This window comes from Hydrotalea sandarakina (assembly GCF_003254115.1).
Lineage (GTDB): Bacteria > Bacteroidota > Bacteroidia > Chitinophagales > Chitinophagaceae > Hydrotalea > Hydrotalea sandarakina.
Genome location: NZ_QKZV01000005.1, coordinates 239,688 through 297,358 on the forward strand (window position 1 = coordinate 239,688; position 57,671 = coordinate 297,358).

Below are 57,671 nucleotides of genomic sequence, written 5' to 3' on the forward strand. Positions count from 1 at the left end.
TTTACCCATACCGTTACCGGTACAGCAGGTATTGTTATTATTATTATTGCAGCAGTATTTTTAGCTACCTCATTTGTGGGCTTTTGTCCTTTGTACACCATTTTTGGTATTAAAACCTGTAAGGTTCATCCTTCTGAACACAAGCAGGCATCCTAAAGTTTTAAAGTAAATAGCATAGCGTTTAAAAAAACCCGGTTTTGAAAATTCAACCGGGTTTTTATTTAAACAGAAGGTGTTAGTAGTGCTGTAGCTGCCGCATCGGCAAACCAATGCAAGCTACCCTTAGGCTGAATAATTTGCGAAGGATATTGATCTACATTGCTTGGCCCTTCCAATACTGCTTTTAATGCATGGGCTTTATTGCTACCGGTAGTTATAAATGCCACATGTGCCGATTGGTTTACGATGGGTGCCGTTAATGTAACCCTATACATATCTTGAGCAGCCAACCATAATGATGTAACCCATTTTTGGGTTTCATGAATAACATTTGTTCCGGGAAATAACGACAAGGTATGTCCGTCATCGCCCATGCCCAATAAAACCAAATCGAAACTAAAGGGTTGGTTATTGAAGTATTTATGCAAAATGGCTTCATAGGCTTCAGCTGAAGCTTCCGGCGTAATGTTTTCCGTTTGCATAATATGTATTTGTTCCTTTTTAACAGGAACACTATTCAACAAAGTATCAAAAGCCATTTTAGCATTGTTGCGCTCATCATTAAAGGGAACAAAGCGTTCATCGCCCCAAAAAAAATGCAGCTTATCCCATTCAATTTTATTGCGGTAAGTTGGTGAGGCTAATAACAGATGTAAACTTTTAGGCGTATTACCACCTGACAATGCTATGGTAAATCTGCTCTGTTTTTTCAGCGTATCGGCAATCAACTCTACCATCCAATTGGCAACAGTATGCATTAGTGCATCTACTGAGGGTTCAACATGAAGCGGCATGGTGCGTTTATTTTTAATTCAAAAATTTATTTTACAACAAGGCCATTCCGTTAGTATTACTTTAAACACCTATAATGGCTGCCTGCCAATCATCAACCTTATTAGTTGGGCAGTTATTCCTTATGCACAACAGGTAAAGTAATCCAGTTATGACCGTCACGGGCAATTAATGCTTCTGCATCTTCGGGCCCCCAGCTATCAGGACTATAATTAGGGAAGTTGGCCGGTGGTCGCATTTGCCAGGTTTCTAAAATGGGCATAATAATTTTCCAGGCAGCTTCTACCTGATCATCACGCATAAACAAAGTAGCATCGCCTTGCATTACATCCAACAGCAAAGTTTCATAAGCTTCAGGCTCGTGTCCGTCGTAGGCATCTGCATAGCTGAAAATCATGTCCACGGGGTTCAGTGTAAAATCCTGCCCGGGCTTTTTAGCCTGAAAACGCAAGCGAATATCCATATTGGGTTGAATGCTCAGGGTAAGGCGGTTAGGACGCCAGGTATCGGCCGATTCGGGTGGAAAAGCAAACTTTGGTGCTTGCTTAAACTGAATGGTAATGGTAGTTGTTTTTTCATGTAAATATTTGCCGGTGCGCACATAAAAAGGCACATCTTGCCAGCGCCAGTTATCAATAAAAAACTTAACAGCGGCAAAGGTTTCCACATTTGAGTTGGGATTTACATTGTCTTCTTCTCTATAGCCTTTCACTTCCTTGCCCTTCATCCAACCGGAACTGTACTGTCCTCTTACTGCATGCTCATGCACCTGATCGCGGGTTATTTTTCTAATAGCATTTAATACATCAACTTTTTTGTTACGAATTTCATTGGCATCAAAGCTTACCGGTGCTTCCATGGCAATCATACAAATTAGTTGAAGTATGTGGTTTTGCACCATATCGCGCAAGGCACCACTGTTTTCGTAATACCCTCCTCTTTCTTCAACACCCACAGTTTCTGCATTGGTAATTTGCACATGGTCAATATACCTTCTGTTCCAAATAGGTTCAAATAAAGCATTGGCAAAGCGAAAAACCAGAATGTTTTGCACTGTTTCTTTTCCTAAATAATGGTCTATACGGTAAATCTGTTCTTCTTTAAACATGCTTTTTAATAAAGCATTCAATTCATGTGCACTTTGCAAATCGTGCCCAAAGGGTTTTTCAATTACTATGCGAACGCATTCAGCAATATCATCTAAATTGAGTTTGCCTAAACTGGTTGCAATGTCGGGAACCAATTGAGGGGCTACTGCCAAATAGAATATAACTTGTGGTTTAATAGACCATTCAGATTGTTTAGCTGCTGCAAATTCTTTTAATTTATTGTAAGCAGTTGTGTCTTCACCATCCATTGAAATATAATGAATATTCTGACTGTATTTATCCCAGTGTTGTTGTGATTTAGGATCGCTTTTACTGCGGCTGTATAAGTCAATACCCTTCCATAATCTTTCTCTAAAATTTTCATCACTGTATTGGCTTCTACCCAATCCTACAACAGCAAATTTCTCGGGCATATATCCGTCTAAAAACAAATTATATAAGGCGGGTGATAATTTCCGTTGATTTAAATCACCGCTACCTCCAAATATAAAAATGATGGTAGGCGGTGGAAGCAAATTTTCATTTGACATAACCTAAAAATTAAACTTTGAAAAAATAATGTATCTGTTAATAACTAATCCCATTGTGTGTGAAAGATGCCGGGTTTATCAATGCGTTGATAAGTGTGCGCCCCAAAATAATCGCGTTGTGCCTGTATTAAATTCACCGGCATTTGGGCATTGGTATAGGCATCTAAATATCCTAATGCACTCATTAATCCGGCTACGGCAATTTTATGTTGCACAGCTTGTACAATTACTTGGCGCAAGGCATTTTCTTTTGTTTGTAATAATTGAGCCAACTGTGTATTTAATAAAATGTTGGACAAATCGGGATTGCTTTGGTAAGCCGTATAAAAATCTTCTAATAAAACAGAACGAATAATACAGCCGCCGCGCCAAATTTTTACCACATCTTTTAGCGGAATTTCCATGTTATACACAGAAGAGGCTTTGTGTAACATAGCTAAGCCCTGCGCATAACAAATAATAATTGCGGCTTGCAATGCGTTTTCGAGCTGCCCAATAAATTCAGTTTTATTAACAGCAATGGGGGTACGTTGTGGTTTAAAAATATTGGCAGCAGCAACGCGTTCATCTTTATACACCGAAATATCGCGAAAAGCAACTGCAATATCAATAGTTGGAATGCTGATAGGAAGGTTCATGGCTTCCTGACTGGTCCATTTACCGGTACCTTTTGAGCCGGCTTTATCTAAAATTACATCTACCAAATCTTTACCGGTATCGGGGTCTTTTTGCAAAAAAATCTGCGCAGTAATTTCAATTAAAAAGCTTTTTAATTGTCCTTCATTCCATTGTTTGAATACTTGGTGTAACTCACTATTGGTTAAGCCTAATCCTGTTTTCAACACATCATAAACCTCGCTTATTAATTGCATAATGGCATATTCAATACCATTGTGTACCATTTTTACATAATGGCCTGCGGCATCTTTTCCCATGTAAGCCACACAAGGTTCACCATTTACTTTGGCAGATACTGCTTCTAATAAAGGTTGCAAATTTTTCCAGGCAGCAACATCGCCACCGGGCATTATACTGGGACCAAAACGCGCCCCTTTTTCGCCACCTGAAACTCCCATTCCTACAAAGTGTAATTGTTTGCTTTGTAAATAGGTTGTTCGGCGTAATGTATCTTCAAAAAACGAATTACCACCATCAATAATAATATCGCCGGGTTGCAATAAGGGTAATAGACTTTCAATTACATCATCAACCGGTTTACCGGCAGGTACCAACATCATTATTTTACGAGGCTGCTCTAATTGTTGCACCATTGCCTCTAAACTACTCACCGCTTTAACCGAATGCTGTGGCGTTGATTCGTTCAACAAGGCAGCACCTTTCTGTTCATCTTTATCGAACCCTATTACCGAAAATCCATGGTCGGCAAGGTTTAATAACAAATTCCTACCCATTGTACCTAAGCCAATCATGCCAAAGTGAAATAAATTGTTGCTCATAACCTATCGTATTAATGCTGCAAATTAAACAATAAAGCCCTAAAAATGCTTTTTGGCACATTACATTTAACTTAATTCGTAACACGCAATCGATTGCTTACAATATTTTTACAAAAAATTTGAATTATGAGCCATATAGTTAATGAGTTTAATGCGTACCGTGAAAAGATGAATGAGGTTATTTTAAGTAAAAACAACCTGGTATTAAAACGTTTATGGAATTTAGATACCAACACGTATGAACCGGGTGTATTAGATGCTGCCACAAAAGAAATGTTGGGCTTGGTAGCCAGCATGGTATTGCGTTGCGATGATTGTATTAAATACCATTTGGGTAAATGTAAAGAATTGGGCATAAGCACCGAAGCTATTTATGAAGTTTTTGCAGTGGCGAATATAGTGGGCGGAACTATTGTAATACCTCATACCCGCCGTGGAGCTGAATATTGGGAAGAATTGCAAAAAATTTAATGAACAGCCATAGGAATTACGTAAATTCGTTAATCTTTATTTTCAATTAAATCTTTATCCATGAGTGCAACTGCAGCTCCGGTTAATTTAACCGCCAAAGATTTTGCCACCGATCAGGAAGTGCGCTGGTGTCCGGGATGTGGCGATTATTCTATTTTAGCACAAGTACAAAAAGTAATGCCAACTTTAGGTATTCCTAAAGAAAATTTTGCCATTATTTCCGGAATTGGTTGTAGCAGCCGTTTCCCCTACTATATGAATACGTTTGGCATGCACTCCATTCATGGACGTGCTACTGCCATTGCCAGTGGTTTGAAAGCTGCACGTCCCGACTTAAGTGTTTGGATTGTAAGCGGCGATGGCGACAGTATGAGTATTGGTGGCAACCATACCATTCATTTACTGCGCAGAAATTTTGATGTAAACTTTTTGGTATTCAATAACCAAATTTATGGGTTAACCAAAGGGCAATATTCACCTACTTCGGAAGAACATAAAATAACTAAATCAACCCCTTACGGTAGTATTGACCATCCGTTTAATCCACTGGCTTTAGCAATGGGTGCAGATGGTACTTTTATTGCCCGCAGTATGGACCGCGACCCCAAGCACTTGCAGGAAACCCTTACCCGTGCTGCTAAACACAAAGGAACATCGTTTGTAGAAATATACCAGAACTGTAATATTTTTAACGATGGCACTTTTGAAATTTTTACTGAAAAAGCAACCAAATTAGACGAAGGGCTTTATTTAGAGCAGGATAAACCCTTAATTTTCGGTGCTAATAAAAATAAAGGCATTCGCCTAAATGGCTTGCAGCCGGAAGTTGTTGAATTAGGCAATGATTTTTCTGCCGATGATTTGTGGATACATGATGAACATGATTTTTACAAAGCGCAAATTTTAGTACGCATGTTTGATGACCCACACAAAACCGGTACGCATTTTCCACGTCCGTTTGGTGTTTTTTATGAAACATCAAGGCCTTGTTATGAAGATGAAATGGCATTACAAATTGAAGAGGTAATTACTTCAAAAGGCAAAGGCGATTTAGATAAATTGCTTCGCGGCCGAGAAGTATGGGAAATTGCATAATCTTGCATTTTTATATATAACGAAAAGCCATTACCGTTGTGTAATGGCTTTTATTTTGAATATTATGTTGCTTACTGAATAATCCACCTAAAATTAAGGGTTATAGCATTTAAAATATTGCTGGCCGTTACAGTACTGTTGAAGGCAAATGAATTGCCAATATTGGGTGCTGTTTGATAGTTGTTTCCAATAATATTGGCTCCATCATTTTTTTGATGCGAAAATGTTGCCGTTAAAAAATTAGTCAATGAAATATCTACCAAAAAATTCTTTTTTATAAAGTACGCAATGCCGGGATAAGCAAATGCACTAATGTTATAGACATTTGATTTAGTATACATATATGTTGTTGCATAGCTACCCGATTGGTCGTACTTGGTATTATTATACCCACCGGCAATGCCTGCGTCATAAAACAAACTCCATTGCTCATGTATGGGAAAATATTTTCTTCTAAAAAAAGATAAGGAAACATTATTGTAATGATACCGTGCGTAATCGGCCGGTGTTAAACCTGTAGTATTACTTTTTGCAAAAGTATAATTCAAGCCAACTCCATAGCCAACCGTGTTTGTTTTCATCTTTATCCAATCAACACCTAACCCTACACCAAAGGTTTTCCCATTACCATAAGCATTATAAGTATTGTTACTAGAATTAATACTTAATGAAGGTCCTAATAACTGATTACCCGCCACTAATTGAGACCAACTTGTAAATGCAATAACTACACCAATAAATAAAAGGAGTAATTTTTGTTTCATTGAATAAGGTTTTGTTTAGATATAAAAATGATGCATTAACATATAAAAATATATTAATGCATTAAGTAATTAGTTAAATTTTTGTTGATATGAAATTATCAGTGTTGCATAGATTATGAATTACTAAAAACCGGTTGTTGTTGAACATAGGGAGCAGCATGGCGGTAAATGCGTTCTATTTTCCAGTTGTACCAAGACTTTGGAGCAGTTTTTTTCATGAAAGTATCAATGGTACGCATGCCAAATAAATTCCATACACCTTTGGCTTTACCGGCTAAAGAAGATTGCAAGGCACGCAAACTCATGGCAAAGCCACTATCTAAATATTCCATATGGTGCCAATAGCCTGCAGGCATAAACAGGGTATCGCCATGTTCTAAAATTACTTCATAGCCCTTAGCCTGTTTTAAAGCCGGGAAAGCTTCATAGTTTGGCAATCCATTGTCCTTGTAATAGTTACTGAAGTCAGCTAAACTCAATACTTCAAAAGGTTTTCTATACAGTTTATATTGTTCTTCATAAGGAAACAACAACACCCTTTTACGCCCCATGAATTGGGTATGTAAAATGTGGCTTAAATCAATATCAAAATGCATGTGGGTAATGGAGCCTTCACCACCGGTAAATAACATGGGATATTTTTTTACAAAGCCTTTCATTAATTCATCGGGCCAAGTAAAATCATTAATTAATTGTGGTGCGTGTTCAAAAATATTAAATAAGAAGATGCGCCATCCGGCAGGCCCTTTGCGAATCATATCAATATATTCTCCAAAGGTTTTATAGTCGTCGGCTTTATTAACGGGTGTATAAGCATCACTTTTTACGTTATTGTACAATGCCACTTTATGGTGACCTAATAACGCATTAAAATAATCCCAATTCCATTTTTCATATGCCGGCCACTGATGGCTCAAATTTTTAATAACCAAAGGTTTTAAAGGCGCATAATATTGTTGTTGAAAATCAACACCCGAAATTTCATTAACTACATCAACCGGTTGTAACTGCATACGCAAGATTTATCTGCAAAAATAAATACAAAAATATAATTTCATTATTGATAGAATTGATGATTGATTGAGGTGTATTATATGTATGCCCGCCAAAATGAAGTAAGCAAGCTTTTTAAATCCATAAACGTCTTATTTAAACATGATAAACCATATCAGCATTTGCATTTTACGTATTAACTTTAACTATGCTTTTAAAATTACATCCACAAAATCCTGAGCCCAGGTATTTGAATATTATTAAAGAATGTTTGTTAGATGGTGGCGTAATTATTTACCCTACTGATACAATATATGGGTTAGGTTGCGATATTTTTCAACACAAAGCCATTGAACGTATTGCCCGTTTAAAACATATTGATACACAGAAAGCACAACTTAGTTTTGTTTGTTACGACCTAAGTGATTTAAGCAAATACACAAAAAGTATTGATACGCCTTTGTATAGAATTTTAAAAAAATATTTGCCGGGGCCTTATACTTTTATTTTACCTGCCAGCAAACAGGTACCTAAAATTTTGCAAAGTAAAAAAAATACCATTGGGTTAAGAATTCCCAATAATACTATTGCTTTATCTATTGTGCAACAATTGGGCCATCCTTTATTAAGCGCTTCATTACCCGGCGAAAAAGTAGAAGAATATACGGACCCCGAAATTATTTATGCCAATTTTGAGAAATTGGTAGATATAGTAATTGATGGTGGTATAGGCGGCATAACTCCATCAACTATTATTGATTGTACACATGATGGTTATGAAGTAGTTCGTATGGGTGCAGGGGAATGGGAAGAATAACCCGAGTTTATATATCAAAACTTTTTCGGTGGTACTTACACAAGCCAAACTGAATAATGGCTTTACGATGTTCAGCCGTACCGTAGCCCTTGTTTTTTTGCCAATTATAGTAAGGAAACTGTTGGTGTAATTGCAGCATAAATGCATCGCGGTGGGTTTTGGCCAAAATGCTGGCCGCGGCAATGGCAGCATATTTTCCATCACCTTTTACAATGCAATGATGGGCAATGCCTAAATAGGGCTTAAATCGGTTGCCATCAATTAATAACAATTCTGGTTTTACAGATAAGCCGTCAATGGCCAAATGCATGGCCTTGTAAGTAGCTTGTAAAATATTAATATTATCAATTTCGTCATTATCAACCATTGCTACCGACCAGGCTATGGCTTGTTGTTCAATTACAGTTCGTAAAATTTCGCGATTGTTTTCTGTTACTTGCTTACTATCGTTTAACAAAGGATGATAAAAATGAGCAGGCAAAATAACGGCCGCTGCAAACACAGGACCTGCATAGCATCCCCTACCGGCTTCATCGCAGCCTGCTTCATAAATATTACTATTGCTAAATGTACTTGCCAACATATTGTACACCTGTTTCCCTGCAAAAATGCATTTCTTTTCATCAAAAAATAAAAAATGCTGCCGGCATAATACCTTTGCGGCAACGCAATTAAAAAGTTAAAAGCATGATGCAACAGGAAGAAAAATCGCGAATATGGGTATCAAACTGGTTATTTGTGGGCGTAGCAATGCTGGTAGTTCAGGTAATTTTAGGCGGAATTACACGCTTAACCGGTTCAGGTCTTTCAATTACGGAATGGGACCCAATTATGGGTGCTATTCCTCCCACCAGTGAAAGTCAATGGCAGCATGCTTTTCAGCAATACCAACAAATTGCTCAGTTCAAATACATGAACTATAACTTTACACTAAGCGATTTTAAACACATTTTCTTTTGGGAATGGTTTCACCGCCTTTGGGCTAGAAGTATTGGAATTGTATTTATTATTCCCTTTGTTTACTTTATTATTAAAAAGCACATTAAATCGTGGATGATTCAACCATTAATAGGCCTGTTTATTTTGGGTGGCTTTCAAGGATTAATTGGTTGGATTATGGTTAAGAGTGGATTGAATGATGAAAACTTATATGTAAGCCATATAAAACTGGCCATTCATTTCATTGCAGCCATGGTATTAATTGTTTATACTTTGTTGTTTGCATTAATGATTCGTGTGCCACAGCGCGAAAAAGTAGTTAATCCTTCATTAAAAAAATTCACCATCGTTATTATAATTATTCTTTTTATACAATTATTATATGGAGCATTCATGGCAGGTTTAAAAGCCGCCAGTGCTGCCCCAACCTGGCCTACCATTAATGGCATGTGGATACCCGATGCTTTTGGAAACAGTCCTTTACAACAAAGTTTATTTTTCAATAAAATCACCATTCATTTCATCCATCGCACCTTGGCATACATTTTACTGATATTAATTATATTTTGGTATGCCAAAACAACGAATATTAAACAATCGCAATGGTTTAGTTTCACAAAACAATTGGCAATAATTTTAGTTTGTACCCAAGTTGTATTGGGTGTTGCAGCCGTATTAAGCAGTACAGGTATTGTATTAGGGAAATTTGGATTATTTGAGTGGTTGGCTGAACTACATCAAACCATTGGCATGTTGTTATTACTCACCATGATTGCCAATAGTTACTTATTATTGTTTAGACCCGCTCAATCTTAAATCACTTGTACCAACAATTGGTTATTTTATGGTTTGCCATTAACTTTATAAGTAATACACAATGATAAATTGAAGGACAATGCATGCACGTTGGTGTATAACCTCCTTAATTTATCATGGCTTTACTTATAAAAATACCCATGAAAAAATACATTATAGGTTTTTGGTATTCGCTGCCGGTACAGCTTTTTATTCTTCATTTCAGAAAATATCAGATTTTATTATTGTTCTGGTACATTTTATTTGCTACGGTGGCCGGATATTTTATGGATAGTTTTGGGGCTTATTCACTTTTTCTGGCACCTGAATATTTTGATAAAGTGAGTCCTTTTAGTGCTGCCATTGTGGGTTTTGCCATTGGTATTTTTATAATGAGTTGGAATATTACCACCTTTATTTTAAATGCACGATACATTAAATTCTTAGCAACAACCGCTGCACCTTTTTTAAAATATTGCATTAACAATGCCATTTTACCGCTTATTTTTTTAGTTTTTTATTTTATAAGAGGCCTTCAATTTTCGCAACAACAACAATTACAAAGTTTAGGTGAATCATTATTAACGGCATTAGGATTTACCGGTGGTTTATTTCTATCAATTTTACTGGCCTTTGTGTATTTTTTTAGTGCAGACAAAACAATTTATTATACCATAAAGCAAGGCATTGCCGAAGCAAACAAACGATATAATGCTATTATTAATAAAGATGCATTGCCATTAACCAAACTAGAAATGCGTGTTGACTGGTTTTTAAGTGCCAGTTTTAAATTGCGGCGGCCCAGAGATATTAGGCATTATAACGAATCATTTTTAGATGATGTTTTTTCTAAACACCATATTTCCGCTGTTATTGCCATATTAATTGCCTTCATTTTTTTAATTGTTTTGGGCTTTAGTGCCGACAGCAGATTGTTTCAAATACCTGCAGCAGCCAGTATTTCCATTTTATTTGCTATTTTAATTGCAGTATCGGGTGCTGTTTCTTTATTCTTTAAAAGCTGGAGCATTCCGCTAATCATTGTTATTTATTTAATACTGAATTATTTGTATCAAATTGGAGTAATTGACCCTCGCAATAAAGCCTATGGTTTAAATTATGATAATAAGGCACAACGTCCATTATATGATGCTTCAAGTATTCGTCAACTATGCAGCGACAGTGCAATGGAAGCAGATAAAGCCTACTACTTAAACATTTTAAACAAATGGAAGGCAAAGCAAAAAGAAGAAAAACCTATTATGTACATTATTAATACCAGTGGCGGAGGCTTACGAAGTGCTGTGTTTACCATGAATACCTTGCAAAAAATAGACAGTGCCTTACATGGCCAACTTATGCAGCATACCTTATTCATTAATGGGGCTTCGGGTGGTTTACTGGGTGCTGCCTATTTTAGAGAGTTGTATTACCAAACGCGTTTAGGCAACAAAAACATCAACTTATACAACCCTGCCTATGTTGATGATATTGCCAAAGATTTATTGAACCCTTTATTTTCATCGTTTGTAACACGAGATATCATTGGCCCGGTGCAAAAATTTAATTATGAAGGGTTTGAATACATTAAAGATCGCGGTTATGCCTTTGAAGAGAAATTAAATGAAAATACCCACGGCTATTTAAATAAAAACATTTATGCTTATGCTAAGCCCGAAGCCAATGCAACTATACCAATTATGTTTTTTAATGCTACCATTAGTCGCGATGCCAGAAGTATGATTATGGCAACACATCCGGCGCGTTTTTTAATGCGCCCATTGTCCGACTCAGCTCATTTAACCAGCTATGATGCCGATGGCATTGATTTTAACAGCTATTTTAAACGGCAAAATAGTGATAGCTTAAGGGTATTATCTGCACTTAGAATGAATGCCACATTCCCAATAGTATTACCTAATGTATGGCTGCCTTCAAAACCTATTATTGATGTAATGGATGCCGGTTTACGTGATAACTTTGGTCAAGAACTCACCCTACGTTTTTTAAACGTATTTAAAGATTGGCTTCAAGAAAATACACAAAAAGTAATTGTTATTGAACTTCGTGATCGTAGTATTGATGACTGGGAAAATCCTTATGACAATACCAGTTTATTAAGTTTATTAACCAAACCCTTGCTCATACTGCAATATAATTGGTACCGTTTTCAAGATTATTATCAACACAATTCATTAGACTATTTTGCAGAAAGTTATGGGCCGCATTTTTATAGTTTATCGTTCCAGTATTTGGCCTCTAAAACTGATGCTGCCGCAACTTTAAATTTCCATTTAACCGCAGCCGAAAAGAAAAGTGTAATGAATGCCTTTTACAACAAGGCCAATTTAAATGCTTTACAGGTTTTATTAAAGCAATCTAACTTGCGGTAAAATGCTAATTTTTTTCAGTTGCCGCATACATTAGCCAATCTTTTAAACCGGCAACAATTTGTCGAGCTACTGCCACTCGAAATGCAGGATTTTTAATTTTGGTTTCATCGGCTTTATTGCTTAAAAAAGCAATTTCAACCAAACAGTTCACAAAATCTGTAGGGGCATTCAAAGCAAAGTTGAAACTTCCTACATTGCCAAATTCATTTAAATGAATGGCCAACATGCTTTTTAAAATAAATGTACTAAGCGGCCTAAAGCCAATGTGTTTATAATAAGTGCTTACCCCATTTACACTTGCATCATCGGCTGAGTTGAAATGCAAGCTAATTAATGCATCAGGATTTTTTTGTTGTAAAAACAATATTCGGTCCTTGTTATCAAACGTTGTATCGCTTGTTCTGGTCATAATTACTTTCGCATGTGCCAATTTTAATTGCCTTTCCAGCTCTTTGGCAAATAATAATGTATAATTTTTTTCAACTAATCCATATACAGTTCCGGAAGCACCTGAATTTGTGCCACCATGTCCGGCATCTATGGCAATTGTTAAATGAGATAAGGTAACAATAGGGGGTTGACGTTTAACTTTTATCAGCAACTTATGGCCTTCATAACCCATGCTATAACCCCAATGTTGGGCATGTTTTAATTGAATGGTTACTTCCAATACATCATTTTCGGTTTGACGATAGTACAGATTTTTGATTTCTTTCAACGATTGTAATTGGGTAATCCAATTGGTATTACTCTGCACCCCATACAGTTGAATTTTAATAGCGGATGGATTTAACTCCATGTGCGATGTATAAGGAACTTTTTGAGGAAGATAAATAGACACAATATCATAACAACTATCGGTACCCCAGGCTTTCCATGAACCACTTAATACGGTAGGTTTGTATTGAATAGTTGTATCGGCTAAAATCATTGCTGTATCAATTAAAGCAGTGTGGTATTGCGATAATTGTACTTGAAAAAATTTTTGTGTTTTGCCAATTACTTTGCAAATAACACCTGTATCAATATAGCCCATTGTAGCACCACCTAATCTGTCGGTACCGTCACCATACAAAAAGGCAGGAAGTTTGCCGGTTGTTTTCCCATACCAAACCGTATCAATGGGTAGTGAATGATTGTTTGGTTTTTCATTTGTATCGGCCGAATGACTGCAGGCTATGAAGAAAAATGAAAATAAAACGGATAAAGAAATGTACTTCATGGTAAAATTTTAAGCACCCTTACATTGCTAACCATGAAAATACTATTATTTCAACAAAGAAAATAAAGTAAAAGATTGGAATTAGTCATATCTTCTAAAATGACGGGGCAACCAAAATTCACGAAATCCTAAAATAAAGGTTACCTGCAAATAATCTTCTTGCACTAAACCATTGATGGTTGTACCACGAACACCCCCCTCTAAACTTACTTGACCTGTTAATGAACTTCGAAGCGCATTAAAGCCAATGCCTACGGTTCCACCAATATTATCAATTTGCTGACCGGATACATTTACGTATGATTTGCCGGCAAAAAATCCTGCCTGATAAAATGTTTTTTCTGCTTTTAAATCACGATAAGTATTTTTCTTACTATACTCAAAACCCAGATTTAACCTGCTACTGTTTACCAAATTATAAGAAAGTCCTCTGTAATTCAGGCTTTGCCAATTTTGAAAAGTATAATCTGCAGCAAACGTATAATCCTCTTTATAAGTAAGCGCAATGCCTGCTGTGTACATATCAGGTAAAGTAAAATAACCAACACTATACTGCGGGTTATTAATTAATGTAGTGGTACCATCTGTAACCAATAATGAGGTTACACTGTTAAGTTTGGTTTGTAATGAACCCGAAGCACCAATGGCTAATTTCCATTTTTTAGCAATTTTAGTTCTGTATTGCATACCAAATTTCAAGTACGGGTTATTCAAATAAGTATTCTTATTGGTTACCAAATTACTGTCTAATCCTGTGCCTGAAATGGTTTCTGTTTGCCCTAATTGACCAAATAAATAAGAAGCTTGTAAGCCAACTGAAAAATGATCTGAAAATTTATAGCTGTTGGTTATGTAAAACAAATTCGTACTTCCGGTACCTGTATAATAGGCCGAAAATGTTTGTGGTGTACCTTGAACCACCTTATTGGCATAAAAAGAGTAGTTGGCAGTACTAAAGGGCGATAAACCAAAGCCAATTGCCCACTTAGGTCTAACTTTTATGGCCATGGCAATCCTTTTGAATTGAATATCTGAGCTTTGGTTATTGTTTACAATATCAATAGGTTGACCATAATAATTTACACCTCTGTAACGAACGGCAATTTCAAAATTGAAAAAATGCTCATCCAACATACTTAATGAAGCCGGATTAGCCATATATTGAGCTCTTGCACCGGAAAGGGCCACCCCGGCATGTCCCATTCCCGATGTACGATCTAAATAACTTTGTTCCAAGTCGCCAATTCCTATAATTGAATAAGGCGAGTTGTTGTTTTGAGCATTTAGCTTGGTAAAAAAACAATGTGATAGTAGCACTAAAAAAAATATGTAGTATGCAATTTTCTTCATGGGTAAGAATTAGTACGATTTTACGGATGCATAATATAAATCTAACTCAATTTGACAATTTATATTAGGATAAAACCTATTACCGGCAACCAATCGAGCAAATTGAGATTGAAAAGCAGGATTAGGTGGCGTTAATAATAAACCGGATTGATAAAAAGGATATTCAGGATCGGCCAAAATGGTTTTTACATAATTGGTTAAATCGTACGAATAATAACTTTTACCATTAAAATAATCGGTAACCAAATTGCCATATTGAACACCCGCAGCGGTACCGGGCGTAGCTACCGAAGTAATATCTTGACCTAACTGATTTAAAATAGTTGTAGTGGATAATCTTAGTTGAGGCGGTAAATAATAAAGCGGACTATACGTTCCTGCAACAGGTCTGACTATAAGTTGAGCCTTCAAAAATTTGGCGTAATAGGGTAATTTTTGAATATCCTGAATATTAGGAAAGCGAATTTTAATCATGGTATTGGAAATAGGCTGAGAAAAAGCCATATTACCCGTTTGGGTACTGTTAATAACATTGGTTTTACCCGGTTGATTGAGACTACCCAAATTATTTAACATGGTAGCCGACCTGTCGGCAGTAACATGAATAAAGTGTAAGTTCCGGTTTACTAAGGGGAATGCGAGCCTGGCACTATCCTTATATAAGCTGGGATTATGATACGCCAAATAAACCGTTGCAGAGTCTGCACAGGTGTAAACTGCATTGCTGCTGCCATTCGAAGCAATTCTAAGTCCGTAAAAATAACTTAAAAAATTGGCAGTACTTTGTAGATCTAAACTAGCTGTTTGAATTTTATTAAATAACTCTTGCCCCAAGGCATCATCTAATCTTATATGAATTGAGTCATCAACTGAAGGGCGGATATACGTATTAATTACACCCAATGGCGTAGGAAATACCGCAAAACTATTTTTGCTGTATAATATTGAACCCGGATCACCGTAAAATGAAGGAGGAACAATAGGCTCTGACAATCTGGATACTTGAATTTGAATTGGTTGTGTAGTATCACCATAAAAAGTTTTCTTCAACTTCATGGTGATATATAATGAGTCGTAAATAGATTTTACATAATCGGTAGCTTTTGTAGTAGGTGGTGCTATTTCATAAAAAGTTTGGGCATCCAATCGGCCAAAGTAAGGGTCAGTATAGCCACCAAAAACGGTTACACCGGTTTGGCCGGTTGAAAATGAGTCGATATAAACTGTAGAAAGTTCTACGCTAAATGTGTCAGTCATTATAATTTGTGTAATATTATTATCTAACAACTGACTACTAAAATTAATATCGGCCCGCTTACAGGCGTTCATCAACAAAACAGAAGCAAGGATAAAAAATAAAAAAAGTAATTTCTTAGGCATTATAATTAGTCTTAACTATTTAAGCTTGTAGTTTTAAAGATTTATTTGGGTTTTACATATTTGAAATTTCGGTTTCAAAGTAGCATAATTTACAAATATACAGCTACAACATTTGCAAATATGCACTTCACCCACATATTCAAAAAACAAATACAACGCAAGGTTACAAAACATAGCACCAGTCAAAACAAAAAAACTTGTTAAATCAATCATTTTCACTAAAAAAAAGCTCACTCAAAAGTTTGACCATACCACTATTATTCTCTTATCTTTGAAACCTTAATAGAAAACCGTATAGCTTTTTTTAAAGAAAAGCAACCTAATTTCAAAAAACTAAATGTCAATGAAGCGAATTCAGTATTACTTTTTTTTACCCGCCAGCTTGGTATTGCTGCTAATTTCTTGCGCCAGAACTGTACTAGACCCTACTCAAAGCAGTGGAAACTGGGTGCTTTCACCTAACGATTTTGTGGGCGATCAGCGCACCGCCGCCTGTGCCTTCACAGTTGGCAATGTTGCTTATATTGGCACGGGTTATAATTTAGCTAAAAATATTCGGTATTCCGATTTATACTCTTACGATCCTACCAAAGGCTCTAACGGTAGTTGGACACAGTTAGCCAATGCCCCTGCCAATTTTACTCCGCGCAGTAATGCAGTTGCATTCGCCATTGGTACAAATGGATATATTACTACCGGGCAGGATAATTACAATAATTTCCTTAACGATATGTGGCAATACAATACCATTACCAATACTTGGGTTCAAAAAGCAAGCTTTGCCGGCACACCTCGCATTGATGCTTTGGCTTTTTCAATTGGTAATTTAGGTTATTTATTGTGTGGCTATGATGGCGGTTCTAACAAAAAAGATTCTTGGCAATATGATCCCAATTCAGATACATGGAGTTTAACGCCTACACAATTTACAGGTAGTAAACGCCAAGGGGGTATTGTATTTGTTTATCAAAACAAGGCCTATATAGTTACAGGTACTAATAATGGTGAAGTAAACGACTTTACAGTTTTCGATCCATCAAACACTACCAGTCCCTGGAATCAATTACGCCCCATTACCAATGTAAGTACAGATACCTACGATGACTTATATACTAATATTATACGCGACCATGGTGTTGGATTTGTATTAGGTGACTCAGCTTACATTACTACCGGACAAAATGGTAGCTACAACATCAGTACTTGGGGATACGATTTTAAAAACGACTTATGGTTCCAAAAAACCAATTTTGAAAGAGCAGGTCGTTCAGGCGCTGTTGGATTTTCAGTTGCCGGACGAGCTTTTGTTACGACCGGTGCCAGCGGCTCTGCTTACTATGATGACTTGAATGAATGGTTCCCTTATCAACCTTATAATCCAAATGATTAAAAAGTATTGGGTTTATATATTATTTGGAATAGCAGTTGTTTTTTATGTAATAACCGGTTGGCTGAAAGATAAGCCAAAAGGTGCAGCTAAAATTCCGGAAGTAACTTATAAAACCTTTTACTCTGATAGCTTGCATTGGGGTTACGATATTTACGTAAACAATGAATTACGATTTCATCAACCCATTATACCCGGGGCTTCAGGTAAACAAGGTTTTGTTTCGGAAGAGCAGGCAGCAACTATTGCCCGGCTCGTGATTCAAAAAATGAAAAATCATCAAACACATTTTCCAACTATTTCAAATGCTGAGTTAGATAGTTGCGGAATTACCAGAAATTAATCAATTCATGATATAAAAAAACCCGACAATATTAAATTGCCGGGTTTTTTATTGGTTCAAACTTACAGTTGATTTTCTCTTATACTCAATCTTATGGTATACTAAAAAGGATAACGATTCGCTTCAATCATTACTTTAGCAATGGTTCTGCGCGCTGCTTTAGTATTGTAAGGGTCAACTTTAGTAAAGCGCTTTAAGCCAATATGCATCATACGTAATTCATCACCATCTGCAAAACTGTTTAAAGCATCTTTACCGGCTTTATTAATTCTATCAGCAGCATCGTATAAATAAGTACGCACCATAGCTGCCTGAACAGCAACTGCCTCTTCGCCCTTTTGTTGTGCCAGTTTAATTAAACGAAGCAAAGCACTTTCTACATGGAACACTTCAATGGCCATATCAGCAATATTCATTAATAGCTCTTGTTCTTTTTCCAACTGCATCATTAATTTTTGAACAGCAGCACCTGCTACTAATAAAATGGCTTTTTTAAAGTTGGCAACATATTGTAGTTCTTTTGCAAATAACCCTTCCGGTTGATTGCCAAAATCAGGAATACTCATTAGTTCTTTCGCAACGGCCATTGCCGGTGACATTAAATCTAGTTTCCCTTTCATGGCACGTTTCAACATCATATCAACCGTCAATAATCGGTTAATTTCATTGGTGCCTTCGTAAATGCGATTGATACGTGAATCGCGGTAGGCTTTACTAATAATGTATTCATCACTAAAACCATTACCGCCATGAATTTGAACACCTTCATCTACCACAAAGTCCAATAATTCACTGCCAAACACTTTTAACATGGCGCATTCTATGGCAAATTCTTCGGCCGCACCTAATAATGATTTATCAAAACCGGCACCATTTTCCATTAATTCGGCTTCTTTTAAATCAATCCATTTTGCAGTTCTGTACAAAGCCGATTCAGCCACCCAAATACGAATGCACATTTCAGCTAATTTATGTTGTATGGCACCGAAGGTAGCAATGGGCACTTTAAATTGTTCGCGGGTATTGGCATATTGTACTGAAATGTTGGCTGCCTTTTTACTGGCACCCAATGCAGCCGCATCTAATTTTAAACGACCAATATTTAAAATATTGAAAGCAATGATATGTCCACGACCAATTTCACCTAATACATTTTCAACCGGTACTTTACAATCTTGAAAATAAAGCTGAACAGTTGAAGAACCCTTAATACCCATTTTATGCTCCTCGGGCCCCTGCGTAAATCCTTCAAAGCCTCTTTCAACAATAAATGCGGTAAACTTGTCACCATCAATTTTTGCAAAAACCGTGTAAACATCGGCAAAACCACCATTGGTAATCCAGCATTTTTGGCCATTCAGCAAATAGTATTTTCCGTCGGCACTTAAAGTGGCAGTTGTTTTAGCACTTAATGCATCACTACCACTATTGGGCTCGGTTAATCCATATGAACCTTTCCATTCACCGGAAGCCAACTTGGGAATATATTTTTGTTTTTGTTCAGGGGTTCCAAAATACAGAATAGGTAACGAGCCAATGCCTGTATGAGCGGCAATAGCTACTGAAAATGAAAAGCCTCCGCCTAAACCCTCATTCACAATTGTAGAGGTAATAAAATCTTTACCCAAACCCCCTAATGATTCGGGAAATGAGGTGGAAAGTAGCCCCTGTTCGCCGGCTTTCTGCAATAATGAAGGCATTAAACCGGGTTCTAACTGATCAATTCTATCAATAATGGGTTCAATTTCCGACGCAATAAATTGATGGCACATATCCATCACCATTTGCTGTTCCTCATTAAATTCTTCGGGAATAAAAGTTTGTTCGGGCAAGCTTTCCTTAATAAGCCATTCACCCCCATTAATGGCTGTTGTAGTGCTATTTGCTGTTGACATATTGTACAATTTTATGGTTGAGCAATTGTATTTTCGGTATAGTTCATTATTTTAAATTATCATATACCTGCTGCAATACTTTCTTAACAATTTCCACTTCTTCTTTATTAATGCCTGTTAAAGCTTCTTCCATAGTTGCATTAGCTAATTGCAAGGTTAATTCTTGCAAGCTTTGTGCAGCCGGTGTTAAACACACCAAATTAATTCGTCTGTCGGTTGGCGATGGGTGACGGTTAACTAATCCTTGCTTTTCTAAGTTATCTACTAATCGGGTAATACTGGGCTTATCTCTAAACGTGCGATTGCATAATTCCTGCTGACTTAAACAATCTTCTTTCCATAAATGATATAAAATACTCCATTGCTCAATGGTAATATCCAATCCAGCCTGCCGGAAGTTTTTTTGTAAACGTCTGGCTACTGCTATTGATGCCATTCCATTAATAACACTGTATAATTCGCCGCGTTTAAATTGGTTGTTTGGCATATAGTTAGTTATGCAACTATTTTCAAAATTGGTGTATCTTTACCAAATTACCAATTAATATTTGCGAAATTTTTGTTGGTATTTAAATAATAGTGGCCGTGATTCCAGAAAAAATTAGTTTTCAAAACTCGGTTATTCAATATTACACTGCCGGAACCGGGGCTCAGTACATTATTGCACTGCATGGTTATGGTGAGGATGGCAATAGCTTTGCCTTTTTGGAAAATTTATTACCGACCAACTATTCGCTCATTGCCATTGATCTTCCATTTCACGGCGGAACTATTTGGCAGGAAGGATTGCATTTTTCATTGGAAGATTTGTGGCAAATAATTCGAGGCATTACTAAAAACACAACTATACCCTACATTATAGTAGGTTACAGCATGGGTGGCAGAATGGCTTTGCAACTGTTACAATATTATCCACAATATTTTGAAAAAGCAGTTTTATTGGCGCCTGATGGATTACATCATAACAAATGGCATTTTCTTTCAACGCAAACACGCCTGGGTAATAGAACCTTCAAGTGGGTAATGAAGCATCCCAAACCTTTATTTGTGGCTATGGATATTTCTTGCAAACTAAAACTCTTTAATAAAAGCGTGTATAATTTTGCCCATTATTACTTAGATGATCCACATGCAAGGGAACAGTTATATGTGCGCTGGACTACTTTGAGAAAATTTATGCCGAATCACGCCATACTAAAACAAAACATACAAAAATATAAGATACCAGTACATTTGATTTTTGGAAAATATGATAGGGTAATTACGGCAAAGTATGGCCGGCTATTTAAAAAAGGTGTTGAGAATTGGGTTACAATTGAAGAATTGGATAGTGGTCATCAATTACTTAAAGAAAAAAATGCAGCATATATAGCACAAGCTATTTGTAAATAAAATTGTTTCTTTACAGCATCATGATTAGCTACATACTTATTATCATTTCAGCTATCCTAACTTTATTGTATGCAACGCTAATTTTATTGTACAGAAAATGGTTTTTACAATTACGCCTATTTAATTACAATCCATCATTCATTCCCACCACACCATTTAGTATTATTATTCCTGCCCGAAATGAAGCAGCAAATATTGGTAGCTGTTTACAAAGTATTGCACAACAAAACTACCCGCAACATTTATTTGAAGTAATTGTAATTGATGATTTTTCAACCGACGAAACTTCAGCAATAGTACAACAATGGCAACAACAATACAGCAATATTCGTTTAATGCCTTTAGCCAATGAAATACCCACGGAAAATAACTCATATAAAAAATGGGCCATTGAAAAAGCCATTGAAAAAGCCAATGGAACATGGATTGTTACTACCGATGCCGATTGTATTGCCAATGCTAATTGGTTGCACAGTTTAGCACAATGCATTGAAGAGAAAAAACCGGTTTTGGTTGTTGCACCGGTTAGTTTTATTTATTATCCAACCTTGCTTGGAATATTTCAGTATTTAGATTTTTTAAGCTTACAAGGTATTACAGCGGCATCGGTATCAGCAGGCATTCACAGCATGTGCAATGGTGCTAACTTAGCCTATTTAAAATCGGCTTTTTATACTGTAAATGGATTTAAAGGTATTAACCATATTGCCAGCGGCGATGATATGTTGTTAATGAATAAGATTAAACAGCATTTTCCCAACAGCATTGCTTATTTATTTCATCCTAACGCTATTGTATTGACGCAACCTGTATTCAGCTGGAAGGAATTTTTCAATCAACGTATTCGTTGGGCCAGCAAGGCAGACAAGTATGATGATAAATCAATTTTTTGGGTTTTAGTACTGGTGTACATTTATAATTTTATGCTGCTTGTGTTACCCATTTTGGCACTGGTATTTTTAAGTTGGCCATTATTGGTTTGCTGGATTGTTTGTGTTTTTATAAAAACGATTGCCGAACTCAGTTTTATGAGGCCTGTTAGCCGCTTTTTTGGAAGTCAGCATTTAAAATGGTTTCCATGGTTACAACCACTACACATTACCTATACCGTTATAGCAGGATGGCTGGGAAAATTTGGGCATTATGAATGGAAGGGCAGAAGGGTTGTATAAATCTTATTTCCTTGCCAACAAGCGCTTCTTTTTTTCCGGAAATCCGGCATAAAGAATTAAAACTACTAAGGATAACAGCACTAATGGCAAAAACAAAAAATTTTTTATTGCATGGAACATATTGGTCAATATTTAAGTGAACAATACCGGCAAATCAACTTTTACAAACAATAAGACCAATTGCCGAAAAAAATGTTTAACTATATTGCTTCAATTAATTTTGAAATTAGCAAGTAAACCCCAAAATGGCCGCATCAATAGGTAAACGCATAAAAAATTTCGGTCAATTAATGTTGCAACACAAAAGCATGAGTATTGGTGTTACTATCATTACCATAGCTTTATTGATTGCCATTTTTGCCTATGTTCTTGCGCCAGACAATAGTACCAATGCCAATCGTATGATACCTGAAATTGGCAGTAAACCTCCCGGATTTAGCATTCAACTTTTAAAATTGCCTTTACATAAAACAAATGAAAAAACGAGCGGATTTATAAACGGCTTGAAGTTTTTTTTAAATGGGAAGACCGATAGATTTAATTACATTCCCATTACTGCATACACAACTCGAAATGGCCAACTATATGCCCAAAAATATGTTGGCGATGGTGTAGAACAACCCATACAATTTCCGTTAAATCAACTTCCCCAACAATTTATAACAAAAGCTACTTTTTATTTAGGTACCGATACTTTTGGCAGAGATATTTTAAGCCGTTTACTTATTGGCACCCGTATTAGTTTGGCTGTTGGATTAATAGCCGTAGTAATTTCATTAACCATAGGCATTTTATTGGGCTTAATGGCCGGCTATTTTGGTGGAAAAACCGATGCTGCTATTATGTGGCTGATTAATGTAATTTGGAGTATTCCCACCATATTATTGGTTTTTGCCGTTACATTGGTATTAGGTAAAGGTTTTTGGCAAGTATTTATTGCAGTGGGCTTAACCATGTGGGTAAATGTGGCGCGTATGGTACGTGGGCAAACCATGGCAGTGAAACAACTGGATTATATTACTGCTGCCAAAGTTTTAGGATACAGTAATAGTCGCATATTATTGAAACATGTTTTACCCAATATTGCAGCACCGGTAATGGTTATTGCAGCAAATAACTTTGCAGGAGCTATTGTAATTGAAGCGGGATTAAGTTTTTTAGGCATAGGCATTCAACCCCCGCAACCCAGTTGGGGATTGATGATGAAAGAAAACTACAATTTCATTATTACCCATCAACCCGCATTGGCTTTAGCCCCCGGTATTGCCATTATGCTATTGGTAGTAGGCTTTAATTTATTAGGCAATGGGCTAAGCGATATTTTGAATGTACCCGGTAGTGTTAGAATCGGCAATTGATTGTTGTTCTTGCTTTAATTGTTTGGATAGTAATATTAACATTCCTAAGCACAACCAAAATATGCTGCCAATTTTATCTGTTTCAATTAAGTCGCTCAAAAAATTTAAAGTACCCACCATGGCAATAATTACGCCTGTTGTTAATGCGGTAATTGCCCAAAATTTGCTTTGCAGATGAATGTATAAATATTGGGAATATCCCAACATGGCAATGTATAAACACAAAAAAATTAATAAACCGGGCACCCCTTGCTCTAAGGCAGTTAATAGGAAATAATTGTGTACAGATGAGTGTTCCGGATTACCGCTTACCCAAGTTTTAAAACCACTATTAGCATACCCTTTATAAAAATTGTAAAAATTGTTAGGGCCAAAACCGGTAATGGGTTTTTCAATAACCATATTTGTTCCGGCTACCCAGCGGTAAATACGCTCTGCATTCGAAACATCTTTCATAGCAATCGTAGCTTTTAAATGTGCTTCAAAGTTGGTATGAAAAATGGTATGTTGATAATCGGGCTCAAATTGTAAATATTTATTTTGCATCACTAAACTCAAAGCCGTTACCGTTAGTAATATTCCCAAAGCAATTAATGATGGCCAAAGTAATTTTTTATAAATGATAAATGCCATACCCAAACCTATTAAAGCAGCCAACCAAGCTCCACGTGAATATGATAGAATTAAACCAATTATCATAACTATTAATGAAACGAATAACCATTTTTTTAATTGATTGGTTTTGGGTGTTAAAAACCACATGGCTATTGCCATAGGCATTATGCAAACCAACATTGCCGAATAATCAACATGATTTCGAAAAAAAGGGGAAAGCATTTTTTTAATTCCCTCAAAACTAAATCCATACCCAGCATGCCTAATAATGGCTTGTATAACCACAAACAGCATGGGTATTAATAAGCACAATACAAGCTTTTTTAGTTGTTGTTGAGTATGCACTAAAATATTAGGCAACAACACAAAAGGAATAATAAACCAGCTTTTAGCCAATAAAAACTTAACTGATAATAAAATATTTTGAGAATAGATACAAGCTATGGCAATCCATGCTATATGTATGGCTAAAATCAAAAGCAAAGGATGTTTGTATACATGATTTGGAATAACGGTTGGATGGAATAACCACTTAAAAAAAAACAATCCTGTTATAATCATCATGATTGCTTCGTCCGGAAAATCGAGTGATAAAGATGAGGTAACACCCCATTCGGTTGACAAAGGCAATAAACAAATTAATAACCAAAACAAATATTGTGTGTGAAACACAACTATATTCATTAATGGCCGAATAAGCAATAATAAAAGCGGGACAATCCAAATAATGGGTTGTTGTAATACAATACCCACAACCAAAGCGGCAAACCACGTTAGTATAATTACAATAAACTGATTTTTTACATATAAATTCAGTAATCGCATTACTCCCCTTTGTTACGATAATAAAGCAATACTCCGCTAGTTGCAATAACAAAGCTAATACAAGCTACGGCAATTAATACCAATATGGGTTTGGGTTTATCGGGCTTAACAGCTGGCGTAGCATATTGTACAACATACAATCCCGGGGCAACATTTTGAATAGCCAACTGCAAATCGCTTAAATTTTTTTGATATTGTGCCAATTGTTGCAGATAAGTCTGCTCGGTAATTTGTTGAGCAGTAGCATTAGTGTTTGTTTGCTTAGATAACAAGCTAAGTTGTTGCTGCAAATTTGCTATTTGATTTTTGATTGCATTATAGGTTTTTTCATAATTATTCAACCACAAACTTTCTTCACTTTGTTTTAAAAACAATACAGCCGCATTGGCAATAGCAGTGGCTTGTATATTGCTTTTATCCCATACACTTATTTCAAGCTGATTATTTTCGTTCTTTTTAAATTCAATATTTTTTTTCAATAATTGTTTAGCCTTAAAACGGTTTACACTGGCATTCATTTCATTTAGCGCATAGTAATTAGCCAAATTAAAACTATCAGTTAAACGAAAATACAGCGTGTCTAACTTAGCCATTCCATACAATAAATCTAAATCATCATTGTTACCAAAGTAAGAATATAGGCGTTGTAAATTATTATATGCGGCTCGTTCTTTATCAGCCAATTCAGGATTAGAAGGCAATACAATGGCAGTAGCTTTATAATATTTAGGCACCAATAGCAAGGTGATACTTGCAATAATGAGTGATAAAACAACAACCGTAATAATTTTAAATTTATGCAAGCCAATCATTCGGAAAACATCGGCTAAATTAAAAGAATCGGGCATAGATATTGTTTAAACAGTTATTGTATTGAATCACTATTGGTCAACCACTACATTACGGCTAAAACTTTCTTCCAACGAAATAAAGGTTTCAGTGCGTTCAATACCCTTTATATTTTGCAATTTATCATGTAAAACAAAGCGCAGTTGTTGAATGTCTTTCGTAACAATTTCTGCGAACATACTATAATTACCGGTGGTGTAGTTCAGTCGTACAATTTCAGGAATAGATCGCAATTCTTTGGCAACAGCATCATAAAGCGAGCTTTTTTCTAAGTATATGCCTATAAAGGCAATCACATCATAACCTAAAGCTTTTAAATCAACGGCTAACTTTCTTCCTTTCACAATATTTTGCTCTTCCAGTTTCTTAATGCGAACATGGATGGTACCACCGGAAACAAATAACTTTTTCCCTAAATCGGCATAGGAAATTTCAGCATCTTCCATCATTGCCTGTATAATTTGTAAATCGAGTTTGTCAAGATTTAATTTAAGGCTCATATTGCAGTTGATTTTTAAATAAATTTAATTAAACAATAAAAATAATGAACATTTTCTAAATTTTTAAAAATATTGTTGATTTATTTTTAAATAATGGGCAAATCTGTTTAATATTGTGCTGTCAATAACAAAAATATAGTTCTTTATACTGTGGGGTGATGAAACTTTTGGCAGACATGCCCTCTCGTCTCGGGGGTGAGGACAAAAGGATAAACGTAACATAGAGCCTTTCGCAAGAAAGACCGGGGTTGACCACCGGACTTTGTGTTATAGCTAACTTCCTCGTGTAGGTTCGACTCCTACCCCTACAGCTCTCTCTAATTCTCATGTGCATTTGGGCCTTCGGAGTTTTTACTTTGAAGGCTTTTTTGTGCCGCAATGCAATCGTTACATTTATTTACATGCCTGCATGGCTTTGTCCCGCAGTGCTTCATAGACAAACATACATGCTTTTAATAAACTATCATCAATTTTTTCTTTAACAGGAAAATTAGCATTTTTAAATATAAGTGTTGATTGTTTTATAGGTATTTCTATTCGCTTTAATAAGTGTTGAAATTGCTCGGCATTATGGATAGATAAATCTTCATAACAAATGGGCACTGCATTATTTCCTACTAAGCTTAAAACTCTTTCATAATAGTTTTTCCAACAAACCAGCCAATAGTTAATATCTTCTATAGAAAACTGTTGCAAAATATTGTATTGATGATCATTCCAAATAAATGGTTTATGACCCATTCCAAATTCATAATGCCCCAACCAATTCATGTATTTTAACACAAACCCATTTTGCTTTTGCATTTGGGTAAAATGTTTATGCTGCTTTAATAAAGAAAAGGCATGTGCAACCGGCAACCGAAAAGGTATAACAAATGTTGCTTGTGGCATATTTGCCATTAGCGCCGGCAATCGCAATAATTGATTATTATTTTTCGATAAATAACGTTTAGCATTATTGGTAGTATTGGAATTTAATAATACATGTTTTATGAACAACTGAAATTTTTGAAGCACTTCATTATTGGGTTCATGTGGCACTAAAAAACTTTTCCGGATATAATCATTCCCACAAAAACATTTCCAAAAAATTTCTTCAAAAGCCTCAGGACTGTTAATACTAACCATAATTCCATCAGCATGCGCTCTCTCTTTTTCTTCAACAGTTTTGTTTTTTTGAACTTTCATTTTACTCCATACGCCCGGCATTAACACAAATGGCATATCGTTGTAGGTTAAGCAGGTAAAACTTTCCGTTTCATATAGTGCACGCATTAGTATGGTAGTGCCACTACGTGCAAGGCCTGTTACAATAACAGCATTTTCAGAATTTGCGAATTTATTTTTTTGAAATGCAGTTTCCCAATCAAAACTTAATTCCATTACGCTTTTATTGCCCAATGCTATTTGATGTAATATTTTGCTACTAAGCGAATAGTTGAAGTCGTACATACATTTTTTTAGCTAGATAATAAACAATAAATGCAATAATTGAAACTAGAAATGCTCGAAAACTAATGAGATATGCAAACCAATGAATAGAGGGAAAAATTTGATTGATAGCCATTAATATAAGCAAAAAGGCACCTATTAATATTGTCAATAACAAAAGCAGGATAAGGCTATTTTTAAATAAACGAATAGCATATCCTAAAATAAATTGTTGCTTATAATTGTCTGAACATTTAGCAAACCTTGCAAAAACCGTAAAAAGTTTTGAATAACAACGTATAGAGGATTTTAAGTAACGAGCAAAAGGAAATTGTTCAGCAGCGGCATACAGCCCAATAAACCATAGGAATAATACAAAATCGTTCATTTAGTGGTTGTATGGGTTGTGTTATCGGTATTAGATTTTCCTTTAAATTTCTTAATCAGGCGTTTAATAGGATACCAAACAATAGCAAACAATGCCATAAAAAAGGATATTAAAATTCCTATTATTACCGATAGTGCTCCGCCGTCCATACCCGGCCCAATGTAGTTAAGCATATACCAAGAATTTAGTTTTCACAATAGTTATATTTTCCTTCGCCTTTTTTAAACAGATAACGCCCCCACGATAACATGCTGATATGTGTGTCATCAATCGGATATTTGAATTCCCAAAGAACATTAGTAGGGCTTACACGAAATGCTCTGCCAAAATTGGTTTCTTCCACAAAGGCAGTACCGTTAGGTAAAATTTTTGCTCTTCCTTCCGTTAATGTTCCAATACTTTTTTCGCTGAATACTTTTGAAAAAGGTTTTGTAATACTATCATTAGCAAAGTTGTACAAATACACTTCATTGTTTTTTTTAAATAGCTTATCGCCGCCTAAAGCAAATGTTCTAATAATATTGTTGCCAAATACACTTATGTGGGTACTGTCAACAAAATCGGGACAATGCTGATTTAACCAAGGGCCGGTTTTTAACCAAATAATTTTGTGTGTAGATGGCCGGTATAAAAACACGGTACTTTTATGGCGAAGGCTAATCAGCAAATCTCCTTTTTGCCAATATTTGCTGCTATACAATGCCGGTTTAATTTCATTTAAGTGCAAAGGATCTTCTTCAATTTCCGATGTTCCCAACAACAAAGCTTTATAACCATTATCCATTAATATCTGTGCAACCGATTCTTTCAATAATACTTTTCCCTGTGGCGAAATACATGCAATAGCATCATTTCTGTTTTTATTGGCTAATGATTCCGGTATAAAAGAGGTGTCCAATACAGTAGGTGTCCAAATATTTCCATCAGCATCTATTTCTGTTGAATGATGAAACACACCATCAATCATCCACATTAAGTGATTATTACTGTCTAATCTAAACAAAGGACCTTCATTAAATTTAGCAATAATACTGCCATCAGATAACAACAAAGGATGCAGTGCTCGTGCTCGTACAGCATTTAATACACTTGACTGAAAAAATGGATTTTGATTGTGCGTAGCCGAACGAATGGTTTTTAAAGGGGGGATCCATTCATGTATAATACTTCCATTATTTAAATTAATGAGCTGAACAGCTGTTTGACTATATTGGGGATTATATACAGTGGTTAATAATGCTGCAGTATCTTTTTGATTGGTAAAATATACCAAGCCTTTTATGGCGGTATTTTTGTTTGGAAGAATTTGTTGATTGAAACCCAATATATCCTCGAAAGCATCTTTTACTTGTTTGGGATATGACGCTACTTTTACTGCCCATACCCCTACCACACCTAATTTTTTGCCACCCATTAGCTGGTGCCTTACAAAAGCACCAAAAACCACAGTAATTAAAACACCGAGCCATATTAAAACCAATACCCAACGAACCGCCACTTTTTTATGCAATAAAGCCATTCTTTATCCATTTATTTTTTTCTAAAAATTGTATTAGCAGCATTCCGGCTTCATTCACCGAAACTTGTTCCGTATTAATTTGCGCATGGGGCTGTTTCGGAATTTCATAGGGTGCATCAATACCTGTAAAGTTTTTTATTTCTCCAGCCAATGCTTTTTTGTACAAGCCTTTGGGATCGCGCTGCATACAAGTTTCAATGGTTGCATGTACATACACTTCAATAAAGGCTTCTTTTCCTACAATTTGAGCTGCCAATTGTCTTTCTTTTTCTATTGGAGTAATAGAAGCTACAATTACCACAATACCGGCCTGCAGTAGTATTTTGGCCACTTCTGCTATACGTCTTATATTCTCGTCTCTGTCGCTTTGTGAATAACCTAAATCATTACATAATCCTTTTCGCACCACATCACCATCTAACACTACTACTGGTATTTGATGAAGTTTAAGTAATCTGCTGCACTCATTTGCTACGGTTGTTTTTCCTGAACCACTTAATCCTGTTAACCATATAACAAAAGGCTTAACCAAAATATTACTTTGAACCGATGAATGATCAGAAAATAAAAAAGCCGGTTTTATGGGTTCACTAAAATTAGCATGCATACTGAGCAATTAAATTAAAGCAGTAAAAGTCTGCTTTCTACTGAGCAATGGCAATAAGACTTATATTTTTTAATGTAGTTTAATACAATTTCAATATAGCAAGCTATTTTTGTCGTTTATCATGGCACACAAAAAATTACAACGATTTCAGGAAATTAAAACCTTTCCCAATGTGTTTGAAATGCCTGAAAATATGGCTCAACGATGGACCAAACACTTCAATAATCAGCACCCGTTGGTTTTGGAATTAGCTTGTGGTAAAGGTGAATACACCGTGGGGCTGGCAAGGCTTTACCCAGAGAACAATTATATTGGCGTTGATATTAAAGGTAATCGAATTTGGCGAGGTGCCCTTACCGCATTGAATGAAGACTTGCACAATGTTGCTTTTTTAAGAACCCCTATTGAACAAATTCAACAATATTTTTTTCCTAACAGCGTTGATGCCATTTGGATTACTTTTCCCGACCCACAATTGCGCTTGTCCAAAGCCAAAAAACGTTTAACCCACCCTCGTTTTTTACGATTATATCAACAAATTTTGCAACCTAATGGAGTGGTATATTTAAAAACAGATAGCCCTAACCTATACCAATTCACAAAAACTGTCATCAACCTATTTGGTTTAGAATTGTTACAAGATTATGATAATTTATATGCCGCTACGAATTTATTACCCGAGCATACTATAAAAACCCATTATGAACAATTAGATATTGCACAAAGTAACCGTATTCATTTTTTGGCGTTTAAACTAAACCAAACATTGCCAATTGAAAAAGATGTTGAATTAAAAAAATTAATTGAAATACATGGCACTGATTGAAGGAGTTGATTTTTATTACGACGAACAAGGCTTTATGGTATTAACCGAAAAATTCCATTTAGATAAAGGTTATTGCTGTGGATATGGTTGTCGGCATTGCCCATACGCCTATGAAAATGTTCCTGAACCCAAGCGGTCGCATTTATTAGAAGCATCTAATAATGAATCCTCCAGTAATTCTCTCAAAGCTTCCTAATTAGTGATGGCTCCCATTAAAAAAATATTACCCAGCGGTAAAAAAGATGCTTCGTTTTTTGAACAAGTGTATGCGGTAGTAGCCTTAATTCCCTTTGGCAGGGTTACCAGTTATGGTGCTATTGCTAAATTTTTGGGAACGAAAATGAGTGCCAGAATGGTAGGGTGGGCTTTAAATAACGCACATCATTTACCACACGTGCCTGCTCATCGTGTGGTGAACAGAAATGGGCAACTGAGTGGAAAAGCCCATTTTGATACACCCCAACAAATGCAAGAATTACTGGAAAAAGAAGGAGTAGTGGTTCATAATGATTGCATTGTAAATTTCACCACTGTTTTTTGGGACCCATCAAAAGAATTGGCAATTGAGTAACCTGCAAACAACTATTGATAGTAAGGACTTATAAACAGGTAAACAATTGGGCCGGTCACTGCAACATACATCCACAATGGCCAAGTGTACCGAGCAATTTTTTTATGCAAAGGAAATTCAGCCGTTAAAGCCCTGTAAGCCGTAAACAAAATAAAAGGCAGAATTATAGCTGCTAAAAATATGTGCGTAAATAAAATGATTAAATAAATTACCTTAATTGCGCCTGTTCCTCCAAACTTAGTTTCGCCGGCCAATAAATGATGTGCAATATAACTCACCAAAAACAAAATAGAAAGCACTAAAGCTAAAAGCATTAAATTTTTGTGTAAAGTATATTTTTTACTTTTTACCGCAATTAATGCAACTACCAACAGTATTGCTATGATGGTATTAATTATGGCATTAAAGGTGGCAAATATGTGTACATTAAACCCAAGATTTAAATTCAGTTTGAAATTGCTTAATATGATGATCACAGTAAAAACAACAAACGAAAAAATACCAATAAGCCATTTAGCTTGTGTATCATTTTTCTTTATAACTGCAGTTAACATAAAAAATAAACAGGGATTTTAAATTAAAACAACAACCAATTAATTATTTTGTTTGGGTATTTCACCGGGCTTACGTGTTAAAATGAAGATGAAGCCAATAATCAGTAAAACGATAATTACCCATAACCACTTTAAAGCAACAATAGAAGCAAATACCTCGCTTTTTTCACCTTTGTCTTTTTCCAACATCAATAATCCCACATCGCGGGCAAGTTTACTCAGTTCAACGGAATCCCTTCCATCGTACAAACCTCGAACTACATAATTTCTATCTAATAATATAAATGAGGGGGTATGTAAAAATGCTGTATCTACATTGTGGCCATCAATTAATGCAATCTTTAATTCATTAAAAGCAAAATCGTAAATAGTTTTTTTGGGGCCGGTAAGCATCCACCAATTGTCGGGATTAACACCATATGCATTGGCATATGCTTTTAAAGCTGCTACGCTATCTCTTTCAGGATCAACTGAAAATGATATGAATTGTACAATTGAAGAATCTACTACTCTTCTTCCTTGCTCATAATTAGAAAATGATTGTTGCAACTTGCGCATATTACGCGTTAATGTAGGACAGGGATTAGGGCAACGCGTAAAAAAGAAATCCATTACAATAATTTTCCCGGGTCTATCATACAAACTTACCGTATCGCCCAGTTGATTTACCAAAGTAATATTTGCTGTACGATGCCAAAAACTGTCTGTTACTTCCTTCCCTTTAACAATGCGCGTACTTACACTATCCAGCAGCAATTTACGCGGCATAATAGTGGCTTTATCGCTAAATGACTTTAACAATACATAACTAATTACGGGAATTAAAATAGCAATTAATAGCGCCAATATGGCTTTTTTATTCATGCTGCAAATGTACTACTGTAAAATAAAACAACCATTGTAATATTACAATGGTTGCTAAAACACTTGTTAAAAGTATAAGAAAAAATACAATGTGCTATTACTCTACTATTCTACTGCTTTTTTCAATTCAATAGTGCCTTTTTCTTGTTCGTTGTGCTGATTTTGTTTTACAGGTATATTGCTCTCCTGATCATAGGGTGCATATTTATTACGCAATTCACGGAAAGAATTACCATCGGCTAAAAACGCAATGATAAACCATATAAATAAGCCTAAAGGCAATACAATAGTCATAATCATGTTTCTTAATTCATGCTTTAAGTGCATGAAATAAGCCACAATGTAAAATGCTTTAGCTAACATTAATATTAAAATGATACCTTTTATTAAATGTCTGGAAAAACTTTGCTCAGACATATTAACCATGGAATAACCTAAAGCCAATTCAACAATGGTTAATATACTTAATATTATGGTAACTCTATATACTTCTTTACGTGCTGCGGCTGCATGTGCATCGTCTAAAACTCTTAAATCTTGCATACAAAATATTTTAGTTGGTGATTGATATTAATTTAAAAAGCTGGGCATTATACATTAAACCAAGTAAAAACAAGTAAATACAAATACCCAAACCAAGTCTACAAAGTGCCAGTATAATCCTGCTTTTTCAATCATTAAATAATGACCACGTTTTTCAAAGGTATTATTTAAAGTCATAATTAGCATAATAATGTTTATTACTACACCACTAAAAACGTGGAAGCCATGAAAGCCGGTAATGGTAAAAAAGAAGTTAGTGAAGTTGGTGGTAGATTGTGTGCCATCAGCATTTAAGAATGGATTACGGCCCCACCATGCTCCTTCATGATGCAAGTGTGTCCATTCCCAAGCTTGACAACCTAAGAAAGCTAAACCACCAATGATGGTAAAAATTAAGTTTGATACTACTGCCCGTTTATTCATATTTTGACCGGCCTGAACAGCTAACACCATTGTTACAGAGCTCAAAATCAAAATGAAAGTCATTAAACTTACAAATAATAACGGATACCCACTGCCTAAACCGGGAAATGAGTTAAATACATGGTTAGGATCGGGCCAGCCTTGCGTAGCAAAGCGGGTGGTACCATATGATATAAGCAATGCGCCAAAAGTAAAAGCATCACTCATTAAGAAATACCACATCATTATTTTACCGTACTCTACATTGAAGGGGCTTCTTCCGCCGCTCCACCATTTAGTTGTTGCTGTTGCAGTTGCTGTTGTTGTTGACATGTTGGTTCATTAATTACGTTCGCAAATTTATTAGCTAATGTTTAAAAAAAGTGCATAAGTGCATAATTTTTAAACTACTTATCGGGTAAAATATAGAAATAAATACAAATAAATCCAAAGTATATCTACAAAATGCCAATAAGTACTTACTAGTTCTATAGGTAATGTGCTGTATGATTTTACACGTGTACGAAATGCTCTGAAAAAAGTAACCAAAAGCGCAATTACACCCCCCAATACATGCACTACGTGTAAACCAATTATAACCACCAAAAATGATGCAGCGGCATTACTTCCGGGTCCTAATAACAAAATACCATGATTAGCCATTGCTCTAAAACCCAAATACTGCAATACGGCAAAAAGCACACCCAAAGCCGCAGTAACTGTTATCAGCCTTTTATACTGTTGCATTTCCCTACTTTTAAATGCTTTGTAAGATAAATACATTGTAAGGCTGCTGAAAAGAATAACAATAGTTGAATAAAGAAAGATGGGTGACAAAGGAATTTCTTCCCAGTTAGCTTGATTTCGCTTTACGATATAAGCACTGGTAAGACCCGCAAACATCATACAAATGCTTCCAATACTAATCCACAATAAAAATTTATGCGGATGAATTTTCTTGCTTTTGTTCGTTGTTTCTGTTACTGCCATCATCACAATTCTATTTTAAAAAATCATTGAATTATTAAGCACCGGGTATTTTATTGGCTAATAAAGCAAATAATACAATCGGCAAATAAATGTAGCTGCTAAACATAACCCTGCGTGCAGCTTTAACTGTCATTTCTTTATATAAACGAATGGATTGAATTACCATGAAAATATTACATGCCAACAAAATCCACATACTTACCTGACCGCTCATATTTAAATAAGCCGGTAATAAACCTACCGGTATCATTAAAGCACTATACATAATTGTTTGTAAGGCGGTAAATTTCGTAGGGCCTGTTTCATTCGGTAGCAATTTAAATCCTGCTTTTGAATAGTCATTATGTGCCACCCAAGCAATTGCCCAAAAATGGGGAAACTGCCATAAAAACTGAATGGCAAAAAGCACCCATCCGCCTGCTGAAAATGAATCTTGACCTGCCACCCAACCAATTAAACAAGGTAATGCTCCGGGAATGCCACCAATTAATACTGCAATTGAATTTATTTTTTTTAACGGTGTATATATAAAAGCATACAAAAACAAACTAAATGCAGAGAGCAACGCCGATGATAAATTGAAAAAATACCACATCATTATAACCCCAATTACGCCAGTAATTGCGGCGAAATACAGCGCTTCTTCTGCACGCATACGCCCGCTTGCTACCGGACGTTTTGCGGTGCGTTTCATAACGGCATCAGTATCTTTTTCAACTGCTTGATTTATGGCATTGGCACTACCGGTTATTAATAAGCCGGCTATAAAAAAAAGAATAATCATTAACCAATTATACTCTACTACTTTAGGTGCCATTAAATAACAAATAACACATGAAAAAACCACCGTAAAGCTTAGGGTAAATTTCATTAACTGAAAATAATCCTTCACTTTCGCTACAATGGCAAAAGAAACAGAGGAAGATGTATCTATGGTTTTTGTCATGTTCATTTTAGTAAAAATCAATGCCCTGATATCTCAGGGCATTGCACCTATTTAAAGTGAAGCTGAGATATATACTTCACGTTGGTTTATTCATTAATGATGCTCGGTTTCATCTGCGCCAATTGGCTCAGTTTGAGGAATAAACTCTCTACCGTCTTTATTATAATCATAAGCCCAACGATGTACTTCAGGAATTTCGCCATCCCAGTTACCATGTCCGGGTCTAATAGGTGTAGTCCATTCCAAAGTTGTTGCACCCCAAGGATTTTTATCTTTCACTACTCTTCCTTTAAAAATTGAATAGAAGAAGTTGAAAATAAACAGTATTTGAGTGGCAAAAGTGATAATTACAACTGTACTGATAAAGCGATTTAATTCAGCAAATTGTTTAAAGCTTTCCCAGCTGCTATAATCGTAATAACGACGGGGCATACCTGCTAAACCTTCATAGTGCATGGGCCAGAAAATTAAGTATGCACCAATTAATGTAATCCAGAAGTGAATGTAAGCCAATGTATTATTCATATAACGGCCATACATTTTCGGGAACCAGTGATAAATACCGGCAAACATACCAAACATTGAGGCCACACCCATTACCAAGTGGAAGTGAGCAATTACAAAATAGGTATCATGTAGATGAATATCAATGGCTGAATTACCAACCCAAATACCGGTTAAACCACCTGAAATAAATAAGCTTACAAAACCAATGGTAAATAACATACCCGGTGTAAAGCGAATATTACCGCGCCACAAAGTTGTTAGCCAGTTAAATACTTTAATGGAAGATGGAACAGCGATTAATAATGTAAGTAATACGAAAACAGAACCTACAAATGGATTCATTCCGGATACGAACATATGGTGTGCCCATACCATGAAAGAAAGAATACAAATGGCAAATAAAGAACCAATCATAGCCATGTAACCAAAAATTGGTTTTCTTGAATTTACCGACATGATTTCTGAAGCCATACCCATGGCAGGCAATAATACTATATATACCTCAGGGTGACCTAAGAACCAGAATAAGTGTTGGTATAGAATAGCTGTACCGCCTTCATTTGGTAAGGCACCTACACCATTTATATAAATATCGGACAAGTAGAAACTGGTACCGAAATTTCTATCAAATATTAATAAGATGAAGCCTGAGAATAATACAGGGAAAGAAAGAATACCGATAACGGCTGTAAAGAATAAAGCCCAAATACTTAAAGGAAGACGTGTCATACTCATTCCTTTAGTACGCATGTTTAATACAGTTGCAACATAGTTCAAACCACCCATTAAAGAAGAAACCACAAATAAAATCATGGCAATTAACCATAAATCCATTCCGGTTTTTGAACCAGGTGAAGCATCGCGAACGGCGCTTAAAGGTGCATAAGCAACCCAACCACCGCTGAATGGACCGGTTTGAACAAATAAAGAAGAAAGCATAACCAAACCACCGGCAGCAAAAAACCAGTAGGAAAGCATGTTCATAAAAGGTGAAGCCATGTCACGGGCACCAATTTGCAAAGGAATTAAGAAATTGGCGAAGGTTCCGCTTAATCCGGCAGTAAGTACGAAGAAGATCATTACTGTACCGTGAATGGTAACCAATGCGTAATATGCTTGGGGGGTAATACGACCATCATCCACCCAAAATTTACCTAACACATCTTGCAACCAATAAAAATGAGCATCGGGATATCCCAATTGTAAACGGAACAACACGCTCATCAAACCACCAATAAATGCCCAAACAATACCGGTTATCAGGAATTGCTTTGAAATCATTTTATGGTCGGTACTAAATACATATTTGGTTAAAAATGACTGATGGTGTTCATGGTGTTCATGATGTTCATGTGCCAATTCAGTCGTTAGTCCGGCACCTGCCCCCAATGCAATTTCGTTACTCATAACGTTATAATTTTAAAAGTTCTTCTTTAACAACAAATCAAACAGTTCGGTTTTTAAAATAGTTAATTTTTAGCTACCGTATTATTTAACAATTTTGTGGCTGCCATTGTTGGTTGTTTAGCCGTGCTGTCTGTAGCTTTTTTATTATCCGGGTCTTTATCGGGGAACGCTACATAATAAGCAGGCTTTTGTTTAGCCATCCAAATATCAAATTCTTCTTGTGTAACTACTTTTATAATCCCTTTCATTGAATAGTGGCCATTACCGCATAATTGGTCACAGGCAATTTCATAATCAAAATTGGGATTATTGGTTATTTTACGCATTTCTTCGGTAGTAAATTTAGGTGTTAACCACATGGTAGTAGGAATACCGGGAACAGCATCCATTTTTAGGCGAAACTGAGGTAAGCCAACATCGTGAATAACATCTCTTGATCCAATGATGAATTTAACGGGTTTATCTTTTACCAAATAAAGTGTTTGCTCCATTACTATATCATCATGTGTAGCAGGATCATCTTTTAAATTATAAGTGGTATCATTTTTCCAAACCAACCCTAATGAATTGGTTGCCGGATCAATTTCTTTGTAGTATTTCTTTCCTAAAATTCCATCAGCGCCGGGATATCTGAATATCCAGCCAAATTGTTTACCGGTAATTTCAACCTGCATTGCATTTTTGGGAGCATCACCTGTAAAATAAAACCAATCGCGCAATCCAATAATGATAAGAATAGTTAAAACGATGGCAGGTACTGCTGTCCAAATAAATTCTAATTTACTATTGTGCGGAAAGAAATAAGATTTATTGTTTTCTTTTTCCTGATAGCGGAAAGAGAACCAGAATAACAATATTTGTGTTGCCAAAAATACAGCACCTGTTATAATGAGGGTAATCCATAAAATTGAATCTACCTTTTCACCCTGAACACTGGCTGAAGGATGAACAAGTAATGTTTTTTTGAACAATAACTCATTACACCAGTATAAACCTATAAGGCCTAACACTAAAAAGGCTATCATGAAAAAGCCGTTTATCTTATTGGCTTGTTTCCTAGTTTCCTTTTCACCTTTTAATACACCAACATATTCGCTGGCTTTGGCAATTTGAAAAATTACCAAGAAAAACAACACAATTACTGCTATCGTTAAAAACATAGTCATAACACTACAATTAAAATTTCATTCAATTTCAAAAAACAAAGTTCAATTTTATGTATGGTGCACAATACTTTCTTTTAAGAAAGGATTGTATTTGGCTATTAATGGTTTTGATGCCAATGCTCTTCCAACAAAATGTATCATTAAACCAACGAATAAAGCCAAAATTCCAAAATCGAACCAACTTAAAGTAACATGGTCTTTTGCTACGCTTGGCATTACCATTTGGTAAAAATCTATCCAGTGGCCAAAAAGAATTAATACAGCCATGAATGTCATTAATGTATAATTTCTTTTTGAAGAACGCTTCATCAAAATTAAAAGCGGGCAAACAAAGTTGATAATTATGTTTAAGAAAAAGATGCCTTTATAGGGGCCTTGTACTCTACCTTTAAAATATATGGTTTCTTCCGGTTGGTTTGAGTACCATATTAACATGTATTGTGAGAACCACAAATAGGTCCAGAAAATTGAGAAGGCGAAAATGAATTTTCCTAAATCATGTAAATGTTCTTGGTTGGTATATTCCAAATAGCCTTTATTCTTCAAATAAATAACCCAAAGTGTAATTAATGCCACACCTGCAACAAAACTGCTGGCAAACACATACCAACTGTACATGGTGCTATACCAATGTGCATCTAAACTCATTAACCATAACCAAGGCAAAGTTGAACCAATGGTTAATGCAAACCATACTATAAATAAACTTGCTGTTACCGTATTTTTCCATAAATAAGCACTGCCGGTATTGAAATCCATAGGCTCTGCATCTGCTTGGCTGCTTATTTTACGCATTCTCCAACCTAATAAGCTCCAAAATCCTACTGCTAAAATTGACCAAATAACAAAGAATTTTACATTTAAGAAGCCTGATTTACCTTTTAAAACCTCATCGGCAGCCACTTGCTTACTATCTAACCAATGATAAATTTCATGATTACCGGTGGCAATAACGTAAAATAAAATAACGAGTGTAATAATACCAAATATGGGTACTAATGTGGAAATGGCTTCTGCAACGCGTCTAAAGGTCATTTGCCAACCACCCATTGCTAAGGTTGTTGCACAAATAAAAAACATGGAAGCATTACAAACCAATGTCCAAAATATGGTATTATACATTAAAGTACCTAAGAATACAGCTTTCTCTTCGTTTGTTCCCATTCCTTTTGTAAACAATCCGATAATAAAGGCCAAAATCCCAATAATTATTAAGGCTAATGACCATTTTTTCATGCCTGAAGGAATTTCGAATTGTTCTTTAAAATCTAATGTGTGTTCTGCCATGGTAATTCATTTATAGTTAGTTAGATGCAGTATTTGTTATTGCAATTATTTGCTAGCCGTTGCGCTTGCACTATTAGCTTTTGCTTCAGCTTGTTTCATTTTAATATAACGAATAATTTCCCAACGCTGTTGTCTGCTTAATTGTGAAGCATAACTTCCCATTAAGTTTTTACCGTATTCCACTGAATAAAACATTTGGCCTTCAGGCATTGCTTCATATTTAGCATCGCCTACCAACTGAGCCGGTTTAGCAGGATATGGTCCTTCGCCACCTTTATACAATGGTCCATTACCGTCTAATTTAGGACCATGACAAATGGCACAATTAATTAAGAATAAGCGCTCTGCTTCAACATATTGCTGTTGGGTTAAGCTGTCAATAGGGCTTTTAATTTGTTTGGAAGCTACATAATTGGCAGTGTCACCCGGCGCATCTTTAGCCAATGGGAAAGGCATATCTTCTCCACGGAAAATGGTTCCCGGCACCGGTTTTTCATTATAGAAAATCCCCTCTTTGGTTAAATTACTATGATCGGAATAGGTTTGATAGGCACGGCTATAAAACATATCGGGCATGTAAATGCGATTAGGCTTACGCTTAATATCGCTACAACTAATTAACACGGCGGTTGTAGCAAACAAAACGACTAAAATGGATAGTTTTTTCATTGTAAATCAGTTCAATAATTATTTTAAGCAGCAACTATTTCTTTTTCTAAGGTTTTTTCGTCGTCTTTATCATAACGACCCCACCACCAGCCTTCTTCAGCAATTTGTTCATTTACCTCAATGGCGCCATTACTTGATAAAAACCCTTTTAAATCTTCAACATTGGTTTTATCGGTACATTCAATTACCATCACAAATAAATCGTCAGTGGCACGTGGGTGAAAATGATGTTTTTTTACAAAAGGTGCCAGTTGGCATAAATAACAGAAGGTATATACCATGCCTACCGCTGCAAATAATACGGTTAACTCAAAAGTAATGGGTATCCAAGCCGGTAAAGCGAAATGGGGTTTACCACCAATATTTAAAGGCCAATCGTAGGTCAAAATCCAGCTAATTCCACCCAATGCAGTAGCAGTTCCGGTAATGCCGTAAATAAACCCTGCAGTGTGCAAACTGGTTTCTCTCAATCCTAATGCATGATCTAAACCATGTACCGGAAAAGGCGTATATACATCTCTGATTTTATAGCCTGCTGTACGTACTTTTTTTACAGCCGGAAATAAAACTTCCTCATTATCGAAACAGCCTACAACAAATTTCTTTTTAGCCATATAATTAATTTAGGTCGTCAATTAATTTTCTTTCTGCAATTCATGCAATTAATGTGCATATTCGTGTGCAAACTCTTCAACAGGTTCACGCTCAAGTGCTCCCATTTCATTCTTATAACTTTCGCCGGTAGTTTTCAACACATATTTAATTTCATGTACGGCAATAACCGGTGCATATTTACTGAATAAGAAGAAGCAGGTGAAGAACAAGCCAAATGTTCCTAAGTAGAAACCTATTTCCCAAATAGTCGGGCTATAGTAAACAGACCATGATGATGGTAAATAGTCTCTGTAAATAGAAGTAACAATAATTACAAAGCGCTCAAACCACATACCTACGTTTACTAAAACTGAAATAAAGAAGGTAATAAACAGATTTCTTCTTGCTTTGCGCAACCAGAAAATTTGTGGGGTTAACACGTTACAAGTCATCATACCCCAGTAGCTCCAACCATAAGGGCTGAATAAGTTGGCACGGCTATACCAGAATGTATATCCTTCATATTTGCTTTGGCTATACCAACCCATAAACAACTCGGTTAAGTAAGCTACCCCTACAATTGAACCGGTGAGCACAATAATTTTATTCATGGCTTCAATGTGGCCAATGGTAATATAATCTTCTAAATGATATACTTTTCTAACCACCAACAATAATGACTGTGTCATTGCGAAACCTGAGAACACCGCACCGGCAACGAAGTAAGGTGGGAAGATGGTGGTATGCCAACCGGGAATAACAGAAGTAGCGAAGTCGGTAGATACGATGGTGTGTACGGAAAGTACCAATGGGGTTGCTAAACCGGCTAATACCAATGAAAGTGATTCAATTCTTTGCCAGTGTTTAGTTGAACCTGTCCATCCGAAAGCAGCAATACCATATAATAGTTTACGTAATTTGGTCTTTGCTCTGTCGCGTACAGTTGCCATATCGGGAATTAAACCGCTGTACCAGAACAATACAGAAACGGTAAAGTAAGTTGAAATCGCAAACACGTCCCACAACAATGGTGAGTTAAAGTTTACCCATACCGGCCCTCTTGTGTTGGGGTAAGGCATAATGAAGAATGCTAACCAAACACGACCCATGTGGAAGATGGGGAATTGACCTGCACACATTACCGCAAAAATGGTCATGGCTTCCGCAGCACGGTTTACACCTGTACGCCAACCTTGACGGAATAGCAATAAGATAGCAGAAATCAATGTTCCGGCGTGACCAATACCTACCCACCAAACGAAGTTGGTAATATCCCAACCCCATCCAACGGTTTTATTTAGGTTCCATTGGCCAATACCATAGGTAACATCTCGGTAAACACTATATACGCCAAAAAGCAATAATGCTACGGCAATATAAAATCCTACATACCAAAGCTTACCCGGTTTCGCTTCTATTGGGCGAATAATTTCTTCCGTAACATCATGGTAGGTTTTCCTGCCATTTACTAACGGCTCTCTTAACTGTGATTCGTACTTTAAATGCATTGCTTCTTACTGTTTTGTGTTTCTTATTGGTTTAAGAAACTGTGTTTACATTTTCAAAGTATACTTCTCTTTCTGCTGAATATATTTTATCCTTCTGCTTTTTCTGCTACCTCATCTACATTACGAACTTTTGCCAAGTAAGTAACATTGGGTAACACGTGCAGCTGCTCTAATGACTTAAATAATCTTAATTCATTTTCCTTACGAGTAATAGTAATGGCACTGTGTGAATCGTTTACATTACCGAAAACTATGGCATCGGTAGGACAAGCTTGCTGACAAGCAGTTTTTACATCCCATTTATTGTCTTCACCGCTAATTAATGGACGACTTTCTTTCTTAGCTTTTAGCTTACCTTCCTGTAAACGTTGTACGCAGAATGAACATTTTTCCATTACACCGCGAGAACGTACAGTAACATCCGGATTTAACACCATACGGGTTAAACCGTCATTCATCATTAATACTACATCGTTTACAATGCCTCTTTGGTTATCCGGGAAGCTATCGGCGCCGGTATAATCAGCCCAGTTAAAGCGACGTACTTTATAAGGACAGTTGTTAGCACAATAACGAGTACCAATGCAACGGTTATAAGCCATTTGGTTTAATCCTTCGCTGCTGTGGTTAGTAGCACCTACCGGACAAACGTTTTCACAAGGTGCATTGTCGCACTGTTGACACATCATGGGTTGGAATACCACTTTTGGATTGTCAGGATTACCACTATAGTAACGGTCAATCCTTAACCAGTGCATATCATGGAAACGTAATACTTCAGGCTTACCTACAACCGGTACATTGTTTTCAGCATGGCAAGCAATAACGCAGGCACCACAACCGGTACAAGCATTAAGGTCTATATTCATGCCCCAGTGAATACCGGGTTTATCATAATAGGGATAAATAGTACCCTCTTTTTCAAAATTTTTCAAACCACCAAAAGGAGCCAATTCTTTTTGACGGTCATTTCTAATTTCTTCAGGATCTTTTTTAAACTCTTTTAAAGTCAGCTCCTTCATTACCTCTGTACGTGTGCCTTGCGGTGTTGTGTACACATTGTGTGTTTGCATTAATGCAACCGGATAGGTGGCACCTGTTTTTTCAACAGTAGCGTCTGTGGCCACAAAACTTAAAGTAGCACCGCTCATGCTGGCTAATGGGAATACATTTTGACCAACACCGTCTGCTGCTTTACCTATTTCTTTGGTACGACCATATCCTAAAGCTATACCTACTGTATCAGGATGAACACCCGGAATAATTAATACAGGTAAGGAGTAGGATTTACCGTTGGCAGTAACTTTTACAACAGGCTTAGCAGGTGTAACTTCGTAATTATCCGCTTCACGTGCAATATTTAAATCAATACCTAATAAGGTTTTTGCCATTGCAGGCGAAATCATAATATAGTTATCCCAAGTAGCACGGGTAACAGGGTCTGGCATTTCTTGCAACCAAGGGTTAGAAGCTGTTTGGCCTGCACCCATACTCACTTTTTGATACAATACCACTTCAACCTTTCCACCTTTTTTGTAGGCAGCAATAGCAGCTAAAGCACCATTAACGGCACCACTGTTAAATGCTGCACCTATTGGGGTTGGCACGGTTGCGGGGTTTAATACACCATCTTGAATGGCTTTATCCCATCCGGTTTCTCCACCTGCTTTAGCAGTCCAAAAAGTTTTTAAATAACCTAAGTAATCTGTAGATGCTCCACTCCATTTCAATAAGCTATCTTGCCATTGGCGAGTTTTGAATAATGGATATATTGTGGGTTGCATTAATGAATAATAACCTGTTTTAGGTTCTGCATCACCCCAACTTTCTAAGAAATGGTGGTTAGGAATAACATATTTACACAGTTGCGTAGTTTCATCATTTTTGGGATTGAATGAAACCGCAAATTTTAATTTTTTCATTCCGGCAACAAAGCGGGCACTATCAAACCAAGTGTAAGCAGGATTTGCACCTACTATTAATAATGCACCAACGTTTCCGGCATTCATATCTTCTACCAAACGGGCAAAATCGGTATCAATTCCTTGGTAGGTATTATAAGTGCTTGACCAGTCAATAGTTTTACCGCCTGACTGTAAAGCCTCATTGATGGCATTTACAATAATTTGAACATTTACATCATTGCTGCCGCTTACAACCAACGCATTGCCTTTATTGGCCACTAAATCTGCAGCGGCTTTTTTCACTCCTTCTTTTAATGCAGCATCGCTTAAATTAATGGCTTGGCCATTGATGGCGTTTAATAATGCAACAGCTACAGCACCGGTTTCAGATGGACGGTGTAAATACCTTTCATCTGCATTTGACCCTGTTAAGCTGGCAATACTTTCAAATTGATAGTGCTTGCTTAAAGTAGGTGCTTTTTCATTAATTTTTCTGTTCTTAGCATATTGCTTAGCAAATTCAATGGGGCTTAGCCATGTGCCCAAGAAATCGGCACCAAGGCTTACAATTACTTTTGCATTATCGAATTTATAAGAAGGAATAGCTCTTTTACCATAAGTAGCTTCATTAGCCAATAACATACCGCTGTATGAAATAGCATCATAAGTTACCTGGCGTGAGCCCGGATGCTTGGCAATGAACTGGTTAATTACATCTTTAGATGAGGGCGATGCAATAGAAGTAGTTAAAATAACAATAGGTGCATTGCCTAATCCATTAATGGCTTTGGAAATTTCAGCATCAATATTTTCAAAAGTGGTTTCCTTGCCATCTATGGTTGGGAAACGTAAACGAGCTGTATCATATAAGTCTAATACAGAAGATTGAACACGAGCAGAAGTACCACCTTGTGTAATAGGGCTTAATTCGTTCCCTTCTAATTTAATGGGGCGGCCATCTCTAACTTTAGCCAAAACGCTTACTGCCTCTCCATCTTGAATATATGTAGTAGCGTAATAATTGGCCACGCCCGGAATAATATCTTCGGGTTTATTCGCAAAAGGAATAATTTTACGAACCGGCACTTCACAACTGGCTGCAACCATGGCAGCAGCGGTACTAAAACCTAAATATTTTAAAAAATCTCTACGGGGAGTGGCAGCACTAAACAAACCCTTATCATCTTCCCACACGGGTAAATCTTCCTTAAACTCATCTTTTGCTGATTCCTGATAACCTTCAGAATTTGTCAACTCTCCAAAACTTTGCCAGTGTTTTTTTTGCTCCATAATTTGTTTTGTTAGGTGTAAAATAGCCGATATCGGCACTCTACATTTTATCGTTGATGCGGTTAATGTTTCCTTTAATTTGCTTTATGCCAATAAAACTTATTAATAATGGCATTTTTGACATTCAGTACCACCAATCATTTCCACGGTTACACCTTTGGTGCTATCAATTTTACCATCTTTTAAATCTTGGTGATATTTTTCATAAATGCTGTAAAACCCATTGTCTTTGAATTGAACCTGAGTGGTACGGTGACAGTTTATACACCAGCCCATACTTAATTCAGACACTTGTTTTACTTCATCCATTTTATTGATTTCGCCATGGCAAATCTGACATTGAATTTTACCTACACGAGTATGCTGAGAGTGGTTGAAATAAACGTGTGCAGGCAACATGTGTATTTTAGTCCATTCAATGGGTTTAGCTTTGCTGGCATCCCAAGGTTGGCCGGGTGTAAAGTTGGCGTATTCGTATAATTTTTTAATTTCTTCTGTACCATTTACTTCTTCACCATCGGCATTGTAAAGCTTTTCACCTTTGTATTCGTTAATGGCCATGTGGCAGTTCATACAAACGTTTACAGAAGGCACATTTGAATATTTACTATCCATAGCACCGCTGTGGCAATACAAACAGTTAATTTGATTTATACCGGCGTGTACTTTATGTGAATAGAAAATGGGTTGTTTGGGCTCATAATTGATATTGCGACCTAAACCAATGGCACCTTTAGTAGTTAAATAACCACCTATTAAGAACAGAATAACGGTTACAATAGCAATGTAAGTTTTATTTCTCCAGAAAGGAACAGGTTCAGGACTATCCACACCTTCCTTAACGTCGGTTAATTTTTTCAAATTGCTGTTTACCTGCATTAAGGTAAAGGCAATTACTGCCAATATTAAAGTAAGAATACCAAATAATAAGGTATTATCACTTTCTGCAGCAGGCTCACCGGCAGCGGCACCGGCAGCAGGTTGTGCTGCAGCTGGTTTATAATCGGAAATATATTTTAAAATAGCACCAATTTCCGCATCGGTTAATTGCGGAAACAGGTTCATGGCTGTTTTATTGTATTCTAAATACAACTTATTCGCATAAGGATCGCCGGTTTTTAAGAAGGCCTGGTTATTGCGTATCCACTCATACAAGTGTTTCTTGTTGGGCCACCTGTCTTCTACCCCCATTAGGGCCGGACCTACTAATTTTTTGTCAATAGCATGGCAGGATGCACAGTTCTGGTTAAATAGCGATTTACCATCCTGAGCTTTTACAGTAATGCCAAATGCAAACGAAAAACATACAAAAATTCCTGCGACTACAGTTCGGATTATCATGCGATGAGGTATCATATTCACAATCTGGTTGGTCTAATGTGGAAAAATATCCTTAAACGAGTGCAAAAATATGACACGGGGCTGACAAAAACTCAATGTTGCAAAAAAAATTTTAGTCAGTGCTGGCGCGGGTTTTAGCGAATTGTTGCATTTTTATTTGTTTTTAATACCCTTTTCAATACACATTTTTGTGTACTCTACCAATGCACTTCGTTTCTAAAAAATTCAACGTTAACAGTTATCAGCACAGCATAAATGCCCCAAAAAGTTATTGCTTATATTGCACTCACAACTTTATAACTTACATCTTTATATATAATCAGCACAATATTGATTCATGTCCTCCATTCAATCAAAACAACGGATAGCCATTTTTGCTTCAGGTACCGGCACCAATGCAGCTAATTTAATTCAGTATTTTAAACACCATCCCCTTATTGCTATTGCCCTGATTGTTTGCAATAAACCCCAAGCAGGCGTTATTCAGATAGCTGCACAACACCAAATTCCTGTTTTAATGATTGAAAAGGACAGGTTTTTCAATCAAGATGCATATTTACCAGAACTAATAGAACAGGATATTCACTGGATAATACTAGCCGGGTTTTTATGGAAAATACCTTTACCCTTAATTGAAGCCTTTCCGCAACATATTATTAATATACATCCCGCTCTACTGCCAAAATATGGTGGCAAAGGCATGTATGGTATTAAAGTTCATCAGGCCATTGCCGAAGCCGGCGAATCGGAAACAGGCATTACCATTCATTATGTAAATGAGCATTATGATGATGGACCTCCTATCTTTCAAGCCACTTGCACGGTAAGTCCAAACGATACACCCGAACAAATTGCAGCAAAAGTGCATGCGTTGGAATATGAACATTTTCCACAAGTAATTGAAAATACCATTCTACAAAAACTTCAAACCCAACATGAATACTAGTAACATTTCACTTTAAACTGTTATTCACCCATTTTTTCAAATGTTACATGAAAATCGGGGTATTTTTTAGATGGTTTGCTCTTCAACTTGCTATTGCGAATAACAAAGCTCGCTTTATCTAAATCATATAATCTTTCTGCAGGATATATTTTTGCTATATAACCATGTGCCGGATTTAATGTATTGGGTAATGTTAATGGTACTAAAGCATGTGGATATATAACTACAGAATCAAAATTGGTGGTGTACAACGTAATCTTGTTGTTCAACACTTTATATAATGATGCATTCAGTTCAGCTTTATTTTTATACATTATAACCTTTTCAACATATACCGGTTCATTACCATAGCCCATTAATAGTTTTATTTCAAAATTTTTGACCAATGTATCGGGCCTAACTTTTAGTTGATACCCCACTAATACGCGATGATTACATTGAAAGTTTATTTTTCTATTTTGTTTAATCCATTGCCCTTCTGTCCATCCCAACTTAGATTTATACAATTGTTCCAAGTATTCATAGGTATGATTGGGATACAGCCAAAGGGTATCACCCTTCTTTGCATTAAGATAGGTTCCCTCTAACTTAACAGTACTGGTGCATTTTGCCAATAGTATTACCAACCCAATAAAACATATTTTTTTTAATAAGTTCATACAGCTTAGTTGTAACTATTCATTGCTGTTTAATTATGCAGTTGCCGCTATTCGTTTTATGTCATTAACTTCTATTATTCTTTTTGCATCTGCACGTATTGCCAACCTTATCATTGCCTTCCCAATTTGTTGTAATGAGCAAATACTGCTAGGCATCATTAATTTAAACAATGGTATTAACCATCCTAAATAATGGTACAATTTCAATGTGTTTTTTAAGCCCGGTGTTGGAATAATAATTCCCGGCCGAAACATATATGCTGCTTTAAAGGGCATTTGCAACAAGGCATTTTCGGTTTTTCCTTTCACTCTAGCCCACATTAATGCACCTTTTTCAGAACTATCCGTTCCTTTACCTGAAACATAGCAAAACACCATACCAGGATTTTGTTGACAAAGCAATTCGGCAAAACCTGTAGTTAATGTATAAGTTAATTGATAATAGGTTGCTTCTTTCATGCCGACCGACGAAACACCCAGACAAAAAAAACAGGCATCATAGTTCTTTACCACAGAAGCTAAAGCCCCAACATCCATAAAATCTGGGTGTATTACTTCTGTAAGTTTAGGGTGCTGAAAATCAATTGGCCGCCGATTAATGACTAGTACTGATGCTACTTGTTCGCTTTGCAAACATTCGTGCAATACCCCTTCTCCCACCATACCTGTTGCACCGGTAATAATAACCCGAATGGGGTGACTGCTATTTTGCTGCATGAATAAATATACAAATTTTTTGAAGGGTTTCCAAATTTTTTAATATGTTTTTTTAAAAAATTATTGATATGGTTACTCATTTGTAAATATTCCCTTTATCCGAATTTTACGGATGTCATGGTTAATGAACCACCAACAGCTATATCATTAAAGAAAAACAAGTCATCGGTATTATTTCGTAAGCCCAAGGTATAAATGAGTGGAAGAAAATGTTCGGGTGTTGGAATAGCCAATTTAGCGGCAGTACCTAATTGCTCATAATGAATTAAAGCATTGTTATTATTCGTTTGAATGAACGATTTAAAAGCAGCATTTATTTCGGCTGCCCAATCGTAAGCAAATCCGGGTTGTTCTAATTTTTGCCAGTTTAACATGCGCAAATTATGCACCATATTACCACTACCAATTATTAAAATACCCCTTCTGCGCAACAATTGAAGTTCATTTGCCAATTCAAAATGAAAAGGTGTGGCTTTTGTGTAATCTAAACTCAACTGCAGTACCGGTATTTGTGCTTGCGGATACATATGGCGAACAACTGTCCATGTACCATGGTCTAAACCCCATTCGTGATCTAAGCCTATTTCAGTAGCATGCACTATGCTTTTAGTAAAAGCTGCTAATTCAGGCTGGCCGGGTGCCGGGTATTGTACTTCATACAATGGTTCGGGAAAACCACCAAAATCATGAATTGTTGGTGGAAAGTCCATTGCGGTAATTTGTGTACCCCTGGTTTGCCAATGTGCCGATATAACGATAACGGCTTTGGGTAGGGGAATACTTTTTGCCATTGCAGCCCATTGGTTGCTAAACACATTATCCTCAATACCATTCATGGGCGATCCATGGCCAATAAACAAAACAGGCATAATGGTATCTTGTTCCGGAAATGTTTGTATTAGTTGCTGAAAAGTATGATTAGTTGTCATTGTAATTTTTTTAGCAAAGCTACTCAATAGTAAAAGCGGGTAAAATGAGGAAAGGCAAGAAATACCATTGATTTGCATCAATGTGCAACTTTATCGCTAACTCCCATTATCTATGAAAAAACAATTGAGCATTGGTGTATCCAATTCATCAACCTGCATCTGAAAGTATTATTGTCCCAAATCTCTTCCCTTATTGTTACTTAACTCGGCAACATAGCTACCACTTCTATTTCAATTAACATACGTTCATCTAACAAACCTGCTTGCATTAATGTTGCAGCAGGTTTTACGGTACCTAAATACTTTTGCAATACAGGTTGGCACAAACTAAATAAACCGGCATTGGGCAAAATATACCTTACCTGTACAATGTTTTGCAAAGAGGCCCCTGCTTGCTGTAATGCCTTTTCAATATTTAAAAAAGTCTGTTCCGCTTGCAACACAATATCATCCGCTATAGTCATAGTGGCATAATTAAAGCCGGTGGTACCGGAAACAAAAATAAAGGGTGCAGCGACCACTGCTCTTGAATAACACATTTGTTCCTCATACACTGATCCGGAACTAATACGTTGATAATGCATAAAAGTATAGTTGATGTTATAAAGTTACCCCCACCGTTTCAATCACCCCATTAAATTGCGCTATGAGGGATTAGTAATCGGCTTGTTTTGGTGTTTGAAAAAACGGCTATATAAAACCAAATAAATAGCCTGACAAGCAGCACCGGCATAAAAGGGTAATCCTAAATTTCCGGCACTAAACAACCAACCGGAAAGGGAAGGACCGGCCGATTGGGGTAATTGCATGGAAACGGCATTTAAACTGGTGGCTAACCCCCGCCTTTCATCGCGCACCAAACTAACGGTTAGTGCTTGACGTGCTCCGACAGAGCCCCTGTTTAATGCGGAACGGGCAATATATAAAATGGCCGCCATCCAGAAGAATGGAACCAATGGCAGTAATAATAACAATATCAATCCAATAGCTCGGGCATATACCACTGTAGTAACTATTCCTTTTTTTTCGCTGATGTTGCCGGTAAATACAGCAGCAATGCCTGTTATAAAAAATGTGATGGCCATCATCGGTGCTATTTCACCCGGACCTTTGCCAAATTTTAAGGCAAACCAATAGGAAATAAGTGGGCCGGTTAATCCTATTGCAACCCCATTAAAAGCATTTAAAAATACTAATCCTGCAAGCATTTTATTTTCTTGCCGCCGAATAGGTACCTCTTGCGGATGTGATTCACGAACTATTTTGCCATTGTAATTTTCCTTAGCCCTATACAATAAATATAAATTACACAAAGTAGCTACCGTTACAATTAAAAATAAGGGACGATAAGCACTTGCCTGCACCAACACGCCGTATTGTAATGTTAAAGTATGATGATGTACAAAAGCCGGAACAATAGCCAAGAGTGCACCCAAACCCATACCAATAAATCCCATAGCCGTATTCCAACTATACACCTTTCCCCTTTTTTCGGGCAGCACCTCTTCAGCCAACCATGCCTGTTCAACCGGCGAAAATGGCCCTGCAGCACCATTGGCACCACGTCCAAATCCTGCAATCACAATAACAATGGTGAGTAATAAGGGTTGTGCTGTAAGAAAAGCGAGTAAACTACATATCATTGTAATGCATTCATATAACAACAAAAAGGGTTTACGCCGCATTCGGTCGCTGGAAATACCTACAACCAAACTAAGTAAAGCACCCATAATACCTGCTAAACTTAATACCCAACCAATATGAAACCCCGACCATTGTAGCGCTTTTAGGTACAAGGTTAAATCAACCACCAATGCACCTTGCCCCAAACTTCTAAAAGCACGGGCTAACATAATGCTGCGTGTGGTTGGGTGTAAGCCCTTCCATTGTTGATGTATGGATTGAAGCCATAGAGACATATTATCAAATATCAGCAATAAAACAGAAATTTTTAATTGTAAGATATTCTTCAACACAATGCTTAGCATGAATTGGCCTGAACAGATTGACTGCTTATGAACATTGAAGAGAATAAAAACCTGTAATGCACCTGAATAGACATCAATTTAAAAGACAAATGTTGAGAGGAATGAATGTAAAAAACTACCGATTCATGATATCACAAACCGGTAGTGTAAATGGTACTAATTAAATGCAATTGAATGCTGCGACTAATTCAACACAAAACGTACGGTAATATTGGCAGATACTTTTATTTTTTCAAAACTAATATCCGGCTGAGTAGTTGCATCTGCAGCCATTGTTTTTGCTAACATTATACGAGGTTGTGTAAAGGGTTGTGCATAACGCTCTTCATCGCCAATATAAATAGCCTTACCAATATTCTGATTCAAAGGCTCGGTTAATGCTTTAGCCCGCATATAAGCATTTTTAACGGCGTTGCTTCTTATTTTATTTCGAATAGCTTCTAAGCCATTGTAATCTACATGGTCAATTGCGGCATTGGCAATGCCTAATTGTTCCAAGGTTATAAACACCTTACCGGCTTCATTGGCTGTGGTAACTTTTAACACATAATCGCGGGTTTTTACCACATCCTTTCCCCGCAAAAAATAATATTGAAAATTGCTGGACATATCATTTACTACCAGATTTTTATTTACATCAATGCCCAACTGCTGCAAAGCTGCATACATGGCTTTTTCCTGATCTTCCAGTGAAACCTTGTTTTTTGTGTCCTTTTCACTAATGGTAAACCGAATAAAAATTTCATTGGGTGTTACTAATGTATCTGCAGTACCCGCTACTTCTACATAAGGTTGATCAATAAAATTTTTAGATTGGGCGTTTAACTGAGTAATGCCAACAACTGCTAACACTATCAGCAAGGCTACTGTTTTCTTCATGTTATTTTGTTTAATTGTGAATAATTTCTATCCATTGAACGTATGGCAACTACGATACGTTACTTAAAGAAATCATAAAATAAATGGCTTTTAGTGTTCAATTAAAAGTTTAAACCAAATTTTTTACAATCGACAAAACCCTACAGGGGCGGCATTTAATTATACCTTTAAAAACGTATTTATCATAATTATATCGCTCCTACGGAGCTACACGGGATAGCTACTTGTGTTATTAAGATTTCGCCCCTATGGGGCTTTCATTTTATTGCTTGGTGTCATTGTCTATACATTTTCTTTATTGGATTATCACTTTGACGTGGCTAATTTCGTCCTGCTTCATTGAAATTTCGGCTACGCATTTAGATCTTTAAATTATTTATTGTTCTGTTACAGTTATTATAATATTATAATGGCATTTTTTCTCAATTAAAACCTGAAATAATTTTCTACAATCCCCAAGGCCCCATAGAACAATACAAGAACTGATTTATAAATGCGTTCCCATAAGCCCCATATGGGCAACATAATAATAGCCCCGTAGGGGCGGCATAATAATAGATTTGATGCATTTGTGATTAACCCGTAGAGAAAATAATAAACAATTGATAAATACGTCGCCACGAGCCCCGTAGGGGCAACATAATAATAGCCCCGTAGGGGCGGCATCACAATACATTCAGCAAGATGATTATTCAATCCATTCAAACAAATATTGGTCATCATAAGAAACATTAAATTTTTGAAGCAGGCCTGTATATTCTTCTTTAAATGTCTTCTTCTGATGATGTTGTTCTTGATTGTTGATGTATGCAATTACATTATCTAATTGAGATTGTGCATATGAAAACGCACCAAATCCCTCTTGCCATTGAAATTTACCAAGGACATACCCCTTTTCATTGATCCATTTGGAGGAATTGGCTTTTATATCCCTAACCAAATCGGAAATAGCTATGTTAGGTTTTATGCTCACCAATATATGGATATGATCCGCAACACCACCTATTGCATATACCTTTTGCTCCTTCCCATTAACAATGCCACATATGTATTTGTACAATTCTTCTCGCCAGCTCTTTTGAATTAGGTTTTGTCGCCCTTTTACGGAAAATACTATTTGTATATATACTTGGGTAAATGTATTTGCCATATGATATTGGGATGTCGCCTTTTCAGGGCTTTTTATTTATTTTTTTCTATTAAGATATCGCCCCTACGGGGCTTTCATTTCGTTGCTGTATGAATTTTATTAAGATATCGCCCCTACGGGGCTTTCATTTCGTTGCTGTATGAATTTATCTATGTCATTATTTGGATAATCTGCACTATCCAACTCTCTACTAGCGATAAACCATGGTATTTGGATGAAAGGTTTTCCATGAATGCCAGAATTCCTGATAACATTGAACCGGTTGTAAACGGGCACCTTTTGACGGACCTTCTACACATTCACCTGCCATATTCCAAATGGTGTGTGTAGTGGTATCAATCAATAAATTATTGGCATATTTCTGAAAGCGTAACACGTTGTTGCCAAAATCGGTATGAAAAGCATGAAAAGACGCTGTATCACTTTCCAACACAATGGCAATAGGTTCATTGTCTATTTCATCATTGAGTACTTGTTGTTGTGTTAATGTGTTCCAATCATAAGCTTTGGCTTTGTTATGCTGAATAATGCCTACCACCCACGATTTGGGTTTCCATGATGCTGAGTCGCGTTTTTCCAATTTGCTTTTTACGGTTCCCTTATCATAATTCTTTAACTCGGCATATTGTTTTTTAAACTTCTCATCCGGTTGTAAAATCAACGAATTGGGATACTCCATTAGCCATGCTGCCAAGGTTAATTGATTACAAGGCAATTCCTTTAATTGCTGCCCTTTTAATGGCCCGGCAATGGCTTCACCTGTTGCCTGCCGCCACCAGCTTTTAGTAGTGGAATCTTCAAACATGGCATTAAAATGATCCATGCCTACCAATCGGAATGTTTCCTTTTTCCCATTTACTTCAGGGCTATATACCCTACCGGTTCGGCAAACTGTGCAATACGTAACTAATATTGGCACACTACCTATACTATCGGCTATTTGATGATGGTACCCTATTATTTGTAACGGATAGGCCTTTGCGATACCATTTATTACCACCCCAATTACTAAACTGTTCTTATAAGTAGTGTCATTGGTTGCATTGGCAAACCATTGATGTTGGGCTTTATAAAACATTTTATCGGCCTGAAACCGATAATTAAACAAGTAAAAAACAGCAATATATGCTATACCCAACAGTACAACAATTAGTTTCGGAAACCAAGCCTTTCCTCTATAATATTCTAAAATGGGATAGCTGATCAATGCATAGCCTATCAATCGCAATAAAACAATGTGTGTGCTAATAAAATAAGCCAAGTCTATGCTATTCATTTGCTGGCTGCCGGGAAATGGCATTATAAAATATACGCGTAAAATTTCGGCGGCAAACAACCATAACACCCCTACAATAAAGAGAATGCTTTTCATATTATAAATGATTGGGTTCTATTTAGATGACAACAGACTTTTATCCTGGCACTGAACCTGCAAAGTGCTTTATTGAAAATACGAATAAAACCAACAAAACAAAAAAATTATAGGCTTCATTCTTTCAATAAGCTTTATACAATGAGATATGATTTAGCTAGTCTAGCTAACTAAAACGATTGAATTTTGTAGAGAGATAATTAATGATAAGCTATTACGCCTGGCTAGCAATAAATGGAATTAATTATTGGCTATTTTGTATTTTTTGTAGAATAGACTGTAATTTTCTTTTACGCGGCAATACATGGTACAGTTTTAAGCTGCCAACCAATAGTAGTACCAATCCAATTAATAAGTAAGCAGGCGCAAGGGTAAACAACCAAACCCATAATAAAACTGCAATACCTAAACCGGCAGGAATATAACCGGCGTAAGTTTCGGTAGTAAGCTGCTCAATGCTGCTTTCCAATTGAGGTTCAATGCATGAAACCAAAATGGTCGCATACTCAGCATGAATGTTTTGGGCCACCAATAATTCACAAATCACTTCATCTGATTTACCTTGGGCTTTCCAGTCGAAAATTAACTTCCAAAGTGCCGTAGATAGAATGCCGTTGGCAGACTTATTAAAAGCACTTAAGGCCAAAGCATTGCGTAAAGCCTGATAGGCTTTATTACTTTCTGCCAGTGCATCATCTAAATGGCGGATGGCTAATTCTTCCTGTAAATCTTTTATATGGTGGTTGGATAAATAAGGCATCCCTTCTTTGGCTACACGCAGCAATTCCCTATCGGGTAAATGGCGGTATTCGTTTCTAACTATGCTAAGGTTACGCAAGGGGTGATTTTTTAGGATTTGAATAAAGGGGTTATTATTAAACGTAAAAGTAATAATCGCATGTGTGCTATGCAAGAAACGTTACATACAGTTGTTGTAGTATTTTCTATACAATTCTTTATTAACCTATTTAACATAATATCAAATAAAGGAGCTAAAATGCCCATTTTACGGGCTTTTGAGCTAATTTGTTCGACACTTGTTCGACAGAAACAGCAAACAAGCCAGTGTTTTCAAGCCTTTCATCGAAGTAAGGTCGAACTTGTATCGAATCTGT

Annotated in this window: 58 protein-coding genes (1 of these 58 only partly in view); 16 read left to right on the forward strand and 42 right to left on the reverse strand. The window is 36.4% G+C overall.

Translation table 11 applies throughout. The annotated features are described in order from the left end of the window. Positions 1-156: the 3' portion of a YgaP family membrane protein gene (locus LX80_RS09350; RefSeq protein ID WP_111295568.1), read on the forward strand. The gene continues 72 nt to the left of window position 1, outside the view; 156 of the gene's 228 nt are visible here — the last part of the coding sequence; its start codon lies beyond the left edge, outside the window; the stop codon is at positions 154-156. Positions 157-221: 65 nt separating this feature from the next. On the opposite strand, the gene pgl is transcribed toward LX80_RS09350, so the two are convergent. Beyond that, positions 222-953, reverse strand: coding sequence for a 6-phosphogluconolactonase (gene pgl, locus LX80_RS09355; RefSeq protein ID WP_111295570.1), 732 nt, complete (start codon positions 951-953; stop codon positions 222-224). Here pgl and LX80_RS14480 point away from each other — a divergent pair. Further along, the gene (locus LX80_RS14480; RefSeq protein ID WP_170120427.1) at positions 952-1,095 is read left to right on the forward strand and encodes a hypothetical protein; all 144 of its coding nucleotides are present in this window, start codon (positions 952-954) and stop codon (positions 1,093-1,095) included. The two genes, pgl and LX80_RS14480, sit on opposite strands and share 2 nt — an antisense overlap. Here LX80_RS14480 and zwf read toward each other — a convergent pair. After that, entirely contained in the window at positions 1,067-2,590 is a 1,524-nt protein-coding gene (zwf, locus tag LX80_RS09360) for a glucose-6-phosphate dehydrogenase (RefSeq protein ID WP_111295572.1), read from the reverse strand. The two genes, LX80_RS14480 and zwf, sit on opposite strands and share 29 nt — an antisense overlap. Before the next feature lie 44 nt (positions 2,591-2,634). Further along, on the reverse strand, positions 2,635-4,047 hold the full coding sequence (gene gndA, locus LX80_RS09365; RefSeq protein ID WP_111295574.1) for an NADP-dependent phosphogluconate dehydrogenase: 1,413 nt from the start codon (positions 4,045-4,047) through the stop codon (positions 2,635-2,637). Between the two features lie 126 nt (positions 4,048-4,173). Between gndA and LX80_RS09370 the strand changes: the two genes are divergently transcribed. After that, on the forward strand, positions 4,174-4,518 hold the full coding sequence (locus LX80_RS09370; protein ID WP_111295576.1) for a carboxymuconolactone decarboxylase family protein: 345 nt from the start codon (positions 4,174-4,176) through the stop codon (positions 4,516-4,518). Between the two features lie 60 nt (positions 4,519-4,578). Beyond that, positions 4,579-5,613 carry a 2-oxoacid:ferredoxin oxidoreductase subunit beta gene (locus LX80_RS09375; protein ID WP_111295578.1) on the forward strand — a complete coding sequence of 345 codons (1,035 nt, stop codon included), beginning with the start codon at positions 4,579-4,581 and terminating at the stop codon, positions 5,611-5,613. Between the two features lie 71 nt (positions 5,614-5,684). On the opposite strand, the gene LX80_RS09380 is transcribed toward LX80_RS09375, so the two are convergent. Continuing rightward, positions 5,685-6,377, reverse strand: a complete 693-nt coding sequence (locus tag LX80_RS09380; protein ID WP_111295580.1) for a hypothetical protein — start codon at positions 6,375-6,377, stop codon at positions 5,685-5,687. A gap of 113 nt (positions 6,378-6,490) precedes the next feature. Next, a complete protein-coding gene (locus LX80_RS09385; protein ID WP_111295582.1) occupies positions 6,491-7,390 on the reverse strand; it encodes a cupin-like domain-containing protein in 900 nt (299 codons plus the stop codon). Positions 7,391-7,578: 188 nt separating this feature from the next. Here LX80_RS09385 and LX80_RS09390 point away from each other — a divergent pair, with 188 nt between their 5' ends. Further along, positions 7,579-8,187 carry an L-threonylcarbamoyladenylate synthase gene (locus LX80_RS09390; protein ID WP_111295584.1) on the forward strand — a complete coding sequence of 203 codons (609 nt, stop codon included), beginning with the start codon at positions 7,579-7,581 and terminating at the stop codon, positions 8,185-8,187. A 7-nt stretch (positions 8,188-8,194) separates the two neighbouring features. Here the strand turns inward: LX80_RS09390 and LX80_RS09395 are convergent, their stop codons facing one another. Continuing rightward, on the reverse strand, positions 8,195-8,770 hold the full coding sequence (locus tag LX80_RS09395; protein WP_111295586.1) for a ribonuclease HII: 576 nt from the start codon (positions 8,768-8,770) through the stop codon (positions 8,195-8,197). Positions 8,771-8,874: 104 nt separating this feature from the next. On the opposite strand from LX80_RS09395, the gene LX80_RS09400 reads away from it, so the two are divergent. After that, the gene (locus LX80_RS09400; RefSeq protein ID WP_245898031.1) at positions 8,875-9,942 is read left to right on the forward strand and encodes a COX15/CtaA family protein; all 1,068 of its coding nucleotides are present in this window, start codon (positions 8,875-8,877) and stop codon (positions 9,940-9,942) included. Positions 9,943-10,082: 140 nt separating this feature from the next. After that, positions 10,083-12,314, forward strand: coding sequence for a hypothetical protein (locus LX80_RS09405; protein WP_146250458.1), 2,232 nt, complete (start codon positions 10,083-10,085; stop codon positions 12,312-12,314). A 4-nt stretch (positions 12,315-12,318) separates the two neighbouring features. Here the strand turns inward: LX80_RS09405 and LX80_RS09410 are convergent, their stop codons facing one another. From LX80_RS09410 to LX80_RS09420, 3 genes are all read right to left on the reverse strand, one after another. Next, positions 12,319-13,536 carry an N-acetylmuramoyl-L-alanine amidase family protein gene (locus LX80_RS09410; RefSeq protein WP_111295590.1) on the reverse strand — a complete coding sequence of 406 codons (1,218 nt, stop codon included), beginning with the start codon at positions 13,534-13,536 and terminating at the stop codon, positions 12,319-12,321. Between the two features lie 81 nt (positions 13,537-13,617). Further along, positions 13,618-14,886: a PorV/PorQ family protein gene (locus tag LX80_RS09415; RefSeq protein WP_111295592.1), complete on the reverse strand. Its 1,269-nt coding sequence runs from the start codon at positions 14,884-14,886 to the stop codon at positions 13,618-13,620. A 9-nt stretch (positions 14,887-14,895) separates the two neighbouring features. After that, entirely contained in the window at positions 14,896-16,266 is a 1,371-nt protein-coding gene (locus LX80_RS09420; RefSeq protein ID WP_111295594.1) for a DUF4270 family protein, read from the reverse strand. A 343-nt stretch (positions 16,267-16,609) separates the two neighbouring features. Between LX80_RS09420 and LX80_RS09425 the strand changes: the two genes are divergently transcribed. Together LX80_RS09425 and LX80_RS09430 are read left to right on the forward strand one after the other, a co-directional pair. Beyond that, positions 16,610-17,656 carry a Kelch repeat-containing protein gene (locus tag LX80_RS09425; protein ID WP_170120428.1) on the forward strand — a complete coding sequence of 349 codons (1,047 nt, stop codon included), beginning with the start codon at positions 16,610-16,612 and terminating at the stop codon, positions 17,654-17,656. Then, positions 17,649-17,996: a DUF4907 domain-containing protein gene (locus LX80_RS09430; RefSeq protein WP_111295598.1), complete on the forward strand. Its 348-nt coding sequence runs from the start codon at positions 17,649-17,651 to the stop codon at positions 17,994-17,996. The genes LX80_RS09425 and LX80_RS09430 overlap by 8 nt, the downstream gene beginning before the upstream one ends. Positions 17,997-18,097: 101 nt before the next feature. Here LX80_RS09430 and LX80_RS09435 read toward each other — a convergent pair whose 3' ends face one another. Continuing rightward, positions 18,098-19,891 carry an acyl-CoA dehydrogenase family protein gene (locus LX80_RS09435; protein ID WP_111295600.1) on the reverse strand — a complete coding sequence of 598 codons (1,794 nt, stop codon included), beginning with the start codon at positions 19,889-19,891 and terminating at the stop codon, positions 18,098-18,100. A 46-nt stretch (positions 19,892-19,937) separates the two neighbouring features. Further along, the gene (locus LX80_RS09440) at positions 19,938-20,378 is read right to left on the reverse strand and encodes a MarR family winged helix-turn-helix transcriptional regulator (protein WP_111295602.1); all 441 of its coding nucleotides are present in this window, start codon (positions 20,376-20,378) and stop codon (positions 19,938-19,940) included. Positions 20,379-20,476: 98 nt separating this feature from the next. Between LX80_RS09440 and LX80_RS09445 the strand changes: the two genes are divergently transcribed. From LX80_RS09445 to LX80_RS09455, 3 genes are all read left to right on the forward strand, one after another. Further along, positions 20,477-21,283 (forward strand): alpha/beta fold hydrolase, encoded by an 807-nt coding sequence (locus LX80_RS09445; RefSeq protein WP_170120429.1) that lies wholly within the window; start codon positions 20,477-20,479, stop codon positions 21,281-21,283. A gap of 20 nt (positions 21,284-21,303) precedes the next feature. Then, the gene (locus LX80_RS09450; protein ID WP_111295606.1) at positions 21,304-22,455 is read left to right on the forward strand and encodes a glycosyltransferase family 2 protein; all 1,152 of its coding nucleotides are present in this window, start codon (positions 21,304-21,306) and stop codon (positions 22,453-22,455) included. A gap of 245 nt (positions 22,456-22,700) precedes the next feature. Next, positions 22,701-23,813, forward strand: a complete 1,113-nt coding sequence (locus LX80_RS09455) for an ABC transporter permease (RefSeq protein ID WP_211307739.1) — start codon at positions 22,701-22,703, stop codon at positions 23,811-23,813. Here LX80_RS09455 and LX80_RS09460 read toward each other — a convergent pair. The 8 genes from LX80_RS09460 to cysC all read right to left on the reverse strand — a co-directional run bounded on the left by LX80_RS09460 (position 23,766) and on the right by cysC (position 30,547). Beyond that, entirely contained in the window at positions 23,766-25,253 is a 1,488-nt protein-coding gene (locus LX80_RS09460) for an O-antigen ligase family protein (RefSeq protein WP_111295608.1), read from the reverse strand. The genes LX80_RS09455 and LX80_RS09460 overlap by 48 nt on opposite strands. Beyond that, the gene (locus LX80_RS09465; RefSeq protein WP_111295610.1) at positions 25,253-26,101 is read right to left on the reverse strand and encodes a Wzz/FepE/Etk N-terminal domain-containing protein; all 849 of its coding nucleotides are present in this window, start codon (positions 26,099-26,101) and stop codon (positions 25,253-25,255) included. Before LX80_RS09465 ends, LX80_RS09460 begins: the two co-directional genes overlap by 1 nt. 33 nt (positions 26,102-26,134) lie before the next feature. Further along, positions 26,135-26,602, reverse strand: coding sequence for an Lrp/AsnC ligand binding domain-containing protein (locus LX80_RS09470; protein ID WP_111295612.1), 468 nt, complete (start codon positions 26,600-26,602; stop codon positions 26,135-26,137). 393 nt (positions 26,603-26,995) lie between these two features. Further along, positions 26,996-28,054: a sulfotransferase gene (locus tag LX80_RS09475; protein ID WP_111295614.1), complete on the reverse strand. Its 1,059-nt coding sequence runs from the start codon at positions 28,052-28,054 to the stop codon at positions 26,996-26,998. Then, positions 28,029-28,421, reverse strand: coding sequence for a hypothetical protein (locus LX80_RS14485; protein ID WP_111295616.1), 393 nt, complete (start codon positions 28,419-28,421; stop codon positions 28,029-28,031). Before LX80_RS14485 ends, LX80_RS09475 begins: the two co-directional genes overlap by 26 nt. Continuing rightward, positions 28,418-28,594 carry a hypothetical protein gene (locus LX80_RS14490; protein ID WP_170120430.1) on the reverse strand — a complete coding sequence of 59 codons (177 nt, stop codon included), beginning with the start codon at positions 28,592-28,594 and terminating at the stop codon, positions 28,418-28,420. The genes LX80_RS14485 and LX80_RS14490 overlap by 4 nt, the downstream gene beginning before the upstream one ends. 11 nt (positions 28,595-28,605) lie before the next feature. Further along, positions 28,606-29,940: an arylsulfotransferase family protein gene (locus LX80_RS09485; RefSeq protein ID WP_111295618.1), complete on the reverse strand. Its 1,335-nt coding sequence runs from the start codon at positions 29,938-29,940 to the stop codon at positions 28,606-28,608. Next, a complete protein-coding gene (cysC, locus tag LX80_RS09490; RefSeq protein ID WP_211307740.1) occupies positions 29,924-30,547 on the reverse strand; it encodes an adenylyl-sulfate kinase in 624 nt (207 codons plus the stop codon). The genes LX80_RS09485 and cysC overlap by 17 nt, the downstream gene beginning before the upstream one ends. Positions 30,548-30,668: 121 nt before the next feature. Between cysC and trmB the strand changes: the two genes are divergently transcribed. Genes trmB through LX80_RS09505 form a run of 3 tightly spaced genes read left to right on the forward strand, consistent with a single transcriptional unit; the run spans position 30,669 to position 31,944 of the window. Then, positions 30,669-31,373: a tRNA (guanosine(46)-N7)-methyltransferase TrmB gene (gene trmB, locus LX80_RS09495; protein WP_111295620.1), complete on the forward strand. Its 705-nt coding sequence runs from the start codon at positions 30,669-30,671 to the stop codon at positions 31,371-31,373. Next, positions 31,360-31,569: a DUF5522 domain-containing protein gene (locus LX80_RS09500; protein WP_111295622.1), complete on the forward strand. Its 210-nt coding sequence runs from the start codon at positions 31,360-31,362 to the stop codon at positions 31,567-31,569. Before trmB ends, LX80_RS09500 begins: the two co-directional genes overlap by 14 nt. A gap of 6 nt (positions 31,570-31,575) precedes the next feature. Then, complete coding sequence (locus tag LX80_RS09505) at positions 31,576-31,944, forward strand: MGMT family protein (RefSeq protein WP_111295624.1); 369 nt, start codon at positions 31,576-31,578, stop codon at positions 31,942-31,944. A gap of 11 nt (positions 31,945-31,955) precedes the next feature. On the opposite strand, the gene LX80_RS09510 is transcribed toward LX80_RS09505, so the two are convergent. The 14 genes from LX80_RS09510 to LX80_RS09575 form a co-directional block, all read right to left on the reverse strand. Beyond that, a complete protein-coding gene (locus LX80_RS09510) occupies positions 31,956-32,498 on the reverse strand; it encodes a DUF420 domain-containing protein (RefSeq protein WP_111295626.1) in 543 nt (180 codons plus the stop codon). A gap of 39 nt (positions 32,499-32,537) precedes the next feature. Further along, the gene (locus LX80_RS09515; protein ID WP_111295628.1) at positions 32,538-33,362 is read right to left on the reverse strand and encodes an SCO family protein; all 825 of its coding nucleotides are present in this window, start codon (positions 33,360-33,362) and stop codon (positions 32,538-32,540) included. A gap of 105 nt (positions 33,363-33,467) precedes the next feature. Beyond that, the gene (locus tag LX80_RS09520; RefSeq protein ID WP_111295630.1) at positions 33,468-33,905 is read right to left on the reverse strand and encodes a cytochrome C oxidase subunit IV family protein; all 438 of its coding nucleotides are present in this window, start codon (positions 33,903-33,905) and stop codon (positions 33,468-33,470) included. Between the two features lie 54 nt (positions 33,906-33,959). Next, a complete protein-coding gene (locus LX80_RS09525) occupies positions 33,960-34,640 on the reverse strand; it encodes a cytochrome c oxidase subunit 3 (RefSeq protein ID WP_111295632.1) in 681 nt (226 codons plus the stop codon). A gap of 78 nt (positions 34,641-34,718) precedes the next feature. Next, complete coding sequence (locus LX80_RS09530) at positions 34,719-35,300, reverse strand: cytochrome c oxidase subunit 3 (protein ID WP_245898032.1); 582 nt, start codon at positions 35,298-35,300, stop codon at positions 34,719-34,721. A 31-nt stretch (positions 35,301-35,331) separates the two neighbouring features. Next, a complete protein-coding gene (gene cyoE / locus LX80_RS09535) occupies positions 35,332-36,243 on the reverse strand; it encodes a heme o synthase (RefSeq protein WP_111295634.1) in 912 nt (303 codons plus the stop codon). Between the two features lie 93 nt (positions 36,244-36,336). Further along, positions 36,337-38,157: a cytochrome c oxidase subunit I gene (locus LX80_RS09540; RefSeq protein WP_111295636.1), complete on the reverse strand. Its 1,821-nt coding sequence runs from the start codon at positions 38,155-38,157 to the stop codon at positions 36,337-36,339. A 62-nt stretch (positions 38,158-38,219) separates the two neighbouring features. Beyond that, positions 38,220-39,323, reverse strand: a complete 1,104-nt coding sequence (locus LX80_RS09545; protein ID WP_111295638.1) for a cytochrome c oxidase subunit II — start codon at positions 39,321-39,323, stop codon at positions 38,220-38,222. Between the two features lie 48 nt (positions 39,324-39,371). Next, positions 39,372-40,610 (reverse strand): quinol:cytochrome C oxidoreductase, encoded by a 1,239-nt coding sequence (locus tag LX80_RS09550; protein WP_111295640.1) that lies wholly within the window; start codon positions 40,608-40,610, stop codon positions 39,372-39,374. A 45-nt stretch (positions 40,611-40,655) separates the two neighbouring features. Beyond that, complete coding sequence (locus tag LX80_RS09555) at positions 40,656-41,279, reverse strand: c-type cytochrome (RefSeq protein WP_111295642.1); 624 nt, start codon at positions 41,277-41,279, stop codon at positions 40,656-40,658. Positions 41,280-41,302: 23 nt separating this feature from the next. Further along, entirely contained in the window at positions 41,303-41,893 is a 591-nt protein-coding gene (locus tag LX80_RS09560) for a DUF3341 domain-containing protein (protein WP_111295644.1), read from the reverse strand. A 48-nt stretch (positions 41,894-41,941) separates the two neighbouring features. Then, a complete protein-coding gene (gene nrfD, locus LX80_RS09565; protein WP_111295646.1) occupies positions 41,942-43,381 on the reverse strand; it encodes an NrfD/PsrC family molybdoenzyme membrane anchor subunit in 1,440 nt (479 codons plus the stop codon). An 86-nt stretch (positions 43,382-43,467) separates the two neighbouring features. Further along, positions 43,468-46,575 carry a TAT-variant-translocated molybdopterin oxidoreductase gene (locus LX80_RS09570; protein WP_111295648.1) on the reverse strand — a complete coding sequence of 1,036 codons (3,108 nt, stop codon included), beginning with the start codon at positions 46,573-46,575 and terminating at the stop codon, positions 43,468-43,470. Between the two features lie 102 nt (positions 46,576-46,677). After that, entirely contained in the window at positions 46,678-47,916 is a 1,239-nt protein-coding gene (locus LX80_RS09575) for a c-type cytochrome (protein WP_245898033.1), read from the reverse strand. A 337-nt stretch (positions 47,917-48,253) separates the two neighbouring features. On the opposite strand from LX80_RS09575, the gene purN reads away from it, so the two are divergent. Further along, the gene (purN, locus tag LX80_RS09580) at positions 48,254-48,862 is read left to right on the forward strand and encodes a phosphoribosylglycinamide formyltransferase (protein ID WP_111295652.1); all 609 of its coding nucleotides are present in this window, start codon (positions 48,254-48,256) and stop codon (positions 48,860-48,862) included. A gap of 20 nt (positions 48,863-48,882) precedes the next feature. Here purN and LX80_RS09585 read toward each other — a convergent pair whose 3' ends face one another. The 9 genes from LX80_RS09585 to LX80_RS09625 form a co-directional block, all read right to left on the reverse strand. Next, positions 48,883-49,521 (reverse strand): hypothetical protein, encoded by a 639-nt coding sequence (locus LX80_RS09585; protein WP_111295655.1) that lies wholly within the window; start codon positions 49,519-49,521, stop codon positions 48,883-48,885. Between the two features lie 33 nt (positions 49,522-49,554). Then, entirely contained in the window at positions 49,555-50,238 is a 684-nt protein-coding gene (locus LX80_RS09590) for an NAD(P)H-binding protein (RefSeq protein WP_111295657.1), read from the reverse strand. 95 nt (positions 50,239-50,333) lie between these two features. Next, complete coding sequence (gene ygiD, locus LX80_RS09595) at positions 50,334-51,167, reverse strand: 4,5-DOPA-extradiol-dioxygenase (RefSeq protein WP_111295659.1); 834 nt, start codon at positions 51,165-51,167, stop codon at positions 50,334-50,336. Positions 51,168-51,367: 200 nt separating this feature from the next. Next, positions 51,368-51,751, reverse strand: a complete 384-nt coding sequence (locus LX80_RS09600) for a RidA family protein (RefSeq protein ID WP_111295661.1) — start codon at positions 51,749-51,751, stop codon at positions 51,368-51,370. A 60-nt stretch (positions 51,752-51,811) separates the two neighbouring features. Further along, positions 51,812-53,086, reverse strand: a complete 1,275-nt coding sequence (locus tag LX80_RS09605; protein ID WP_170120431.1) for an MFS transporter — start codon at positions 53,084-53,086, stop codon at positions 51,812-51,814. Between the two features lie 252 nt (positions 53,087-53,338). Next, positions 53,339-54,034: an SIMPL domain-containing protein gene (locus tag LX80_RS09610; protein ID WP_111295665.1), complete on the reverse strand. Its 696-nt coding sequence runs from the start codon at positions 54,032-54,034 to the stop codon at positions 53,339-53,341. Between the two features lie 688 nt (positions 54,035-54,722). Continuing rightward, complete coding sequence (tnpA, locus tag LX80_RS09615) at positions 54,723-55,184, reverse strand: IS200/IS605 family transposase (RefSeq protein WP_111295667.1); 462 nt, start codon at positions 55,182-55,184, stop codon at positions 54,723-54,725. 190 nt (positions 55,185-55,374) lie between these two features. Continuing rightward, complete coding sequence (locus LX80_RS09620) at positions 55,375-56,556, reverse strand: DUF3179 domain-containing (seleno)protein (RefSeq protein ID WP_111295669.1); 1,182 nt, start codon at positions 56,554-56,556, stop codon at positions 55,375-55,377. Between the two features lie 244 nt (positions 56,557-56,800). Further along, complete coding sequence (locus tag LX80_RS09625) at positions 56,801-57,394, reverse strand: hypothetical protein (RefSeq protein ID WP_146250462.1); 594 nt, start codon at positions 57,392-57,394, stop codon at positions 56,801-56,803. Positions 57,395-57,671: the final 277 nt, after the last annotated feature.

Excerpts from the sequence above, each read along its gene's own strand:
- LX80_RS09520 (WP_111295630.1), bottom strand. The coding sequence starts at position 33,905 with ATGCAAGATTTAAGAGTTTTAGACGATGCACATGCAGCCGCAGCACGT.
- LX80_RS09500 (WP_111295622.1), top strand. The coding sequence starts at position 31,360 with ATGGCACTGATTGAAGGAGTTGATTTTTATTACGACGAACAAGGCTTT.
- LX80_RS09425 (WP_170120428.1), top strand. The coding sequence starts at position 16,610 with ATGAAGCGAATTCAGTATTACTTTTTTTTACCCGCCAGCTTGGTATTG.
- zwf (WP_111295572.1), bottom strand. The coding sequence starts at position 2,590 with ATGTCAAATGAAAATTTGCTTCCACCGCCTACCATCATTTTTATATTT.
- LX80_RS09435 (WP_111295600.1), bottom strand. The coding sequence starts at position 19,891 with ATGTCAACAGCAAATAGCACTACAACAGCCATTAATGGGGGTGAATGG.
- LX80_RS14490 (WP_170120430.1), bottom strand. The coding sequence starts at position 28,594 with ATGCTTAACTACATTGGGCCGGGTATGGACGGCGGAGCACTATCGGTA.
- ygiD (WP_111295659.1), bottom strand. The coding sequence starts at position 51,167 with ATGACAACTAATCATACTTTTCAGCAACTAATACAAACATTTCCGGAA.
- LX80_RS09605 (WP_170120431.1), bottom strand. The coding sequence starts at position 53,086 with ATGTCTCTATGGCTTCAATCCATACATCAACAATGGAAGGGCTTACAC.
- LX80_RS09475 (WP_111295614.1), bottom strand. The coding sequence starts at position 28,054 with ATGTACGACTTCAACTATTCGCTTAGTAGCAAAATATTACATCAAATA.
- LX80_RS09610 (WP_111295665.1), bottom strand. The coding sequence starts at position 54,034 with ATGAAGAAAACAGTAGCCTTGCTGATAGTGTTAGCAGTTGTTGGCATT.
- LX80_RS09555 (WP_111295642.1), bottom strand. The coding sequence starts at position 41,279 with ATGAAAAAACTATCCATTTTAGTCGTTTTGTTTGCTACAACCGCCGTG.
- LX80_RS09465 (WP_111295610.1), bottom strand. The coding sequence starts at position 26,101 with ATGCCCGATTCTTTTAATTTAGCCGATGTTTTCCGAATGATTGGCTTG.
- LX80_RS09525 (WP_111295632.1), bottom strand. The coding sequence starts at position 34,640 with ATGTCAACAACAACAGCAACTGCAACAGCAACAACTAAATGGTGGAGC.
- LX80_RS09585 (WP_111295655.1), bottom strand. The coding sequence starts at position 49,521 with ATGAACTTATTAAAAAAAATATGTTTTATTGGGTTGGTAATACTATTG.
- LX80_RS09600 (WP_111295661.1), bottom strand. The coding sequence starts at position 51,751 with ATGCATTATCAACGTATTAGTTCCGGATCAGTGTATGAGGAACAAATG.
- LX80_RS09410 (WP_111295590.1), bottom strand. The coding sequence starts at position 13,536 with ATGAAGTACATTTCTTTATCCGTTTTATTTTCATTTTTCTTCATAGCC.
- LX80_RS09395 (WP_111295586.1), bottom strand. The coding sequence starts at position 8,770 with ATGTTGGCAAGTACATTTAGCAATAGTAATATTTATGAAGCAGGCTGC.
- LX80_RS14480 (WP_170120427.1), top strand. The coding sequence starts at position 952 with ATGGTGCGTTTATTTTTAATTCAAAAATTTATTTTACAACAAGGCCAT.
- cyoE (WP_111295634.1), bottom strand. The coding sequence starts at position 36,243 with ATGACAAAAACCATAGATACATCTTCCTCTGTTTCTTTTGCCATTGTA.
- LX80_RS09530 (WP_245898032.1), bottom strand. The coding sequence starts at position 35,300 with ATGATGGCAGTAACAGAAACAACGAACAAAAGCAAGAAAATTCATCCG.
- LX80_RS09380 (WP_111295580.1), bottom strand. The coding sequence starts at position 6,377 with ATGAAACAAAAATTACTCCTTTTATTTATTGGTGTAGTTATTGCATTT.
- LX80_RS09540 (WP_111295636.1), bottom strand. The coding sequence starts at position 38,157 with ATGAGTAACGAAATTGCATTGGGGGCAGGTGCCGGACTAACGACTGAA.
- LX80_RS09545 (WP_111295638.1), bottom strand. The coding sequence starts at position 39,323 with ATGACTATGTTTTTAACGATAGCAGTAATTGTGTTGTTTTTCTTGGTA.
- LX80_RS09515 (WP_111295628.1), bottom strand. The coding sequence starts at position 33,362 with ATGAATAAAAAAGCCATATTGGCGCTATTAATTGCTATTTTAATTCCC.
- LX80_RS09455 (WP_211307739.1), top strand. The coding sequence starts at position 22,701 with ATGGCCGCATCAATAGGTAAACGCATAAAAAATTTCGGTCAATTAATG.
- LX80_RS09385 (WP_111295582.1), bottom strand. The coding sequence starts at position 7,390 with ATGCAGTTACAACCGGTTGATGTAGTTAATGAAATTTCGGGTGTTGAT.
- LX80_RS14485 (WP_111295616.1), bottom strand. The coding sequence starts at position 28,421 with ATGAACGATTTTGTATTATTCCTATGGTTTATTGGGCTGTATGCCGCT.
- LX80_RS09470 (WP_111295612.1), bottom strand. The coding sequence starts at position 26,602 with ATGAGCCTTAAATTAAATCTTGACAAACTCGATTTACAAATTATACAG.
- LX80_RS09575 (WP_245898033.1), bottom strand. The coding sequence starts at position 47,916 with ATGATAATCCGAACTGTAGTCGCAGGAATTTTTGTATGTTTTTCGTTT.
- LX80_RS09405 (WP_146250458.1), top strand. The coding sequence starts at position 10,083 with ATGAAAAAATACATTATAGGTTTTTGGTATTCGCTGCCGGTACAGCTT.
- tnpA (WP_111295667.1), bottom strand. The coding sequence starts at position 55,184 with ATGGCAAATACATTTACCCAAGTATATATACAAATAGTATTTTCCGTA.
- cysC (WP_211307740.1), bottom strand. The coding sequence starts at position 30,547 with ATGCATGCTAATTTTAGTGAACCCATAAAACCGGCTTTTTTATTTTCT.
- LX80_RS09460 (WP_111295608.1), bottom strand. The coding sequence starts at position 25,253 with ATGCGATTACTGAATTTATATGTAAAAAATCAGTTTATTGTAATTATA.
- LX80_RS09415 (WP_111295592.1), bottom strand. The coding sequence starts at position 14,886 with ATGAAGAAAATTGCATACTACATATTTTTTTTAGTGCTACTATCACAT.
- pgl (WP_111295570.1), bottom strand. The coding sequence starts at position 953 with ATGCCGCTTCATGTTGAACCCTCAGTAGATGCACTAATGCATACTGTT.
- LX80_RS09510 (WP_111295626.1), bottom strand. The coding sequence starts at position 32,498 with ATGTTAACTGCAGTTATAAAGAAAAATGATACACAAGCTAAATGGCTT.
- LX80_RS09375 (WP_111295578.1), top strand. The coding sequence starts at position 4,579 with ATGAGTGCAACTGCAGCTCCGGTTAATTTAACCGCCAAAGATTTTGCC.
- LX80_RS09505 (WP_111295624.1), top strand. The coding sequence starts at position 31,576 with ATGGCTCCCATTAAAAAAATATTACCCAGCGGTAAAAAAGATGCTTCG.
- LX80_RS09370 (WP_111295576.1), top strand. The coding sequence starts at position 4,174 with ATGAGCCATATAGTTAATGAGTTTAATGCGTACCGTGAAAAGATGAAT.
- LX80_RS09570 (WP_111295648.1), bottom strand. The coding sequence starts at position 46,575 with ATGGAGCAAAAAAAACACTGGCAAAGTTTTGGAGAGTTGACAAATTCT.
- gndA (WP_111295574.1), bottom strand. The coding sequence starts at position 4,047 with ATGAGCAACAATTTATTTCACTTTGGCATGATTGGCTTAGGTACAATG.
- LX80_RS09550 (WP_111295640.1), bottom strand. The coding sequence starts at position 40,610 with ATGGCAGAACACACATTAGATTTTAAAGAACAATTCGAAATTCCTTCA.
- nrfD (WP_111295646.1), bottom strand. The coding sequence starts at position 43,381 with ATGCATTTAAAGTACGAATCACAGTTAAGAGAGCCGTTAGTAAATGGC.
- LX80_RS09620 (WP_111295669.1), bottom strand. The coding sequence starts at position 56,556 with ATGAAAAGCATTCTCTTTATTGTAGGGGTGTTATGGTTGTTTGCCGCC.
- LX80_RS09590 (WP_111295657.1), bottom strand. The coding sequence starts at position 50,238 with ATGCAGCAAAATAGCAGTCACCCCATTCGGGTTATTATTACCGGTGCA.
- LX80_RS09450 (WP_111295606.1), top strand. The coding sequence starts at position 21,304 with ATGATTAGCTACATACTTATTATCATTTCAGCTATCCTAACTTTATTG.
- LX80_RS09560 (WP_111295644.1), bottom strand. The coding sequence starts at position 41,893 with ATGGCTAAAAAGAAATTTGTTGTAGGCTGTTTCGATAATGAGGAAGTT.
- purN (WP_111295652.1), top strand. The coding sequence starts at position 48,254 with ATGTCCTCCATTCAATCAAAACAACGGATAGCCATTTTTGCTTCAGGT.
- trmB (WP_111295620.1), top strand. The coding sequence starts at position 30,669 with ATGGCACACAAAAAATTACAACGATTTCAGGAAATTAAAACCTTTCCC.
- LX80_RS09390 (WP_111295584.1), top strand. The coding sequence starts at position 7,579 with ATGCTTTTAAAATTACATCCACAAAATCCTGAGCCCAGGTATTTGAAT.
- LX80_RS09420 (WP_111295594.1), bottom strand. The coding sequence starts at position 16,266 with ATGCCTAAGAAATTACTTTTTTTATTTTTTATCCTTGCTTCTGTTTTG.
- LX80_RS09440 (WP_111295602.1), bottom strand. The coding sequence starts at position 20,378 with ATGCCAAACAACCAATTTAAACGCGGCGAATTATACAGTGTTATTAAT.
- LX80_RS09430 (WP_111295598.1), top strand. The coding sequence starts at position 17,649 with ATGATTAAAAAGTATTGGGTTTATATATTATTTGGAATAGCAGTTGTT.
- LX80_RS09485 (WP_111295618.1), bottom strand. The coding sequence starts at position 29,940 with ATGGCTTTATTGCATAAAAAAGTGGCGGTTCGTTGGGTATTGGTTTTA.
- LX80_RS09400 (WP_245898031.1), top strand. The coding sequence starts at position 8,875 with ATGATGCAACAGGAAGAAAAATCGCGAATATGGGTATCAAACTGGTTA.